Origin of the sequence: Streptomyces sp. NPDC023723 (genome assembly GCF_040639815.1) — a bacterium.
GTDB lineage: Bacteria > Actinomycetota > Actinomycetes > Streptomycetales > Streptomycetaceae > Streptomyces.
Map to the genome: position 1 here is coordinate 1 of NZ_JBFAAP010000016.1, position 57448 is coordinate 57448.

Here is a 57448-nt window from a genome sequence, read left to right on the forward strand (position 1 = left end):
GCCGTCGGCCGCGTCCAGCCGGAACTCGACGTCCGGCCCCGGCGCGCCGTCCCGGGCGGCCAGCGAGCGCAGCGCCTGCACCAGACTGTGCTCGGCGAGATCCAGCGGTGTCAGGTCACGGACGAACCGGCGTACTTCGGCGAGCGCCCGCTCCGCGGTCGCGGCGGCCTCCCGTACGTGCGCGTGCGCGGTGTCCGGGGCGGTGTGCCAGTGCCGCTGCGCGGCCTGGAGCAGCATCTGCTGGCTGGACAGGCTCTGCGCGACGGTGTCGTGGATGTCCGCCGACAGCCGCTGGCGCTCGGCCAGGATGCCCGCGTGCCGCTCGGTGGCGGCCAGTTCGCCGCGGGCCCGCGTCAGGTCGTCGATGAGCCGCCGCTGCCGGGCGGTCAGCCGCCGGCTGTGCACGAGGACGGCCGTGGCGACGACGCCGAGGGCCACCGGCGCGATCACCAGGTTCGGGTTGAACCCGCCCTCGGTGACCCGTACGCCGGCGATCCGCACTTCGGAGACGACCACGAGCACGACCAGGACCGCGGCCAGCGGCACCGCGAGCCGTACCGGCAGCCGGTGCAGCCCGGTGAACAGCAGCGGCATGGTGCACCAGGTGGCACTGGGCTCCAGGGTGAGCAGCACCAGCCAGAGCGCGAGCACCGCGCCCAGCCAGAGCAGGTGCCGGGCGGTGGGCCGCTCGCCGGGCCGCGGCCCGGGCGCCCGCCGCCGCCCGACCAGATAGAGGGCCCCGAAGGCGAGGAACAGGGCCAGCAGCGCCCCGGTGCGGGCGCCGGCGACGGGGCCGTGGGTCAGCAGCCGGGCCACCGCGCCGCCCAGCAGCAGGACGAACGCGGTGTGCAGGGCCGCCGTCAGCCAGCGCGCGTCGGGGTCCGGCTCCGTGCCGTCTCGCTCCACCGCCGCGTTCCCGTCGCCTCGCCCGTGCCTGCCCCACCAGATATACCCGCGCGCCCCGCCCGGCACATCATCCGATCGGCCGACATCGGCATGGTCCGTTCCGGCTTCCGGGCAGTGACCGCACGGGGGACGAACCGCACCGTCCCGCCCGTGAAACTGCTGGCACCGGCCCCGGCCGCACCCCGGGACACCCTACGGAGAACGAGCACCGCCATGCCCAAGAACCTCACCGCCAACCGCGCCGCCCTCGGCCACCGCCTGTCCTACGCGCTGCGCCACCCCGCCCGGGTGCCCCGGCACCTGCGCCGCACCGTCCGCGACGCCTGGCTGCGCCACCGCTCGCCGGACCACGTCGCCTACTACCGCGCGGTCATGCGCTCGGACACCCGCCGCGACCCGGACGCCGCCGTGGGCAGCCGCAGCCGGGAACGCTGGCTGGCGCTGGGGAAGATGCAGTTCGACTACCTGCTGGAGCACGGACTGCTCCCACGGCACCGCATGCTGGAGATCGGCTGCGGCAACCTGCGCGCGGGCTGGCGGTTCATCGAGTACCTCGACCCCGGCCACTACTGCGGCGTAGACATCTCCCCGGACATCCTGTTCGCCGCCCAGGACACGCTCCGGGACCAGGGCCTCCAGGACCGGCTGCCGGCCCTGACCCCGGTCCGCGACCTCACGCTGGGGTTCCTGCCGGCCGGCCGGTTCGACGTGGTGCACGCGCACAGCGTCTTCTCGCACTCGCCGCTGCCGGTGATCGAGGAGTGCTTCGCCCACATCGGCCGCCTGCTGGCACCCGGCGGCTGGTTCGACTTCACCTTCGACCGCACCGAGGGCGCGGAACACCACGTGCTGCGGGAGGACTTCTACTACCGTACCGGGACACTGCTCGCGCTGGCCGCCGACCACGGCCTGGCGGCCCGCTTCATGGACGACTGGGAGCGCCTCGGCCACGGCCAGTCCAAGATCCGCGTCACGCACCGGACGGACGGCTAGCCGCGGTGGAGGAGGTGGGCGGGTCTCGTGCCGCCCGCCGAAACGCCCCGCCGGACGCGACACGGCCGGGCCGGGCGAGGGGATCGCGGACGGGGTGGCTACCGTGACCGGGCGCACCACCGAAAGGACGGCAACGCCTTGAACCACCTCTTCCTGCCGGCCGACGCGCCCGTGGCCGCCGCCCTGCGCGGCTTCGCGCTCGCCCATCCCGGCCTCGTCCGCCTCCACGAGGACCCGCTCTACGTCACCGGCCGCGACCGCCACCCCGGCCGCCGGGTGGGCCTGCTGTCCGGCGGCGGCTCCGGGCACGAACCGCTGCACGCCGGGTTCGTCGGCCGCGGCATGCTGGACGCCGCCGTACCCGGCCGGGTCTTCGCCTCCCCGCACAACCGCCAGGTCCACGCGGCCTCCCGCGCCGTCGCCGGCCCGGACGGTGTCGTGCACGTCGTGAAGAACTACACCGGCGACCGCATCAACTTCGGCATCGCCGCCGAGCGCCTGCGCGCCGACGGCATCCCGGTGCGCCGGGTCCTGGTCGACGACGACCTGGCCACCGACGACGCCGAGACGGCGACCGGCCGCCGTGGCACCGGCGCCACCGTGGTCGTGGAGAAGCTGCTGGGCGGCGCGGCCGACGCGGGCCTCGGGCTGGACGAACTGGCCGAGGCGGGCGCGGCGTTCGCGGCCGCCTCCCGCAGCATCGCGGTCGCCGCGCGGGCCCAGACCGCGCCCGGTCGCGGCGGCGAGGCGTTCGAGCTGGCGGAGGGCGAGCTCGAGTACGGCGTCGGCATCCACGGCGAACGCGCCGCGCGCACCGTGCCCCGCCCCGCCTTCGAGGACCTCGTCGACCGGATGACCGAGCAGGTCCTCGGCGCCCTGCCGGACAGCGGCCCGGACACCGTCCTGCTGCTGGTCAACGGCCTGGGCGCGACCACCCTGCTGGAGCTGTACGCGGTCCACGACCGGGTCCGCCAGGTCCTCGCCGAGCGCGGCGTGCACGTCGCCGGACAGCTCGTCGGCACCTTCGTGCCCGCCCTCGACATGAGCGGCTTCTCGGTGACCGTGACCGCACTGCGCGAGAACTGGCTCGACTGGTGGCACGCGCCCGCCCTGACCCCCGCCTTCACCGTTTCGGAGACCGCCCGATGACCACCACCGCCGACCAGGAAAAGGTGCTGCGCACCTACGCGCGGGCCGCCCGCACCGCGCACGACGAGCTGACCGCCCTCGACCAGCTCTCCGGCGACGGAGACTTCGGCGACAACCTCCGCGAGGGACTCGACGGCGTGGAGCGCGCGCTCGGCGAGAACCGGACCGAGGCCCCCTTCACCGTCGCCGCCGGCGTCTTCCTCGACGAGGTGGGCGGCACCAGCGGCCCGCTGATCGGCCTGCTGTTCCAGGAGATCGGCCGGGCGCTGGCCGCGCACGGGGACGGCCGCGAGGGCTGGGCGGCCGGGGTGCGCGAGGGACTGGCCGCCATCCAGCGCGTCGGCGAGGCCGAGCCCGGCGACCGCACCCTGGTCGACGCGCTGGTGCCCGCCCGCGACGCCCTCGACGGCGGCGCGGGCTTCGCGGCGGCGGCCCGCGCCGCCCTCGCCGGAGCACGCGCCACCGCCGCCATCAAGGCCCGCCGCGGCCGCGCCTCCTACCTGGGCGAACGCGCCCTCGGCGCGCCCGACCCGGGCGCGACGGGCGTCGCCCTGCTCTTCTGGTCCCTGGCCAGGACGGCCGAACCGGACGCGGACCTGGGGACGGTGGCCGACGTACTGGAGCGGCCCGCCGCGTCCTGACCGGCGGCCACCGCAACCCTCCGCTCGTGACCAGGCGCAACTGCGGGCGGTGACTATGACGTTCCCCGTTGGCAGGGCACCGTGCCGCCGTGTAGCGTCAGCAGCAGATGTCGTGGTTCGCCGTACCAGCCCGCGCCGTGGCGCGGGCGTTCTGCTGTGTGCCCGAGGACCAGGACGACCACCTCCGGGAACGCACCGTGCGGACCCGTCACCGATCGGAAGGCATCAACATGGCCAGCGGCACCGTCAAGTGGTTCAACGCGGAGAAGGGCTTCGGGTTCATCGCCCAGGACGGCGGTGGCCCCGACGTCTTCGCGCACTACTCCAACATCAACGCGTCGGGCTTCCGTGAGCTCCAGGAGGGCCAGGCCGTCACGTTCGACATCACGCAGGGCCAGAAGGGCCCGCAGGCGGAGAACATCACCCCCGCCTGACCGGGTCCGCCCGCGCGGTAACGCAGTACCAAGGTCCCGCCGGCCCTCTGGCCGGCGGGCCTCGCTGTGCCCGCCCGGTCCGGTCAGGACGCGCCGACCCGGCCGCGCAGCCTGGGCAGCAGCTGGTCGCCGATGCGGACGATCTCCCGCCGGTAGGGGGTGTCGGAGAGCACGAAGTGGCTGATGCCGAGTGCCCGGTAGGCGTCGAGCGCCCCGGCGACGTCGTCGGCCGAGCCGACCAGCCAGGTGGTGGCCGCTCCGCCGCCGCCGACCCGGCCCGGCGCGGTGTACAGGCAGGTGTCGAGGACCTCGCCGCGCCCGGCCAGCTCGAACAGCCGGCGCTGCCCGACCGCCGTCGCCCGGTTCCCGGTCCAGGTCTGCTCCTGCGACGCGCCCGCCATCGCGGCGACCTTCTGCTCGGCGTCGTGCCAGGCCTGCTCGGTGGTGTCGCGCACCAGGGTGGTGATCCGCAGCCCGAACTCCAGCGGCCGGTGCCGGCGGCCGACCTCCTCGCTCAGCCGCCGCAGCCGGTCGATGCGCTCGGCGAGACCGTCCAGCGGCTCGCCCCAGAACAGCTGGACGTCGGCCTCGGCCGCCGCCACCCGCTCGGCCGCCGCGGAGGCGCCGCCGAAGTAGAGCGTCGGGTGCGGCCGTCCGGCGCCGGTGTACGGGCCCGGCGCCAGCGTCGAACCGGTGACCTGGAAGTGCTCGCCGCGGAAGGTGACGTCCTCCTCGGTCCACAGCCGGCGCACCAGCCGCAGGAACTCCCGGGTGCGGGCGTAGCGGTGGGCGGGGTCGACGTCGGTGTCGCCGTAGGCCGCCGGGTCGTCCAGGCCGCTGACGATGTTCACCAGGACCCGGCCCCGGCTGAGCTGGTCGAGGGTGGCGGCCGCGGCCGCGAAGTGGGCGGGCTGCCAGTAGCCGGGGCGGACGGCGATCAGCGGCCGGAACGTGCTGGTGCGGGCGGCCAGGGCGGCGGCGACGGTGAAGGTGTCCGGCCGCCCCCAGCCGGTGCCGAGCAGCGCGCCGCCCCAGCCGTGCCGTTCGGCGGTGCGGGCCAGCTCGGTGGAGTACTCGATGGAGCCCCAGCCGGTGGTGGTGTCGTCGCCGCGATGGCCGGGCTCGACGGTGTTCGGGATGTACCAGAGGAACCGCTCGCTCATGTCGTGTCCGATCGCTGGGCGGCCGGCGGCCATCACGGGACCGCCGGCCGGCGGAAGGGGGCCTACGAGGCGGGTCCGACGGGCGGCGCGAAGGGGCCCGGCACGGCGGCGCGGGACGAACGGTCGCCACGGGCCGCGGGCACGGGCGGGGCGGCCCGGCGGAGCGGGGATCAGCTCAACACTGGGCGCTGGACACGCGGACGAGGTCGACACAGAGCTCACTGGTGAGCAGCGGAACCTCGGGCATGCGGTCGAGTGTGGGCGCGATCATCCGGGATGTCAACGCGGCCCCGCGGCCGGGCCGGACGGGGCGGCCGGCCGGCTGTCCTCGATCGCCGGCCGGCCCGAGGGGGTTGCGTGAAACGGGAACACCAGGTCTGATCAAGGCGTTGGGAATCGAGACGACGACCGCGCGGCAGTTCCGCGCGCCCGGCCCGGGGAGGTGACGGACGTGGCCCACGCAGCGCACGCCGTGCACCTGTACTCCCGGCCGCACATCGATCTCCAGCGCGTGGCCGGCGCGCTCTGTCGTTCCTGACGCCGCCCGCCCGGCCGTCGGCCCACCGCACCCGCCCGCGGCGCGCCCGCGCACCACCCCGCGCCGCCGCGCCCCCGCGCCCGGCCACGGGCGGGACCGGCGCCTGTCCCCAAGGACCGCCACGGACCACACGGACCTCAGTCCCGGATTCCCAGGAAGGCAATTCCGTGTCCTCGACCTCCCCCGCCCCGCTCCATCTCGCCGTCGCCCTGGACGGCGCCGGCTGGCACCCCGCCGCCTGGCGCGACCCGGTGGCCCGCCCCCACGACCTGTTCACCGCCGGATACTGGGCCGACCTGGTCGCCGAGGCCGAACGCGGCCTGCTCGACTTCGTCACCATCGAGGACGGCCTCGGCCCGCAGTCCGCGCACTTCCTGGACCCCGACGACCGCCGCGACCAGGTCCGCGGCCGGCTCGACGCGGTCCTCGTCGCCGCCCGGGTCGCCCCGCTGACCCGGCACATCGGCCTGGTGCCGACCGTGGTGGCCACCCACACCGAGCCGTTCCACATCTCCAAGGCCATCGCCACCCTGGACTACGTCAGCACCGGCCGGGCCGGCCTGCGGGTCCAGATCACCGCCCGGCCGAACGAGGCCGCCCACTTCGGCCGGCGCACCGTCCCGCGCATCGAGGCGTACGACGCCCCCGGCCACCCGGGCCCTGGTGACCGAGCTGTTCGACGAGGCCGCCGACTACGTGGAGGTGGTGCGCCGGCTGTGGGACAGCTGGGAGGACGACGCCGAGATCCGGGACGCCGCCAGCGGCCGGTTCATCGACCGGGACAAGCTGCACTACATCGACTTCGCGGGCCGGCACTTCAGCGTCCGGGGCCCCGCCATCACCCCGCGCCCGCCGCAGGGCCAGCCCCTGGTCACCGCTCTGGCCCACGACACCGTGCCGTACCGGCTGGTGGCGCGGGCCGCCGACGTCGGCTACGTCACCCCGCACGACACCGGCCGGGTCCGGGCGATCGTCGCCGAGGTCCGGGCCGAGCAGTCCGCCGCAGGCCGCGCCGAGGAACCCCTGCACCTCTTCGGCGACCTGGTGGTGTTCCTCGACGACGACCCCGCCGCGGCCGCCGCCCGGCGCGACCGGCTCGACACCCTCGCGGGCGAGGAGTACACCAGCGACGCCCGCGTCTTCACCGGCACCCCCGCCCAACTGGCCGACCTGCTCCAGGAATTCGCCGCCGCCGGACTGACCGGCTTCCGGCTGCGCCCCGCCGTGGCCGGGCACGACCTCCCGGCGATCAGCCGGAAACTCGTCCCCGAGCTCCAGCGCCGCGGCGCCTTCCGCCGCGCCTACGAGGCCGGCACCCTGCGCGGCCTGCTCGGCCTGCCCCGCCCCGCCAACCGCTACGCCGCCGCCTGAGCGGAAGGAGACCCGCGTCATGAGCAAGCCCGTGAAGCAGATCCACCTGGCCGCCCACTTCCCCGGCGTCAACAACACCACCGTCTGGAGCGATCCGCGGGCCGGCAGCCACATCGAGTTCAGCTCCTTCGCCCACTTCGCGCGCACCGCCGAACGCGCCAAGTTCGACTTCCTCTTCCTCGCCGAGGGACTCAGGCTGCGCGAACAGGGCGGCGAGATATACGACCTGGACGTGGTCGGCCGCCCCGACACCTTCACCGTGCTGGCCGCGCTGGCCGCCGTCACCGACCGCCTCGGCCTGACCGGCACCATCAACTCCACCTTCAACGAGCCCTACGAGGTGGCCCGCCAGTTCGCCAGCCTGGACCACCTCTCCGGCGGCCGGTCCGCGTGGAACGTCGTCACCTCCTGGGACGCCTTCACCGGCGAGAACTTCCGCCGCGGCGGCTTCCTCGCGCAGGAGGAGCGCTACTCCCGCGCCAAGGAGTTCCTCGCCACCGCCGGCGAACTCCTCGACTCCTGGCAGGGCGACGAGATCGCCGCCGACCGGGCCGCCGGGATCTTCCTGCGCGACGCGAAGGCCGGCGCCTTCGTCCACGAAGGACGGCACTTCGACATCCACGGCCGGTTCAACGTGCCGCGCAGCCCCCAGGGCCGGCCGGTGATCTTCCAGGCCGGCGACTCCGACGAGGGCCGCGAGTTCGCCGCCTCCAGTGCCGACGCCATCTTCAGCCGGTACGCCGCCCTGGACACCGGCCGGGCCTTCTACACCGACGTCAAGTCCCGGCTGGCCCGCTACGGCCGCCGCCCGGCCGAACTGCTGATCCTGCCGTCCGCGACCTTCGTCCTCGGCGACACCGACGCCGAGGCGGCGGACCTCGCCCGCGAGGTGCGCCGGCAGCAGGTGAGCGGCGCCACCGCCATCAAGCACCTGGAGTGGGTCTGGAACCGCGACCTGTCCGGGTACGACCCGGACGGACCGCTCCCGGACGTCGACCCGCTGCCCGGCGAACACACCGTCGCCCGCGGCCGGGCCCAGGTCCGCATGTACCGCGACCCGCTCGGCACCGCCCGCGAGTGGCGCGAGCTGGCGGCCGCCAACAACTGGTCCATCCGCGACCTGGTGATCGAGACCGGCAGCCGGCAGACCTTCGTCGGCACCCCGGCCACCGTCGCCCGGACCATCAACGACCACGTCCAGGCGGACGCCGCCGACGGTTTCATCCTGGTGCCGCACCTCACCCCCGGCGGCCTCGACGAGTTCGCCGACAAGGTCGTCCCGCTCCTCCAGGAACAGGGCGTCTTCCGCACCGACTACCAGGGCCCCACCCTCCGCGACCACCTGGGACTCAGCCACCCCGACCAGGCGCGCGCGACGCGGACGGCGTCATGAGATTCCTGGCGATCACCCTCATCGTGCACCGCCCGGACCCCGCCACCGGCGTCCCGAAACCCACCCACGCACGCTTCCGCGAGGTACTCGGCAACGCCCTGCTCGCGGAGGAACTGGGCTTCGACGGCTTCGGGGTGGGGGAGCGGCACGAGCGGCCGTTCCTCTCCTCCGCACCGACCGTCGTCCTCAGCCACATCGCCGCCCTGACCCGGCGCATCCGCCTGTTCACCGCGGTGACCACCCTGAGCCTGCTGGACCCGGTCCGCGCCTACGAGGACTACGCCACCCTCGACCACCTCTCCGGCGGCCGCCTGGAGCTGATCATCGGCAAGGGCAACGGCACCGCCCAGCGCGAGCTGTTCCACGTCACGCCCGAGGAGCAGTGGGACCGCAACGCCGAGAGCTACGAGGTGTTCCGCAAGCTCTGGCGACAGGACAAGGTCACCGCGCGCACCCGCTTCCGTCCGGAACTGACGGACGCCGAGGTGTGGCCGCGGCCCTACCAGCGGCCGGTCCGGGTCTGGCACGGCAGCGCCACCAGCGAGGAGTCCGTCGAACTGGCCGCCCGCTACGGCGACCCGCTGTTCTCCGCCAACGTCACCCACCCGATCGAGCCCTACGCCGCGCTGATCCGCCACTACCGCGAACGCTGGGCGCACCACGGCCACGACCCGGCCGCCCTCGCGGTCGGCGCCGGCACCGCCGGGGTGTACGTGGCCCGCACCTCGCAGGAGGCCCTCGCGGCCTACCGGCCGGTCTTCGAGAGCAACCTCGCCTTCCAGAAACAGACCGGCCTGCCCGTGGTCTTCGAGACCCTGGAGGACTTCGTGGCCCGCAGCTCCGCGCTGATCGGCAGCCCGCAGCAGGTCATCGACAAGGTGCACCGCTATCACGAACAGTTCGGACACACGGTCCTGCACCTGCACGCCGACGCGAGCGGCCTGCCCGACGCCGCGCACCGCGCGTCCCTGGAACTGTTCCAGTCGGCCGTGGCACCGGTGCTGCGCCGGGACATCCCCGACCCGCCGTTCGCCTGGGCACCCGTACACCCCGAGACCACGGAGGCCGCCCGTGCCTGACATCCCGCTCGGCGTCCTCGACCTGGTCCCGGTCCCCTCCGGAGCCACCGCCGCCGACGCGCTGCGCAACTCCCTCGACCTGGCCCGGCACACCGAACGCCTCGGCTACGCCCGCTACTGGTTCGCCGAGCACCATCTCAACCCCGGCGTGGCGGGCACCTCCCCGGCGGTGCTGCTCGCGCTGACGGCCGCCGCCACCTCCACCATCCGGCTCGGCTCCGGAGCCGTCCAGCTCGGTCACCGCACCGCGCTCGGCACGGTCGAGGAGTTCGGTCTGCTGGACGCCCTGCACCCCGGCCGCCTCGACCTGGGCCTGGGCCGCTCCGGTCGCCCGTCCGGCCGGCCGGCCACCGCGGCGCCGACGGCACCTCGGGTCACCGCCGGCCGGGCGCCGGGCGGCCTGCTCGTGCCGCCTCCGTTCGCCTTCGAACGGCTCCTCGGCGCACCCCGGATCGCGCTCCAGCGCAAGCTGCTCCACCTGCCCGGCGCCGAGTCCCAGGACTACGCCGAACAGGTCGACGACCTCCTCGCCCTGCTGGCCGGCACCTACCGCTCCCCGGAGAGCGTGGAGGCGCACGTGGTGCCCGGCGAGGGCGCCGCGGTCCAGGTGTGGATCCTGGGCAGCAGCGGCGGGCAGAGCGCCGCGGTCGCGGGCGCGCGCGGCCTGCGCTTCGCCGCCAACTACCACGTCAGCCCGAGCGGTGTACTGGAGGCGGTGCACGGCTACCGGACCCGCTTCGAGCCCTCCGCGGTCCTCGCCGAGCCGTACGTCAGTGTCTCCGCGGACGTGGTCGTCGCCGCCGACGACACCCGGGCCCGCGACCTCGCCACCGGCTACGGCCTGTGGGTACGCAGTATCCGCACCGCCGAGGGTGCCATCCCGTTCCCCACCCCCGAGGAGGCACGGGCCCACCGGTGGAGCGACGCGGACCGGGAGCTGGTCCAGGACCGGCTCGACACGCAGTTCGTGGGCTCCGCGGCCACCGTCGCCGACCGGCTGGAGCAGCTCCAGGAGGCCACCGGCGCCGACGAACTGCTGATCACCACGATCACCCATGACCACGCCGACCGGGTCCGCTCCTACCAACTGCTCGCCGCGGAGTGGCGCCGCCGGGGCCACTGGACGCGGTCCGCGTGAGCGGCGGGGCAGGCCGAGGGACACGCGCGGGGCCGCACCCCCGTCGCGTCAGTCCAGGCCCTGGGCCACGGCGGGCGGCGCCGCGCCGGCCCCCCAACTCGTCGGCCGGTCCGAGAGCTCGACCCTGATCGTGCCGGAGCGCAGCAGCTCCTGGTGGGAGAGCCAGCTGCGGCGCGCCGTGCCCCGGTCCGTGTGCACGGCGGACACGTACTGCAACGCCGAGGCGTCGGCGCCCGGTGCCTCGATCCGGATCCGGCGCCCGTGCTCGGGCCGGATCTCGACCTTCTCGAACATCGGCGCCGTGACGATGTACGTGGCCGAGCCGGGCTGGGCCTCGAAGACGCCGGCCATCGCGAACACCAGCAGCGACGACGTGGCACCGAGGTCGTCGTTGCCGGGCATGCCGTAGGCGTCGTCGGTGAAGAGCGTGCGCATCGCGCGCAGCACCGCGGAGGTCTTCCACGGCGCGCCGGTCCAGGTGTACATCCACGGCGCGTGGAAGTCCGGCTCGTTGTTGGGGTTGAAGGCGAAGTTGTTGTGGTAGTCGTAGGCGCCGGTCACCCACGAGTCCGAGGCGGCCTTCGCCGGGTCGGTGAGCACGGTCGGCAGGTCGAAGAACGTGTCGAGCCGCCGCTCGGCGGCCGCCGCCCCGCCCATCAGGCCGTACAGGGTCTCCGGGTCCTGCTGGGCGAGCCACTGGTACTGCCACGCGGTGCCCTCGTGGAAGGCGCCCGACTGCGTCGGGTCGGTGTCACCGGCGACGGTGCCGTCCGCGTTCCTCGTCACGGGGAACCCGGTGAAGCCCTGCGAGGTGACGGAGGAGTCCCACAGTCCGGTGAAGTTGTCGCAGCGCGAGGCGAGCGTCGCGGCCCGGTCCCGGTAGCCGAGGCCGGCGGCCATCGTCGCCAGCGCGCAGTCGCCGAGCGCGTACTCGAGGGTGGCCGAGCCGGCCTGGCGGCTGTCGCCGTACCGGTAGCCGGGCAGGTTCTGGTAGCCGACCCAGCCGTTCGCCACGTACGTCGGATTGCCGTCGCGGCCCCGGAAGACCGACTGGTCGGCGGGCACGTCGTTGGCGTTCTTCCACAGCGCGGCGAAGAGCTGCCGCGAGGTGCGGTCGTCGAGGAGACCGCGACGGTAGACGTCGACGATCCACGGGGTGACGGGGTCGCCGCTCATCACGTTGGTCTCGCTGTTGCCGAGCCCCCAGCGCGGCAGCCAGCCGCCGTCCTGGTAGACGCGCAGCAGGGACTTGGCCATGTCCGCGGCCTGGTCCGGGTGCAGCAGGGCCACCAGCTGGTTCTGCGAACGGTAGGTGTCCCACAGGGAGAACATCTGGTAGTACGTGCCATCCGCCCGGTGCACCCGGTCGTCGAAACCGCGGTAGCGGTTGTCCACGTCGGAGCCGATCGAGGGATGCAGCAGCGAGTGGTAGAGCGCGGTGTAGTACGTGCGCTGGTCGGCGGTGCTGCCACCGGCCACCCGCATCCGGTTCAGCTCGTCCCGCCAGGCGTCGTGCGTGCCCAGGCGCGCGGTGTCGAACGACTGCGGCTGCTCGGCCTTCCGGTTGAGGCGCGCCCCGTCCACCGAGGTGTAGGACAGGCCCACCGAGGCTCCGACCCGGTCGCCGTCGGCGGGGTCGAACGTCAGCCAGGCGCCGGCGCGTTCGGTGCCGCGCGTGGCCGTGCGCCGGCCCGCGGTGAGGGTGTCGTCGTTCCAGGTACCGAAGGCGGAGAAGGTCCGGTCGAACCTGGCGCTGAAGAAGACCCGGTAGCGCTCCTTGCCGGTCTCCCCGCAGAAGTTGCCGCCCTGCACCCAGCCTTCCACGGTGTCGTCGCCGACCACCTCGATGTCACCGGCGTAGGTGCTGCCGTTGCTCTGGCCGGCCTCGATGAGGATGTTCTCCGCGTCCGATCCGCCGGGGAAGGTGTAGCGGTGCTGGCCGGTGCGCCGGGTGGCCGACAGCTCGGTCCGGATGCCGTTGTCGAACGTCACCCCGTAGTAGCCCGGCGCCCGGGTCTCGTTGGCATGGCTGAACTTCGCGGCGTACCGGGCCGGATCGGACGAGGTCACCGCGCCGGTGGTCGGCATGAACCGGATGTTGCCCATCGTCTGGCAGCCCACCCCCGACAGATGGGTGTGGCTGAAGCCGAGGATGGTGTCCTGCGCGTAGTCGTAGGACGCGTACTTGTTCAGCTGGGTGTCGGGGCTGAGCTGCACCATGCCGAACGGAGCGGCGGCCCCCGGGAAGGTGGTCCCGTCCCCGTTGTTGCCGATCGAGGTGTCGACCAGCGCGGTGGGGTCGGCGGCGAACCGGGGCGACCGTTGCCCCGCGTTCGCGACGCCGGAGGTGACGGAGGCCGCGGCCACCGTGGTGATGATCAGCGCGGTGGTGAACGCGCGTCCCAACGTTCTCATCGCGGTCCTCTCGGTCGACAACGTTGTCGCGGACATGCCCGTCGATCTTCGCTTCGCGGGCCGCGATCCGTCAATGCGCCGTCGCCGTTTCCCGGCCGCGCCCGGCCGGGCGGCTAGCCGTGCTCGCCGGGGGCGGCGGACGGCAGGAGGGGGCCGGTGGACTCCGCGTCGCCCGTGGCGAGCACGTCGGAGTGCCCGCGGCCCCGCTCCATGAGGCCCCCGGTGAAGGCCAGGCCGAGACCGGCCAGGGCGAGCGCCGCGCCGACCAGGTTGGGGGCGGCCCAGCCCCAGCCGGCCGAGATGGTCAGGCCGCCGAGCCACGCGCCGCCCGCGTTGGCCAGGTTGAACGCGGAGTGGTTCGAGGCGGCCGCCATCGTCGGCGCGTCCTTGGCCTTGGCCATCAGGAGCATCTGCACGGGCGTGGTGATGAAGGACCCCATCGCGCCGAGGAAGGCGATGGTCAGCAGGGCGGGGACCGTGCTGTGCACGGTGAAGTAGAACGTCACCAGGGCGGCGGCGAGCAGCACCAGCCCCACGTACAGGGTCGGCCGCAGCGCGCGGTCGGTGAACGGACCCGCGACGAGCGTGCCGAGCGTCATGCCGACCCCGTACAGGGCGAGGACCAGGGTGGTCGAGGAGTCGGAGACACCCGTCAGGTGGGTCAGCATCGGTACGAGATAGCTGTACACGGCGAAGAACCCGCCGAATCCGACGACGGCCGTCGCCAGGCCGATCGCGACCTGCCGGTTGCCCATCGCCCGCAGCTCGTGCCGGACGCCCAGCTGCCCGCCGCGCGGCTGGTGCGGGACGAACAGGGCCAGCGAGGCGAGGGCGGCCAGGCCGATGACGGCGACCGCGCCGTAGGCGAACCGCCAGCCCAGCTGCTGCCCGAGGGCGGTGCCGGCCGGCACGCCGACGATGTTGGCGACGGTCAGCCCGAGGAACATCTTGGAGACGGCGCGGGCCGCGCGCTCGGGCGCCACCAGCCGGGACGCCACCACGGCGCCCACCCCGAAGAGCGCGCCGTGCGGCAGCCCCGCCAGGAATCGCGCCGCGAAGAGCGAGCCGAAGCCCGGAGCGAGCGCGGAGGCGACGTTGCCGATCACGAACAGGCCGGTCAGAAGGAGCAGCAGCCGCTTGTGCGGGATGCGCGCGCCGATGCCGGTGAGCACGGGGGCGCCCACGACGACACCGAGCGCGTAGGCGGACACGAGGTTGCCGGCCTGGGGTACGGAGACACCGACGCCGTCGGCTATCTGGGGCAGCAGCCCCATCGTGGCGAACTCGGTCGTGCCGATGCCGAACGCGACGACGGCGAGGGCCAGCAGGGCCAAGGGCATGGTGCGGGCAACCTTTCTGGTACTGCGGTACGGGGACGAGGGCGCGGGCGGGTCCTGCCGGGTGCCGCCCCGTGGCGCGTCCCGGCCGGCCCGAGCCGGGCCCCTGGAGTGCAGCGGTGCCGCGACGACCGGCATTCCAAGATCAAGCCGATTCGGTGGTGACATGTGTCACCTCCCGGCCGCCGGGTTCCGGCAGCGGGCCGGCCGGCGGCGCCGGAGCACCGCCGGGCCGCGCAACTTGACGTACCAGCGACCGGGGCTTTGACCGGTGCCGGGACGGCTCTGCCACCATTCCCGGCATGGGTGAAACCAGCAGGGCAACCGAGCCGCTTTTGCGGGCCAGCGCCGACATCGCCATTTCGGCCACGCCGCGGGAAATCTATGAGCTGATCAGCGATCTTCCGCGCAGCGGGGAATGGAGTCCGGAATGCCAGGGCGGCACCTGGCTGGCCGGTGAACCGGGCACCGTGGGGGCGGTGTTCCGGGGCGAGAACCTCCGCGGCCCGGACGTGGTGGGCTGGGCGCCGGTGGTGCGCGGCGCGTGGACCACGCACGCCGAGGTCGTCGCCGCCGAGCCGGGCCGCACCTTCCGCTGGGCGATGCACGACTCCGCGGGCCGGAAGCAGAGCAGCGTCTGGGGCTTCGACATCGAGGCCGCCGCCGAGGGCAGCGTGCTGGTCCACCACTTCCTGATGGACACCGCCACCGAGGGCATCCGCGGCATCACCGCGGAAATGGACGAGGCGGAGAGAAAGCGGTTCTTCCAGGAGTGGGGCGACAAGGTCGCCGGTGATCTCGCGGCCACTTTGGAACGCGTCAAGGCCGTCGTCGAGAAACAGTGACCCGCCCGGTCCGAAACGGCGCACGACGAATTCCCGTACGGGCTTCCACGGTTCCAGGAACGGCATCGCGCAGCGGCTGAGAGGGCGGGCAGGTGTTTCTTCAACGTATCGGAAACCAGGGCATTCAACTCGGGAGACTCTTTGAACGAGCCGCCGCCCGGCACGGGTCGAACGTCCTCATCCTGGACCACGACCTGGACATCGCCCCGCACCTGGGCCGCCGGGCGACCATCGCGGAAGTCGCGGACCTGGTGGACGACATCGCCGCCCGGCTGTGGGCCGCGAAGGTCCGCCCCGGCCGCCGGGTGGTCGTCTACAAGTCCGACGGCTTCGACATCACCCTGCTGGCCTGCGCGGTGGCCCGGATCGGTGGCGTCCCGGTGCTGCTGTCGCCGAAACTCGACGGGGAGACCGTCGCCGAGCTGATCCGCCGGACCGGCAAGCCGTTCCTCGTCACCGACCCGGCCAAGGCGGAGCACGAGCTGCCGGCGGCCGCCTTCGACCTCGCCGAGCAGGTGATCCTGACCTCCGGCAGCCACCGCGACGCCGTCGAGCTGGGGTCGCTGGCCGGTGCCGGGCGGGTCGCCCCGGTGGTCCTGCCCGCCACCCACCCCACACTGATCACCCACACCTCGGGCACCACCGGCCTGCCCAAACTGGCCGTGCACACCGGCTTCAGCCTCCAGTCCCGGTACCGCCCGCAGGCGTCCGTCCTGCGGCCGCTGATCCGGGGCCGGGAGACCGTCGCGATCCACGTGTCCTTCGTGCATTCCCGGCTCATCACCGCGCTCGCCATCTCACTGCACCGCGGCTTCCCGCTGGTGGTGCTCCGTGAGTCGGACCCGGATCACGTCGGCGACCTGTTCGCCCGGCTGAAGCCCGGCATCCTGGAGGCGCACCCCAACTCCTTCATGGAGTGGGAGGCGCTGGCCGACGATCCGCGCGGCCCGCTGTCCAACGTCAAGCTCTTCAGCAGCACCTTCGACGCGATCCACCCGCGCACCGTGCACCGGCTGCTGCGGGCCACCCGGCGCACCGCACCGCTGTTCGGCCAGCTCTACGGGCAGAGCGAGGTGGGCCCGGCGGTGGTACGCGCCTTCACCCGGCGCCGCACCCTGGAGGACGACGGCCGCTGTGTCGGCATGCCCTTCCCCGGCATGACCGACGTGCGCGTCGTCAGCCGCGACGGCAACCCGCCGTCCGAGCGCAACCCGGGGTACATAGAGGTGCGCAGCGACGGACGGATCGTCACCTACCTGGGGGAGCAGGAGCGCTACGACGCCCAGGTCTCCGGGGACGGCTGGTGGCGGATGGGCGATGTCGGCTACCGCACCAAGTGGGGCTGCGTGCACCTGCTGGACCGCGAGGTCGACCTGATCGACGGTTTCGGCAGCACCCTCGCCGCCGAGGACACGCTGTTCGCGCGACTGGCCGAGCTGGCCGAGGTCATCATCGTCCCCGGCGCGGACGGCAGGGCCGTACCGGTGGTGTGCACGAAGGACGACAAGCCGCTGGACCCGGTGGCCTGGCAGCGCGCGGCGGCCGGTCTGCCGCCGATGGCGGAGCCGGTGCAGTGGCGGCTGGGCGACCTGCCGCAGACCGCCACCACCAAGATCAAACGGCTGGAGCTGGTCAGGCTGCTGGCCGCCCGGGACCAGGGGGAGTGACCTGACGCCCCGTCGGCGCAGGCGGCAACGCCGAGGGGGGCGGGGCCACCGGAATCGACCGGTGGCGCCGCTCTTGTCCGTACGGCGGGGTCAGCCACCGGGCCGGGCCGACTCCGCGAGCGGTTCCTCGGCCAGCGGCCGGCAGCCGCCGCAGCCGGTCGTGGCCCGGGTCGCGGTGGCGATGGACTCGACCGTCCGGGAACCCGCCGCGCGGTGCGGCAGGATCTCAGCCCTGGGCACACCGTCGCACTGGCAGACCGGCGTGTCCGCGGCCGGGGCGCCCCCTTCTGACAGAGCCCGGCCCGGCCGGGCGGACTGCCCGCCCGCCCGGCCGGCCAGGGCCCGGGGCCGGACCGTGGTCGCGCCATGCGGGCCCTGCTCCAGCCACATGCCGCACTGGGGCGCGCAGTACGGGCAGTGCGTCGCGGTGGGCGGGATGCGCGACGCCGGCCCGGTCCCCGGACGGCGCCGGCCGTCCGGGCTCGGACACGGCCATCGGTCCGGGCCGGCACCGGCCGGGCCGGGCGGTGGGTGCCGGCGGTCATGTGCCCGAGCCTCCCGTGCGTGGGGGAGACCGGGCAACGCGTCCCGGCCGACCCTGTCAAGTGACCGCACCGGGGCGCCGGGAGCGAGTTGACACAGTGCCGGACGCCCCATTGGCGCCACCGGAGCGCCGCCGCAGGATGTGGCAGCGAGTTCCTTCGACCACCGACCGCGAGGACCTGTCGCGCCCGCCGCCGGGCGATCCGCGCGACCGCCCGGCACGCGCGGGCGGGCGGGCCGGGTCCGCACCGGGCGCTCGCCGGCCGGAGTGAGCCGGCCGGCCCAAGTCGTTCCGCGACCTACCGAACGGGAAGAGACGCATGTTCTTGCAACGGCTCGGCAACAAGGGCATCCAGCTGGGCACGGTCTTCGACCGGGCGGCCGCGCGGCACCCGGCCGGCCCCGTCTACCTCGACCACGATCTCGACATCGCGCCCGAGCTGGGCCGCCGGCTGACCCTGACGGAGATCGCCGACCTGGTCGACGACTTCGCCTCCCGGCTCTGGGCCGCCCGGGTACGGCCCGGGGAACGCGTGGTCGTCCACAAGTCGGACAGCTTCGACATCTCCCTGCTCGCCTACTGCGTCGCACGCGTCGGCGGAGTGCCGGTGCTGCTCTCGCCGAAGCTGGAGGGCGCCACCGTGGCCCGGCTGCTCGAGCGGCTCGGCCACCCGACACTCGTCACCGACCAGGCCAAACTGGAGCGGGAACTGCCGTCCGAGGTCTTCGAGTCGACCGAACGGGTGCTGGTGGCGGCCGGCAGCTTCCCGGGCGCGAAGTCCCTCGCCTCGCTGGCCGGGGCCGAACGCGTCCCGGCGGTGACCATGCCGCAGGACCTGCCCGCGCTCATCACCCACACCTCGGGCACCACCGGCCTGCCCAAGCTCGCGGTGCAGACCGGGATCACCATCCAGGCCCGGTGCCGCCCGCAGTCGGTCCTGCTGGCCCCGGTCGGACGGCACGAACCCGTCGCCGTCCACGTCTCCTTCGCGCACTCCCGGATGATCAGCGGCACCGCGCTGTTCGCCCTGCGCGGCCATCCGCTCATCGTCATGCGGGACGACGACACCGAGCGCGCGGCCGAACTGTTCGCCCGGGTGCCCCCCGGCGTGATCGAGACCCACCCCAACACGCTGCTGCACTGGGAGACCCTGGCGGACCATCCCGCGGCGCCGCTCGCCGGGGTCAGGTGCTTCAGCAACACCTTCGACGCCATCCATCCGCGCACCGTGGGCACTTTGCTGGGGGCGTCGAGGCGGACCATGCCGTTCTTCGCGCAGACCTACGGGCAGAGCGAGACCGGTGCCATCGCCGCGCGCACCTACACCCGGCGGCACCGGGCCGGCGCCGACGGCAGGTGCGTGGGCCGTACCTTCCCCGGCATGACCGAGGTGCGGGTGGTGAGCCGGGACGGCCGGCCGCCCACCAAGAACTCACCGGGCCACATCGAGGTGCGCAGCGGCGGACGGATCGTCACGTACTTCGGCGAGCAGGAGCGGTTCGACAACCAGTTCTCGCCGGACGGCTGGTGGCGGATGGGCGACCTGGGCTACCGCACCAAGTGGGGCTGTCTGCACCTGCTGGACCGGGAGGTCGACGAGATCCCGGGGATCAGCAGCACCCTGGAGATCGAGGACAAGCTCTTCACCCGGCTCCCGGAACTGCTCGAGGTCATCATCGTCCCCGGTGGCGACGGCGCGCCGATACCCGTGGTGTGCCTGCGCGAGGACCGGCCGCTGGACCGCGCCAGGTGGCGGGCGGCGGTCGCCGGACTGCCGGAGCTGGCCGAGCCGGTGCAGCGGCGGCTGGACGAACTGCCGCACACCGCCACCACCAAGGTCAAGCGGCTGGAGCTGTCCCGGCAGCTGACGGGCCCGCAGGACGGCCCGCTGAGCGCGACGAAGTGACCCAACAACCCGGCCGCCCTCGCGGGGTCCGCCCCGCGAGGGCGGCCGGGTTCCGCCGTGCCGGACCTGCCGGACGCGGCGGAGCGGGCGCCGGCCCGGCCGGCGCCCGCTGACGAGGTCCGTCAGCCGGCCGGCAGCGCGGTGGCGTGCAGCACCTCGGTGATCAGCCGGGCGACGATCCGGGGACCGTCCTGGGTCAGCACCGACTCGGCGTGGAACTGCATCGAGGCGAAGTGCGGGCCCCGCAGCGCGTGCACCTCGCCGGTCCCCGGATCGCGGCTCACCTCGATCGGCCCCACCCGGTCGGCCTCGGCCTCCTCCCGGGTGCTGTAGGCGGCGAAGGTGTTGTAGAAGCCGACCCGCTCCCGGCGGCCGAACAGGTCGATCTCCCGCTGGACGCCCTGGTTCGGCACCTCGCGGCGGACGAGTTCGAAACCGAGCAGGCTGCTCAGCACCTGGTGGCTCAGGCAGACCGCGAGGAACGGCCGCCGCTGGTCGAGCAGCTTCAGCACCGCGGACCGCAGATGGGCGATCTTGGGGTGGCCGGCCGCCCGCGGGTCGCCAGGTCCGGGGCCCGCGATCACCAGGTCGTAGCCCTCGAAGGAGTACTCCTCGTCGAACCGGCGCACCGTCACCACCAGTCCCAGTGCGCGCAGTTGGTGTCCGATCATCGAGGTGAAGGTGTCCTCCGCGTCGATCACCAGCACCCGGCGCCCGGCGAGTTCCGTCGCGCACGGGCTGCCCGTCCCGCCCTCGGCGAGCCAGAAGTCCGCGATGCTCCGGTTGCGCCGCTCCAGCGCGGCCCGTACGCGCGGGTGGTCGGCGAAGCTCCGCGGCCCGTCCGCCTCCAGCGCCGCCAGCAGACCGGCCGCCTTGGCCCGGGTCTCGGCGACCTCGCGGTCCGGGTCGGAGTGCCGGACCAGGGTGGCGCCGACCCCGATGGACAGCCGTCCCGAGCGGTCGATGTCCGCGGTGCGGATCAGGATCGCGGAGTCCAGGGTGCGGCCTCCGCGCCCGTCCTGCCCGATCAGGGCGAGCACACCGCTGTAGTAGCCGCGGCCGGCCGGCTCGTAGCGGCCGATGACCCGGGCGGCGCTCTCCAGCGGGCTGCCGGTGACGGTGGGCGCGAACATCGTCTCGCGCAGGATCTCGCGCGGGTCGCGGCGGCTGCGGCCCTCGATGAAGTACTCGGTGTGCGCGAGCCGGGCCATCTCCTTGAGGTACGGGCCGACCACCCGGCCGCCGGAATCGCAGATCCGGGCCATCATCTTGAGCTCTTCGTCGACCACCATGTAGAGCTCGTCGGCCTCCTTGCGGTCGGCCAGGAAGTCCATCACCTCGGGCAGCGTCGGCCCCGAGGCCGGATAGCGGTAGGTGCCGCTGATCGGGTTCATCACCGCGGTGCCGTCGCTGAGGCTGATGTGCCGCTCGGGGGTGGCGCCGACGAAGGTCCGCTCGCCGGTGTGCACCACGAACGTCCAGTAGGCGCCGGTCTCGTGCTCCACCAGCCGGCGGAAGAAGGTCAGCGCGGCGGCCGGTGTGTAGCCGGTGATGTCGGCCACGAAGGAGCGTTTGATGACGAAGTTCGCCCCCTCGCCCCGGCCGATCTCGTCGGCGATCACCCGGCGGACGATGTCGGCGTAGGCGTCGTCACTGATGTCGAAGTGGCCCCCGGCCAGCGCGATGGGCGTGTCCGGGATCCGGGCCAGCGCCTCGGCGAGCTGCACGGTGGCCTGCTCGGTCACGGTGACGGCGATCAGCGGGGCGCCGTCGTCGGCGGACTCGAAGCCGCGCTCGCGGATCTGCCGGTAGGGGACGAGCGCCAGCACCTCGTGCCGGGCGCCGTCGCCCGCCCCGGCCGGCTCGGACAGCTCGATCCGGTCCAGCGTGGCCGGCGTGCTGACCTCGCCGAGCAGCACCTCCAGCGTTCCCCGGCCGGTCGTCTCGGGCCGGTGCAGCAGGGCGAAGACGGGCGGCGACGGGGCGTCGAGTATCCGTTGCAGCAGGTCCGGCCGTGCGATGTCCGGCCGTGCGATGTCCGGCCGTGCGATGTCCGGCTGTGCGATGTCCTGCCGGGCCGGGCCGGACCGTGCGATGTCCGGTCTCATCCGAGGACTCCCTCGGCGGTGACCACCATCGCGCAGCGCCTGGCGGCGTACTCCAGGGCGAGCCGGTGGTCCGCGGCGCTGAAGTCGGCCACCGCGTCGGCCACCAGGAACGGCTGGATGTCGCGGGTGAACGCCTCCACCGCGGTCATCAGCACCCCGACGTGCGCGTACACCCCGCACAGGATGAGCTGGTCCCGGCCGGCGGCACGCATCCGGTCCAGCAGGCCGGAGTTGAAGAACGCGCTGTAGCGCCACTTGGTGAACATCCAGTCCCGGGACGTCGGGGCGAGCGGCTCGATCACCTCGCGGTCGACCGGATCCACCCGCATGCCCGGACCCCAGAAGTCCATCAGCAGACCGCGCTGCTCCTCGGTCATGCCGCCCGGCTGAGCCGTGTAGGCGACCGGTACGCCCAGCGCCGCGGCCCGCTCGCGCAACAGCACGGCGTTGCGGACCAGTTCGCCGCCCGGGGACTGCGCGGCGGGGAAGGGCTTGAGGAAGTAGCGCTGCATGTCGTGGACGAGCAGCACCGCACGGTCCGGGTCCACCGTCCACTTCGCGGTGTTGCCGGGCAGGTCGCCCGCGGTCGGCATCGCGTAGGGCTCGATGGTGGGTAACCCTGCCATGGCCTTTGTCTCCTGTTCTGTACACACGTGTTCTGTACACATGCGTTCTGTGCGGGTACGGGGTGCGGGTGTTTCACGGGGTGCGGATGGCCGAGGACGGCACGTTCAGGCGCCGAGTCCGGCGCCGCCGTCGACGGTGAGGTCGTGCAGGGTGATGTGGCCGGCCTGGTCGGAGAGGAGGAAGAGCACCGCGGCGGCGATGTCCGCGGGCTGCGCCAGCTTGCCCAGCGGAATGCCCACCCGGTATGCCTCCGGCCGGCCCTCGATGGTGCCCTTCGGGCCCGACGCGTCGTGCCACATGGAGCTGAGCATCGGGGTGTCGGTCGAGCCCGGGGCGACCACGTTGCAGCGGATGCCGTACTCGGCGACCTCCAGGCCCAGGCTCTTGGTGAACATCGTCGCGGCCGCCTTGGAGGCGGCGTACGCGGCCATCTCGGCGCGCGGCGTGCTCGCCGCGTTGGAGGCGACGGTGACGAGGGCGCCGCGGCGGCGCGGCACCATCCGGGCGACCACCGCGCGGGACAGGTGGAACACGCCGTCCACGTTGACCGCGAAGGTGGCCCGCCAGTCCTCGTCCGTGAGGCTCCCGACCGTGCCCAGGCGCAGCACGCCGGCGGCGTTGACCAGATGGTCCACCGGGCCCAGGTCCCGCTCCACCGTGTCGACCAGCGCGTCGACCGCAGCGCTGTCGGTGACGTCCGCCGGGAACGCCTCGATCCGCGATCCGCCCTCCGCGACCAGCTTGGCGACGGTCTCCCGCAACGCGTCGGCGTTCCGGTCGACGGCGGCCACGACCGCGCCGCGCTCGGCCAGGGCCCGGACGACCGCCGCGCCGATGCCCCCCGCCGCTCCGGTGACCAAAGCGACCTTGTTCCGCATGACTCAGACCTCCTTGCGGGCCGGCCCGGTGCCGGGCCGGCCGTGGTCGGACGGGTTCGTTCGCCAGGGCGTCGTCAGCCCTGCCAGGCGGAGACCACCGAGATGGCCTGGCCCGGGTTGAGCCGGGGATCGCAGAAACTGGTGTATTTGTCGCCGACGTTGCCTTGCGCGGACTCGTTGAGGACGCACTCGGTGACGTCGTCGGGGGTGGTCTCCAGATGCAGCCCGCCGGCCACGCCGCCGGCCGACCGCACCGCCGACTGGAAGTCCTGGACCTCCCGTACGACGGTGTCCACGAAGCGGGTCTTGAGGCCGGCCGGGGTGGTGACGGTGTTGCCGTGCATCGGGTCGGTCAGCCAGATGACCGGGTGCCCGGCCGCCTTGACGGCCCCGACCAGCGCGGGCAGCCGGCCGGCGACCGAACCGGCGCCCATCCGGGCGATGAGCGTGAGCCGGCCCGGGTCGCGCTCCGGGTCGAGCAGCGCGCACAGCGCCAGCAGTTCGTCCGTCCGGGTGCGGGGGCCGACCTTGCAGGCCACCGGGTTGTCGACGCCGGCGAGCAGCGCGACGTGGGCGCCGTCCGCCGCGCGGGTGCGCTCGCCGATCCACGGCCAGTGCGTCGAGGTCAGCAGCAGCCGGCCGGCGTCGTCCCGCCGGACCATCGGCAGCTCGTAGTCCAGCAGCAGTGCCTCGTGGCTGGTCCACACCGGCGGGCAGATGGGTCATGGCCCGGCTCGCCGCCTCGTAGCACGAGAGCAGCCGTCGCGGGTCGGGCCGCCGCAGCAGCGGGTCCGGCTCCGGGCTGTTGACCATGTGGCCCCGGTAGACGGGGAGTTCGACGCCGCCGACCCGTTCGGTGGGACGGGAGCGGGGTTTGGCGAACTGGCCCGCCATCCGGCCGACCCGGACCACCGGCCGGTGGGTGGCCATCTTCACGATGCCCGCCAGGACATCGAGCAGACCGCACTTGCGGGCGACGTAACCGGCCGAGCACTCCACCGGGTCCTCCGCGCAGTCGCCGCTCTGCACCACCTGCGCGGCGCCGGCCGCCACCTCGGCGAGCAGGGAGCGCAACCGGTGCACGTCCGCGGCGGCCACCAGGGGTGGTCGTCCGGCCAGCTCCTTCCTGACGTCGGGCAGGTGTTCGTGATCGGCCCAGTCGGGCTGCTGCAGGGCCGGTCTGGACCGGACAGCGGTCAGTGCGGTGACCATGAGCGTCTCCCAGAGCGAAAGTGCGGCGGACTCGGTGGCCCCCGCGGTGCCTCGCGAGAAGGTGTGCCGCGGACACCGGGTCCGGCACGGGGCGAAGGCGGCGGTGGGGTGGTGCGACGGGTGCGGGCCGGTGTCCGGCCGACGGCGGGCGCGGGCCGGACCGCGGTACTCAGGCCACCCGCGGCCCCCGTGCGCGGTGCCCTGCGGTGCCGGTGGGCCCTTGCCGGGCGGCGGCGTCGGTCATGGCCGGGATGCTCCCTCGACTGGCGGAAAAGGCCGGGGCCTGGGGGTCGGCGACGAGCTGTGGGTTGCCGGACGGCTGCGGTGCGTCCTGATCGTGTGACACGGCGACCGACGCCGCCAACGGCCGCCACCGCACTTCGTCAGGTGCCGGGTACTTCATCAGGTCCGACACGGGGGCCCGCCCCGGGCGGGTCGAGCGGGGAGCAGCGCCGGTCAGGGCGAGGGAGGGCCCCGCCGAGGCGTGGAGAGCCATCCCCCCCCGCTGGCCGGGTCAGGGGGGCCACAGGCGACCGCCCCCGCCGGAAAACCGGCGGGGGCGGCCCGTGGCGGCTGCTGGACGGTCAGTGGATCAGGGAGTCCTGGCGGCCCTCCGGCAGTTCCAGGTCCGCCAGGGCGAACAGCGGGGCGGCCTTGACCACCGTCTCCTCGAACTCCGCCGCCGCGTCGGACAGCGCGATGATCGCGCCGCCCACGCCGTAGCGCACCCGTCCCGGCGTGAGCACCGCCGTGCGGATCACCACGCTGAGGTCCGCCGCGCCGGTCAGCGAGAAGTAGCCGACCGCACCGGAGTACACCCCGCGCGGCCCCTGTTCCAAGCGGTCGATGATCTCCATCGTGCGCAGCTTCGGCGCGCCGGTCATCGAGCCCGGCGGGAACGCCGCCCGCACGCACCGGACCGCCGAGCTGTCCGGCCGCAGCCGGGCCCGCACCGTACTGACCAGCTGATGGGCCCTGGCGTACGTCTCGACCCGGAAGATGTCGTCCGCCTCCACCGAGCCGATCTCCGCGCACCGCCCCAGGTCGTTGCGGACCAGATCCACGATCATCAGGTTCTCGGCCCGGTCCTTCGCGCTCGACATCAGGTCCGCCCGCAGCTGTGCGTCCTCGCCGGGCGTCGCGCCGCGCGGGCGGGTCCCCTTGATCGGCCGCGACTCGGCCACCCCGTGCCGGTCCACCCGCAGGAACCGCTCGGGCGAGGTGCTCAGCACCGAGAGCTCGCCGAACCGCAGCAGCGCGCCGAACGGGCTCGGGCTGGTGCGGCGCAGGAACCGGTAGCTGTGCCAGGGGTGCGGCCGGCCGGCCGCCTCGATCATGTTGGTGAGGCACACCTCGTACGTCTCGCCCGCCGCGATCTCCTCCTGGCAGGCGTCGATCAGGTCCAGGTAGGCGCTCCGGTCGTGCCGCCACCGCAGGGTGTGCGGCGGATCGGTCCGGCCGGGCCGGGAGGCGCCGGGCCCGGCGAGGCCGGCGAGCAGCCCGGCCGCCTCCGCCAGCCACCGGCGGGCCTGGTCCGGCGCGTCCTCCTCGGCCAGGGCCAGCAGATACCCGGTGCCGGTGAGGTGGTCGAGGACCAGCGCCCGGTCGCTGAAGACCATCACCGCGTCCGGATCCTGCGAACGGTGCGCGAGCCGGCCGCCGCACTCGGCCTTCAGCTCGTAGCCCAGGTACCCGACCCAGCCCAGCGCGAAGTCGAAGGGCAGTTCGGGGACGGTGGTCCGGAGCGAGGCCAGGTCCCGGTCCAGCCACTCCAGGAAGGCGCTGGTGACGGTCTCGGTGGAGGTCGCCGAACGCACCGTCACCGTGCCGCTCCACACATCGGCCTCGGCGATCCGGCCGAGCGGACCGGAGGCGTCGCCCATGATGGAGAACCGGCCGGAGCCGGCGTCGGGCCGGCTGCTGTCCAGCCAGTAGGCGTGCCCGCCCCGGTGGAAGAGCCGGTCGAAGGCGGCCTCGTCCTCCACCCGGACGGCCAGGCGGCGCGCCAGGACACGCAGCCGCCGCGGCCCGGCGCCGTCGCCGGGCCGGTGATCGGCATCGGACCGGTGACCGTCGCCGGGCCGGTGGTCTGTGTCGGGCCGGTGGCCGTCGCCGGGCCGGTGGTCGGGGTCGGACAAGTGGTCGGTGGGGGGCCGGTGATCGGTGCCCACCGCGCCGGGCGCGGTACTCGGCACGCCCGGCACGGCGCTCAGCACACTGCCCGGCACGGGCGCCTCCCGACCCCGGCCGCCTCCGTGCCGCAGGGTCAGCCGGCGGAAGTTGTCCAGCAGCCGGTGCCCGTACTGGCCCCCGATCGATTCGGGATGGAACTGCACACCCCACTGCGGGCGTTCCCGGTGCCGCAGGCCCATCAAGACACCGTCGGGCGTCCAGGCGGTCGCCTCCAGCGCGGCCGGCAGCCGGTCCACGGCCAGCGAGTGGTACCGGACGGCCTCGAACGGAGACGGCAGCCCCTCGAACAGACCGGTCCCGTCGTGCAGTACCGGTGAGACCCGGCCGTGGCAGGGCTCCGGCGCGCGGCCGACCCGGGCGCCGTGCAGCGCGGCCAGCCCCTGATGGCCCAGGCACACCCCGAGCGTCGGCAGCCCGCCGTGCTCCAGCACCTCGCGGCAGACGCCGAAGTCGGCGGGCCGGGCCGGATCGCCCGGCCCGGGGGAGAGCACCACGTTGTCGAAGGCCGACAGATGCCCCAGCTGCCACCGGGGATCGTCGTTGACTACGACCTCGGGTTCCCGGCCGTTGACCTCGGCCAGGTAGTGAAAAAGGTTGTAAGTGAACGAGTCGTAATTGTCGATCAGTAAAGTGCGCACCGTTTCCCCTGGTCACGTGCCCGACGCCGCGATCGTCCGTTTCTCTCCCGACGTGCTGCCGGCGCCCCGTCAGCTCACCGCCGTCACCTCGATCAGCATGTGCTCCACCTCGTGCTCGCCCTCCCGGAACACGGCGCTGCGCAGCACCGTGAGCGCGCGCCCGCACTCCTCGGCGATCCGCAGCAGGCCGTCCAGGTCGCCCCGCCCGCTGAAGTGCAGCAGCACGGAGCCGCCCGGCGCGAGCCGGCCCGGCGCCTCGGTCAGGAACCGGCGGTGCGTCGCGTACCCCGGGTCCACGTAGCCGCGTTCCAGCATGGTCCGGTACTGGTACTCCGCCGGTGCCAGCACGTAGTTGGAATGCCAGAAGACCGTGTCGAAGCGTTCCTCCGGGGCCAGGCCGGCGAACAGGTCGCCGCGCAGGCTCCGGACCCGGTCCCGCACGCCGTGCCGCTCGGCGTTGAGTGCCGTGTTGCGGACCGCGGCCTCGCTGATGTCCACGGCCACCACGCGGTCGCAGCCGCCCAGCGCGCTGGCCACGGCGATCACTCCGCTGCCGCAGCCGATCTCGAGGAACGAGCCGGTCCGCGGGGCCGCCGCCGGGTCCGCCAGGCCCATCAGGCGCATGGAGAACTCCGTGGTCGGGGAGTACACCGGCGCGAACACCCCGGGAAGGAGATCCCACTCCCGCCCGCACAGGGTGAAGACGGCCGGCCAGTCCTCCCGCGCCAGCGCCTGCCTGCTGCGCTCCAAGGACCGGCGATAGTCCTGAATAACGTTCATTACGTTCCCCCCTGCCGCCAGAACTGCTCATTCGATGCCGTAATCGTGCTGATCTCTGACCGAATCTTGCCGGTAACATGACACTTACGGAAGGTGATCAAGCAACACATCGAACCGCCGGTCGCGGTGCCCCCACTACCGTCCAGTCACTGGACATGTCTGACGATTCGTTGACGCCTGACGCACCGCTCAGTAACTTTTCGATCACTGTGAGAGCAGCCGTACGGCCTCGTGGCAGGACAGGGGGAGGGGAGTCGTGACGGAGCAGGGGGCGCGGGAGGACCGTGGGGCGTCGGCCGTCCTGGAGCTACTGGCCAGTGAGGCGCCGCCGGCCCGGCTGGAGTCGCTCGTCGCCCGGGCGCGACGCGAGCACGCCCCCGAGGCCGAACTGGAGAGCCTGGAGCACGCCACCCGGCTGGGCCTGAGCATCCACTCCCAGCGCGAGCGCCGCCAGCAGCGGGAGGCGGGGCTGTCCGCGCTGCTCGACACCACCCGCGACCTGGTCGCCCCCAACGATCTCGACACCGTGCTCCGGATGGTCACCAGACGGTCCCGCCTGCTGTTCGGCGCCGACATGTCGTACATCAGCTTCCCGCACCCGGAGGACGGGGTCTCCTACGTACGCGCCTCCGACGGGCACATCTCCACTCTCAACGTCGGTCTCCGGCTGCCCGGGGAGGGCGGCCTGGGCAACGCCGCGCTGGCCAACCTCGGGCCGGTCTGGACCCCGGACTACCTCGAGGACGACGGGATAGCGCACAGCGCGGGCCTGGACGAGGTGGTCAGGGCCGAGGGACTGCGCGCGATCATGGCCGTCCCGCTGAGCCAGGGCGCCCACCACGGTGGCGTCCTCTACGTGGCCGACCGCAATGTGCGCCACTTCACCGGGGACGAGGTCTCCCTGATCAGCTCCCTGGGCCACCTGGCCGGCCTGGCCATCGAACGGGCCCGGGTACTGGACGAGACCAACTCCGCGCTGCGAGAACTGGCCCGGGAGAACGACCGGCTCACCCAGGCCCTGCACGACGCCGACGAACTGGCGCGGATCCACCGCGAACTGGTCGACGAGGCGCTGAGCGGGGCGGAACCGCACACCCTGGCCCGGGCGGCGAGCCGGCACCTCCGCGGCAGTCTGCGCGTCTACGCCGCCAACGGCACCCCCCTGACCACGGTCGGCGCGATACCCGAGAGCGAGGCCGCCGCCACCGCGGTGGCCACCATGGACGCCGCCGCCGAGCCGGTGCAGGTGGACGGCGGCATGTGGGCCGTGCCGGTCGGCGCGGGCCGGGAATACCTCGGCACGCTGCTGCTCAAGTCCGAACATCCGCCCGCGGAACGGGACCACCGGCTGCTCCGGCTGGTCGCCCAGGCCACCGCGGTCCAACTGCTGCTGGAGACCAGCCGGACCGCCATCGCCCAGGGCCGGGCCCATGACGAACTGCTCGAAGACCTGCTCACCGTCCCGCAGCGGCCCCCGCAGCAACTGGAGGAACGCGCCCGCCGCCTCGGCATCGACCTGAACGCGCCGCACGTCGTGGTGATCGCCCGTCCCGAGGGCGAGGCCCACGGCAAGATGTACAGCTGGGCCTCGTCGTACGCGCACCGGATGAACGGGCTGAAGAGCGTCCACACCGACAGCGTCGTACTGTTCCTGCCGGGCACCGATCCGGGCGCCGCCGCCTCGGCGGTCTCCGAGGAACTCTCGCCGCTGCTCGACGAACCGGCGACGGTCGCCGGTGCCGGGCCGGTCTCGGACGCGGCCGCGGTCCTTGGCTGCCACCGCGAGGCGCTGCGCTGCCTCGACGCGATGACGGCCCTCGGCAGTACCGGGCGTTCGGCGTCCGCGCGCGAACTGGGGTTCCTCGGCGTGCTGCTGGCGGACGACCGGGACGTCGCGGGATTCATCGACTCGGTGATCGGCCCTCTCCTCACCTACGACCGGGAGCGCTTCACCGAACTCGCCCGCACCCTCGGCGCCTACTTCGAGACCGGCAACAGCCCGACCCGCGCGGCCCAGCGACTGCACGTCCACCCGAACACGGTCGCCCGCAGGCTGGAGCGGATCAGCGACCTGCTGGGACGGGACTGGCAGCAGCCCGAGCGCGCCCTTGAGGTACAGCTCGCGCTCAGACTGTCCCGCATCCGCCAAGTACTGATGGAACAGCGGGCACCCGGCGCGGGGGAGCGGACCTGACACCCGATCACGGACCGGCCCGACGGACGGGCCCGATCACGGACGGGCCCGATCACGGACCGGCCCGAGCGGTGACGGGCCCGAGCGGTGACCGGTCCGACTGGCGGCCCGCCCCCGGGAGGTACGTCCGCACCCCACCGAGCCGCCCCCACCGAGCCGCCCTCATTGAGACCGCCTCATTGAGACCGCCTCATTGAGACCGCCTCATTGAGACCGCCCCACCGAGACCGCCCCACCGAGCCCGCCCCACCGAGCCCGCCCCACCGAGCCCGTGTCCTCCCCCCAGTGCCCCCTCAAGAAGCCCGACGCAGTTGCCCGTCACCGGTGCGGGCCAGTGCCGCGACCGCGTGGGCGGCCGAGGCCAGTGTGACGTGGCGGTGCCAGCCGCCGAACGAGCGGCCCGCGAAATCCCTGATCCCCACTTGGTCGGCGATGTCGGTGAAGTCCCGGTCGACCCGGCGGGTCAGCCGGCTCAGCCGGAACGGCACCGCCGCCGGCCCCGTCGCGCGGTCGGTCAGCCACACCTCGCGCGGCCAGCGCCGGCCCTGCGCGCCCGCCCCCAGCAGCAGCAGATCCTCCTCGCCCCCCGCCGCGCGGCGCCCCGGCAGGGTCAGCCGCCGGCCGGGCGACGGAACCCGGACCCGGACACCGGCGACCAGGCTGGTCCGCAGCCCGGGCCGGCCGCCGTGGTCCGGCCACAGCACCGGCCGCCGCAGGTCCCGGGAGACCTCGAGGATCCGCTGGGCCGGCAGCGCCTCCGCGCTGTGCCCGGCCGGTGCCGGCTCGGCCGGGCACAGCGGCAGTGTGCTGTCGACCCGGACCACGAACGGCAGCCCCGCGGCCCGCAGTCGCCGTATCACCCGCAGGGTGTCCATCTCCCGCGCGTCCATCACCACCGGCCGCACCGGCAACCGCCAGTCGGACAGCGCTTCCAGCAGCGTCTCGACCGCGCACGCTCCCGGCGTCTGGGGACTGACGCTCTCCGGGATCGACGCCTGTCTGCGCCGCGGTACGTCGTCCAGCCACGCCTGCGACAGATGCAGCCGCCAGTTCACCGGCATGCTCACCTCGTCCGACGCGGCCCAGACCCCGATCGCCTGCTGCGCGTTGAGCACCTGGCCGAGCGAGGGGATGAACCTGCGGTCCACGCCGACCGAGTGCTCTCCGGTCTTCGGGATCACGGTGGGCCGCACCACCCAGGCCTGCGGCGGCGCGACCCGCACCAGGTGGTGCGCCAGCGCCTCGCGGACCGGCCCCCAGTCCCAGGTCGAACTGCTGATGAAGTGGTGCAGGTTCTGCTCGGTGGCCCGACCGCCGATCAGCCGCGCTATGTTGCGGATCGACTTGCGGCCCTCGGCCCCCAGCAGTCCTCGCAGATACTCGACGCCCTTGCGCCGCTGATCGGCCCGGGGCAGCGAGGCGAACAGGAACGAGCACAGTTCGGTGAGCACGACGCCCTGGTCATGGGCACACACCGCCGCGTTGTCGGGCCTTCGTACGTCCTCCATGTGCAGCGTGCCGCCGCCCATTCGAGATCCCCTCACCTCGGACAGTCAAACGCCTGTTCAGACGCCTAGACCGTAGGCAGCGCCTCCGGTTCCGCCCAGGTGCACAGAACACCTACCTGGTACGGCGACCGGTGGCGGGACCACCGAACGAGGGGATGGAGCGGCCTCGAATGTCCGGATGTCCGCCCCGCCGGTGGTGGTGGCGGACCACCGGGACGCGGCGTGCGGCCGGTCCAGTTGACGGATATCCCGCTGCTCGCTGCCCGGTTTCGCCAGGTGGTGCCAGACTCGGTGACCATGCGCGCAGCCTTCATCGAGACCCTCGGACCGCCGGAGCACATCCACTACGGTGAGTTGCCCACCCCCGCCCCCGGTCCGACCGACGTCCTGGTCGACGTCCTGGCCACCACCGTCAATCCGGTGGACACCCTGGTCCGCTCCGGCGTCTTCCGCACCCCGGCCGAGTTCCCCCTCGTGATCAGCCGTGACCTGGTCGGCACGGTCGCCGAGGCCGGGCCGGGCGCCCCCGGGTTCGCGCCCGGCGACCTGGTCTGGTGCAACAGCCTCGGCCACGGCGGCCGGCAGGGCGCCGCCGCCGAGCGGGCCGTGGTCCCCGCCGACCGCCTCTACCACCTGCCCGAAGGCGTGGACCCGGCGGTCGCCGTCGCCACGGTGCATCCGGCCGCCACCGCCTACCTGGCCCTGTTCACCCACGGCCGGGTCCGGGCCGGTGAGACCGTCCTGGTGGCCGGCGCGGCCGGGAACGTGGGCAGCGCGCTGACCGTGCTGGCCGTCGAGGCCGGCGCCCGGGTGATAGCCACCGCCGCCGCGCGGGACGCCCCGTACTGCCGTGAACTGGGCGCGGCCGAAGTCCTGGACTACCGCGACCCCGACCTGGCCAAGCGGATCGAGGAGGCCGCCCCGTCCGGTGTCGACGGCTGGCTCGACACGTCCGGCGGCAACGACCTGGCCACCGCCGTCGACGCGCTCGCTCCGCGCGGCCGGATCGTGCTGCTGGCCGGCGCCCGCTCCCGGCCGGTGCTGCCGGCGGGGCCGCTCTACATGAAGGACTGCTCCGTCGTCGGCTTCGTGATCTCCCACGCGACCGGCGCCGAACTCGCCGAGGCCGCCGGCACCATCAACCGGCTCCTGGCCGCGGGACGGCTGCGCCCCCGGTCCACGCAGACGCTTCCGCTGAGCGCCGCCGCCGAGGTGCACCGCCGGATGGAGCGGGGCGAACTGCACGGCAGGCGCGTGCTCCTGCTGCCGCACCTGGACGCCTGACCGGACGGCGATTTCCCCGCGGGACGTGCGGAGTTGGAATCTGGAGGTGTAGTGTCCTGATTATGCGGATGGGCGAGGGAGTCGAGTGGGGGCTGCACTGCTGCCTCACACTGGCCTGGGTCGGGGACGAGGAACCGGTGCCGACGGCGAAACTGGCGGCCTGGTTCGACCTCCCACCGGCTTATCTGAACAAGAGACTCCAAGCGCTGGTCCGGGCCGGCATCCTGAGTTCGACGCCGGGGGCCAGGGGCGGTTTCCGACTGGCCCGGCCCCCCGAGCGGATCACCCTCATGGACGTCGTCACCGCCATCGAAGGCCCCGACGACGTCTTCCGCTGCACCGAGATCCGGCAGCGGGGCGAAGGGGCGGGCGCACCCGCCCGGGAGTTCCAGCGGGCCTGCGGCATCGCCACCGCCATGCGCAGGGCCGAGCTGGCGTGGCGCCGTGAACTCGCCGCGCAGACGGTGGCGGACCTCATGGCCGCCGCGCCGCCCAAGGCCGCGGACCGTGCTCGGCGCCACTACGAGCGCACGGCCCGCTGAATCACCAGGTGCCCCGCGAAACCGGTGGGGCACACCCGTAAGGAGAATCTGGATGTCGAGTGTCTCGATTCCGTCCGGCCGTGCGACGGCCGACGGGAAGAATCCGCCCCAGCCGGGCGGACTGTCGTCGACCCTGGTGCTGGCCTTAGGCACCTTCGCCGTCGGCACGGACGCCTTCGTCGTCGCCGGGTTCCTGCCCACCATGGCCGACTCGCTGCACGTGTCGGAGACCGCGGCCGGGCAGTCGATCACGGTGTTCGCCGCCGCCTACGCCGTCCTGTCGCCGGTACTCGCCACCCTGACCGCGCGACTGCCCCGGCGGGCCCTGCTGATCGGCGCGCTGCTCACGCTCGGCGCGGCCAACCTCCTGTCGGCGCTGGCCCCCAACCTCGCCGTGCTGATCACCAGCCGGATCGTCGCCGCTGCGGGCGCCGCCGCCTACACCCCCAACGCCGGCGCGGTGAGCGCCGCCCTGGTCCGCCCGGAGCTGCGGGCCCGGGCCCTCGCCGTCGTGGTCGGCGGCCTGACCGTCGCGACCGCGCTCGGGGTGCCCCTCGGCAACCTGATCAGCCACTGGCTGGGCTGGCGCAGCGCCCTGGGCGTGGTGGCCGGGCTGTGCCTGCTCGTCGCGGTCGGCGTCCGGCTCATCATGCCGGAGCTGCCCGGCAACCCACGGGTCCCGCTGCGCACCCGGCTCGCCGTGCTGCGCCGGCCGACCGTACTGGCCGTACTGCCGCTCACGGTGCTCGGCATGGGAGCCTGCTACACCGCCTACGCCTACAGCGTCCCGGTGCTGGAAGCCGTCCGGATCCCGGAGAGCGCGACCCTGTGGATGCTCTTCCTGTACGGCCTGGGCGCGGTGCTCGGCAACCTGGCGGCCGGCTACGCCACCGACCGCTGGGGCTCCGTCCGGGTCCTGACCGCCGGATACGTCTGCATGGCCCTCGCGCTCGGCGTGCTGGCCTGGATCGCCGCCGCCGAGGGTTCGCTGCGGCCCGTGGTCGGCCTGCTGGTCATGTTCTGGGGCGCGAGCAGTTGGTGCCAGACGCCGCCGCAGCAGCACCGGCTGATCGAGGTCGCCCCGCAGGAAGCCCCACTGGTGGTCTCGCTCAACTCCTCCGGCATCTATCTGGGCATCGGCCTGGGCACCGTACTCGGCGGCATCACGCTCCCCGTCGGGGCGGCGACCGTGTACGGCCTCGGAGCGGTCCTGGCGGTCGCCGCCCTGCTCTTCCTGCGGATCACGGCACGCGCGACGGCGCACGAGAGCTGACGCGCGGCCGTTCCCCGACCCAGCGGTCCGGATCCCGCGGATCCGGCCGCCGCTTGACGGTGCGGTGCCGCACCACCCGCTGAATCACCCCTCAGCACGCGGCACCGGCAACCGGCGCGGAGACAGACCCTGCTGCCCCGGTTCGCACGACAACGGCCCAGCGGCCCGCGCCCGACGCACACCAGCGCGTGGGCGAGGCCCTGGTAGACCCGCCGCGCCCGGCGGGATTCCATTCGTCGACGAAACCAAGAGGTTGCAGTGAGTCAGATGAGCACCTACACACCGGAATCGACCCACGAACCGGCCCACGAACCGGCTTGCGGACCCGGCCACCGCTCCGACGCGGAGGCCGCCACCCCCGCCGACGTCCCTGCCCCCGCCGGCATCACGGAAGCCGGGGTGACCGGCGCCAGGTCGCTGATCCGTTCCCTCGAAGAGGCCGGCGTGCGGACGGTCTTCGGCATCCCGGGCGGGGCCGTCCTGCCCGCCTACGACCCGCTGATGGACTCCACCCGGATCCGCCACGTCCTGGTCCGGCACGAACAGGGCGCGGGGCACGCCGCCACCGGCTACGCCCAGGCCACCGGCACCGTGGGCGTCTGCATGGCCACCTCGGGACCGGGTGCCACCAACCTGGTCACCGCGATCGCCGACGCCTACATGGACTCGGTGCCGATCGTCGCCATCACCGGCCAGGTGCCCTCCACGATGATCGGCACCGACTCCTTCCAGGAGGCGGACATCTGCGGCATCACCCTGCCGATCACCAAGCACAACTACCTGGTCACCGACCCGGCCGACATCCCCCGGGTGATCAGCGAGGCCTTTCACATCGCCGCCACCGGACGCCCCGGACCGGTGCTGGTCGACATCACCAAGGACGCCCTCCAGGGCACGACGGCCTTCCACTGGCCGCCGCGCACCGACCTGGCCGGCTACCGCCCGGTCGGCAAGCCGCACGCCAAGCAGATCCGCGAGGCCGCCCACCTGCTGCTGGCGGCCCGCCGCCCGGTGCTGTACATCGGCGGCGGCGTGGTGAAGGCCGGCGCGAGCGCGGAGCTGCGGATCCTGGCGGAGCTGACCGGCGTGCCGGTCGTCACCACGCTGATGGCGCTGGGCGCGCTCCCGGACAGCCATCCGCAGCACCTGGGCATGCCCGGCATGCACGGCACGGTCGCCGCGGTGACCGCGCTCCAGAAGGCCGACCTGATCTTCGCGGTCGGTACCCGCTTCGACGACCGGGTGACCGGCCGGGTGGACAGCTTCGCCCCGCACGCCAAGGTCGTGCACGCGGACATCGACCCGGCCGAGATCGGCAAGAACCGGCAGGCGGACCTGCCGATCGTCGGCGACGCCCGGGAGGTGCTGGCCGACCTGATCGTGGGCGTCCGGGCCCAGCAGGAGGCGGGCCACCGGGGCGACTACGCCAACTGGTGGCAGCGGCTGACGGACTGGCGGGAGCGCTACCCGCTCGGCTACGACCCGGCGCCCGCGGGCCGGTTGTCACCGCAGCAGGCCATCGAGCGCATCGGCCGGCTCGCCCCCGAGGGCACCATCTTCACCGCGGGCGTCGGCCAGCACCAGATGTGGGCCTCGCAGTTCATCGGCTTCGAGCAGCCCGGCCGCTGGCTCAACTCCGGCGGCGCGGGCACGATGGGCTACGCCGTGCCCGCCGCGATGGGCGCGAAGGCCGGCCGGCCGGAGGCCACCGTGTGGGCGATCGACGGTGACGGCTGCTTCCAGATGACCAACCAGGAACTGGTCACCTGCGCGCTCAACGGCATCCCCATCAAGGTCGCGATCATCAACAACGGCGCACTGGGCATGGTCCGGCAGTGGCAGACCCTCTTCTACGACCGGCGCTACTCCCACACCGCGCTGCACTCCGGCCCGTCCGCACCCGGCGCCGCCACCGCGGACATCGCCGCCACCGGCGCCGACCGCACCCGGCCGCCGGCCCCGGGCACCCGGGTCCCGGACTTCGTCATGCTGGCCGAGGCGATGGGCTGCGTCGGCCTGCGCTGCGAGGACCCGGCCGGTCTCGACGCGGTCATCGAGCAGGCCAACGCGATCAACGACCGTCCCGTGGTGGTCGACCTGATCGTGCACGAGGACGCCATGGTCTGGCCGATGGTCGCCGCCGGCACCAGCAACGACGAGATCATGGCCGCCCGGGACCTGCGTCCCGACTTCGGCGACGAGACCGACTGACCACCCGGCCACCGGAGAGGCACCATCATGTCGCAGCACACCTTCACCGCCGTGGTCCAGGACAGGCCGGGCGTGCTCGTCCGCGCCGCCGCCCTGTTCTCCCGGCGGGGATACAACATCGAATCACTGGCCGTCGCCCCGACCGAGCAGCCGGGCCGGTCCCGGATGACGATCGTCGCCCACGTCGAGGAACGGGCCCTGGACCAGGTCTCCCAGCAGCTCGCCAAGCTGGTCGACGTGGTCGAGGTCGTCACGCCGGCACTGCGCTGACCCTGCCGGGCGTCCGCCCTCACATCCGCCGCCGCGACCTCCTCCGACGAGGCCCGCGGCGGCGCTCCCGCGACCTGGGCCGCCCGCACGGCACCATCGTCCTGGAACCCGGCACCCCGGACGCCGGCCACCTGTCCACCGTCGTCGGCGGCCGTCCTCCAGGAGTGACACGCCCGACCCCGACCCCGCCGCACGGCGGCCGCGACGGCCGTACGCCACCCGCGTGGCGTCAGGGCGTCGCGGCTCCGGGCGTCGTCCGTCGCTCGCCGCGGCGGGTGTTGAGCCGGGCGGCCTGGCGGGTCAGGTGGTCGCGCTCGGCGAGGCCGGGTGCCTTGTGGGCCGCCTCGGCGTACAGCCGGGCCGCGGTCACCAGGTCCCCGTCGCGCTCGTGGAGATACGCCGCGACCGCCGTGTGGCGGGGCAGCGCGGCGTCGAGTTCCGCGAGTGCCGCCAGACCGGCCCGCGGTCCGTCGGCCTCACCGACGGCGACCGCGCGGTTGAGCCGGACGACCGGGCTGTCGGTCAGCCGGGTCAGCTCGTCGTACCACTCGACGATCTGCGGCCAGTCGGTCTCCTCGGCGGCGGGCGCGTCGGCGTGCAGGGCGGCGATGGCGGCCTGGGCCTGGAACTCGCCCAGCCGGTCGCGGGCGAGGGCCGCCTGGAGGATGCGCACGCCCTCGGCGATCATCGCCGTGTCCCACCGGCCGCGGTCCTGCTCGGCGAGCGGCACCAGGCCCCCGTCGGGCGTGGTCCGGGAGGCCCGCCGGGCGTGGTGGAGCAGCATCAGGGCGAGCAGCCCGGCGACCTCGGGGTGGGCGATGCGGGCCGCGAGCTGCCGGGTGAGCCGGATGGCCTCGGCGGCGAGGTCGACGTCGCCCGAGTAGCCCTCGTTGAAGACGAGGTAGAGGACCCGCAGCACCGTGCCGACGTCACCGGGCTGGTCGAACCGCACACCGGAGACGGTCCGCTTGGCCCGGCTGATCCGCTGCGCCATCGTCGCCTCCGGCACCAGATACGCCTGGGCGATCTGCCGGGTGGTCAGCCCGCCGACCGCGCGCAGGGTGAGCGCGACGGCCGACGACGGCGTCAACGACGGGTGGGCGCACAGGAAGTAGAGCTGGAGCGTGTCGTCCACCGCGGGGGCCGGGCCGGGGGCCGGCTCCTCCTCTACGCGGTCCTCACGCCGGCGGCGGGCCGCCTCCGACCGGGTCGCGTCGAGGAACTTGCGCCAGGCCACCGTCACCAGCCAGCCCTTGGCGTCCCGCGGCGGGTCGGCCGGCCACACCCGCACCGCCTCGACCAGCGCCTCCTGCACGGCGTCCTCGGCCGCCGCGAAGTCGGCGCCGCGGCGGACGAGGACCCCGAGCACGCCCGGCGTGAGGCTCCGCAGCAGGGCCTCGGTCATCTCGGTCACTGAGCGGTCACTCCGTGACGACGGGCGGCGCGGTCAGGAACGGGCGCACCTCCAGCCACTCGTGGATCGGCCGGCCGCCGGCACCCGGCGCGGCCGACAGCTCCCCGGCCAGCTCGACGGCCCGCTGGTAGCTGTCGACGTCGATCACCATCCAGCCGGCGATGAGGTCCTTGGTCTCGGCGAACGGCCCGTCGGTGACCGGCGGGCGCCCCTCGCCGTCGTAGCGCACCCAGGCGCCCTCCGGGGCGAGCGCCTGGCCGTCGATGAACTCGCCGGTCTGCTCCAGCTTGGCCGCGAAGTCGTGCATGTACCGCATGTGCGCCGCGATCTCGTCCGGCGTCCACTGGTCCATCGGCACGTCGTTGACCGCCGCCGGGGCGCCGCGGTAGTGCTTGAGCAGCAGGTACTTGGCCATCGTGGTTCTCCTCGGTACTGGTGCGGCCCATTGTGGCCGCTCGCACCCCTGGGACGGAGCGGACGACGGATTCTCGACATCGGCGGCCGAGTTTTTTTCGAGCCCTCCCCGTCGTTCGGGTCGTTCGGGTCGTTCGGGTCTGACCTGCGGAAACGCGGGAGCACGCCGTGCGGCTCGGCCGTGGGCGGCCCGTGCGGCGCGCCCCGTGCTAGCGTGGGGCGTTTGCAGCGTCGCTGTGCCGGTGCCGGTTCACGGTCCCCGGCCGGTGGCCGCGTCCCCGCCGCGCCTTCCTCGGTACGGTCCCTTCGGAGGAAGGCTCTCTGTGAGCGAATCAGCACGTACCGACGCCCGGCGGCAGGACCAGGCACCGGGCGCTTCCGGAGCGCCGGCCCCGGCGGCGTCCTTCGCGGAGCTGGGGCTGCCGGGCGAGCTCCTGCGGGTGCTCGACGAGCACGGTGTGACGGTGCCCTTCCCCATCCAGGCGGCGGCACTGCCCCACGCGCTGGCCGGCCGGGACGTGCTGGGCCGGGGCCGCACCGGATCCGGCAAGACGCTCGCCTTCGGCCTGGGCGTACTCGCCCGGACGGCCGGACGGCGAGCGCGGCCCAAGGAGCCGCTGGCGCTCGTCCTGGTGCCCACCAGGGAGCTGGCGCAGCAGGTCGGCGAGGCGCTCACCCCGTACGCCGAGGCGCTGCGGCTGCGGCTCGCGACCGTGGTGGGCGGAGTGTCCGTCGGCCGGCAGACCGCCGCGCTCCGGGACGGCGCCGAGATCGTCGTCGCCACCCCCGGCCGGCTGCACGACCTCGTGGACCGCAAGGCGTGCCGGCTGGGACAGGTGCGCGTCACGGTCCTGGACGAGGCCGACCAGATGTGTGACATGGGCTTCCTGCCACAGGTCACCGAAGCGCTGGACCAGGTGCGTCCCGACGGACAGCGCATGCTGTTCTCCGCCACCCTCGACCGCGATGTCGACCAGCTGGTGCGGGACTACCTGCGCGAGCCCGCCGTGCACTCCGTGGACCCCGCGGCCAACGCGGTCGCCGGGATCGAGCACCACGTCCTCGTCGTGCACGGCCCCGACCGGTACGCCGTGACCACGGAGATCGCCGCCCGGGACGGCCGCGTCCTGCTGTTCCTGGACACCAAGCACGGTGTCGACCAGCTGACGCGGCACTTGCGGGCCAGCGGTGTGGCCGCCGCCGCCCTGCACAGCGGCAAGTCCCAGCCGCAGCGCACCCGGACCCTGGCCCAGTTCAAGAACGGGCAGGTCACCGCCCTGGTCGCGACGAACGTCGCCGCGCGCGGCCTGCACGTCGACGACCTCGACCTGGTGGTCAGCGTCGACCCGGCCACCGACCCCAAGGACTATCTGCACCGCGCCGGCCGGACCGCCCGGGCCGGCCGCTCCGGCACCGTGGTGACCCTGGTCCTGTCGGCACAGCGCCGCGAGACGAGCCAGGTCATGGCGGACGCCGGCGTCGTCGCCAAGGTCGCCAAAGTGCGGTCCGGCGAGGCGGAGCTGAGCCGGATCACCGGGGCCAAGGCACCCTCCGGAGCACCCCTGGACGGCGGGCCCGCCGCGGCGCGCCCCAAGAACCACAACGCCCCGTTCCGCGGCCTGGGCAGCAGCAAGGACACCAAGAGCGGCTCCGGAGGCCGGCCGTCCCGCAAGCGCGGCGAGGCGCAGCAGCTCGCGGAGGCCCGCAGGGCGGCCCGGGTACGGCGCGGCGGCTGAGCCGCCCGGCTCCCGGGACCGCCGGGGGAGCGTGCGGGAGGCATGCCGTCCGTAGAACGCCCGCGCCACCACGGGGGCCGGTCACTTCAGCACGGCGGTCGTCGCCAGAGTCGTGTAGCGCATCGTGAAGCGACCGCCCAGGGCGTCGATGGCCCGGCCCACCGCGTCCAGTATCCCGGCCTGCCGGCCGGGGGAGAGCCGGGTGAGGCCGCCGGTGGTGGGGAGCAGGTCCAGCCATTGGCCGCGGGTGTAGGGCCGCTCCCAGTCGAACCGCCACTGCTCCGGCTCGTCGAACCGCCCGGTCCCGCGGAGCCGGTCGGCGATCTCCGCGTACCCCGCTTCGTACAGCTCCACGGGACGCCGGGCCGGCTGAGCGCTGAACGGCGAGTCGGGCGCGGCCCGCCGGTAGGCGGCGGCGAACGGCTCGGCCACCTCGGCCGGCGGTTCGAATACGTGCCCGAAGACCGCCAGGCGGCCGTTCGGGCGCAGCACCTGGGCCGCCTTCGCCGCGCCCGCGACCGGATCCACCCAGTGCCACGACTGGGCGGCGATCACCGCGGCGAAGGTCCGGCCGGCCGGCTCCCAGGCTTCGAAGGACGCCTCCTCGACCCGCAGACCCCGGGCCCGCGCCAAGCCGGCCATCCGCGGATCCGGCTCGACCCCGAGGACGGCGCACCCGGCGGCCTGGAACTGGCGGGCCGCGATCCCGGTGCCGCAGCCGACGTCGAGGACATCGGGCCCCGGGCTGCCGGCGACGACCCGGGCCACCAGGTCGGCGGGGTAGCCGGGGCGGGCCTGGTCGTAGCGGTGCGCGTCCACGCCGAACGACTCGGCCGTCCGCCGGGCCCGATGCGGCTGCGCAGGTTCCGGCCGCTCGGGCGGCTCGGGCTGTTCTCGCGATAGAGTGGGCATGCGTTCACTTTAGTGGGCGGGCGCCCACACGCCAGTGGATTCCAGTGATTCGGCCCACGAGAGGATCGGTAAGTGCCGACCGGGGTACATCTTCGCGACGCGCGGCAGCAACTGTTCGCCGCCGCGGAACGGGTGCTGCTGCGCGCCGGCCCGAACGGGCTGACCAGCCGCGCCGTCACCGACGAGGCGGGCTGCGCCAAGGGCGTCCTGCACCGCTACTTCACCGACTTCGACGCCTTCCTCACCGACCTCGTGCTCGACCGGGCGGCACGGTTGGAGGCGCAGGCGCACGCGCTGCGCGAGACCGCCGGCACCGGCACCGTGGCCGACAACCTCACGACCGCGCTGACCACCCTGTTCGGACCGGTCCCCGTGGCGATCATCCCGCTCATCACCTTCCGGGACGAACTGCGCGCGCGGCTGCGGCAGGCCAGGCCCTCGGGCGGCATCGCGATCCTCGCCCAGGTCACCACCGCGGTCGCCGCCTACCTGGCCGACGAACGCGCCCTGGGCCGCATCGCGGCCGACGCCGACATCGACTCACTCACCCTCTCCCTGGTCGGGGGCGGCCACCTCCTGTTCGCCGACCGCGACGACCCCGCCCCGCCGCCTGCGGCGACCGTCAACAAGCTGGTGACCACGGTGCTCGCCGACGTCGTACAACGACGGCCGCGCTGACCCCGCCGCGCAGCCGTCCCGGGCCGAGCGGCGCGCGGCGGCCGGGCACCGGAGCCGACTCGAACGCCGAGGCGTGACGCGTGGTGTCCGGGGGACCTGTCGGGGCATGGCAAGAGTCGCGAAACCCCACTCCGCGGACCCCGAGGGCCCGGCGCTCGAGCGCGCCCTGACCACACCGCTGCTCTACTTCTTCATCCTCGGCGACGTCCTCGGCGCGGGCGTCTACGTCCTGGTGGGCCAGGTGGCCGCCGACGCCGGGGGAGCGGTGTGGGCGCCGCTGGCCGTCGCCCTGCTGCTGGCCCTGCTGACCGCGGCCTCCTACGCGGAGCTGGCCACGAAGTACCCCCGCGCGGGCGGCGCCGCCCACTACACCACCCGCGCCTTCGGGCCCTTCGCCGGATTCGTCGCCGGTTTCTGCATGCTCGCCGCCGGCATCGTCTCCGTGGCCGCACTGGCCCGGGGCTTCGGCGGCGACTACCTGTCCGCCTTCGTGACCCTCCCCGTGGGCCTCGTCGCGGTGCTCTTCCTCGCCCTGCTCGCCCTGGTCAACGCGCGGGGCGTCAAGGAGTCGACCCGCGCCAACGTCGTCGCCACGGTGATCGAGGTCGGCGGCCTGCTCGTCATCGTCGTACTGGGCGGCTGGCTGCTGCTGCGCGGCGACGGCGACCTGGGACGGCTCGGCCGGCTCGGCACCCCCGAGCAGGGGGCCGCCGCGGCACTGCTCAGCGGCTCGGTACTGGCGTACTACTCCTTCGTCGGCTTCGAGACCTCGGTGAACGTCGCCGAGGAGACCCGGAACCCGCGCCGCTCCTACCCGCGCGCCCTGTTCGGCGCACTCGCCACCGCCGGGGCCGTGTACGTACTGGTGGGCCTCGCCGCGTCGGCCGCCGTGCCCACCGCGAGGCTGGCCGGGTCGAGCGGCCCGCTGCTGGAGGTGGTCAAGGAGGCCGGCGGCGTACCGCCCCGCCTCTTCAGCGCGATCGCCCTGGTCGCGGTCGCCAACGGCGCGCTGCTCACCGGCATCATGTCCTCCCGCCTCGCCTACGGCATGGCCCGCGACGGACTGCTGCCCGGCGTCCTGGCCAGGGTGCTGCCGGGCCGCCGTACGCCGTGGGCGGCGATCGCGGTCACCACCGCGCTGTCGATGCTGCTGGCCCTCACCGGCAGTGTCGCCACCCTGGCGTCCACCCTGGTCCTGCTGCTCCTCGTCGTCTTCCTCCTGGTCAACGTCGCCGTGCTCGTGCTGCGCCGCGACCCCGGGGACGCCGGCCACTTCCGGGCCCCGACCGCGCTCCCGGTGCTGGGCGCCGCCTCCTGCGTGCTGCTCGCCACCCAGGTCGAGGCCGAGGTGTGGCTGCGCGGCCTGCTGGTCCTGGCGACCGGGGCGGTGCTCGCCGCGCTCGTCGCCGTACGCCGCGCCCGCCACCCCGCGCGGGCCGCCGGGGCCGAGGAGGCCGCCGGGGCCACGGAGCCGGCCGGCGAGCGGCCGCCGTCCGTGTGACCGGGCCGGCCCCGGCCGCCGTCAGACCGTGTGCTCCCTGATCCGCGCGAGCAGGACGCGCAACTGCTCGCGCTCACCGGCGTCCAGGGCGGCCGTCGCCTCGGCGAGCGCCAGCCGGTCGATCTCCTCCGCCTCGCGGTGACAGCGCACCCCCTCGGCGGTGAGGCGGAGCAGGAAGGCCCGCCGGTCGCGGGGGTGGCGGACCCGCTCCACCAGCCCGTCCCGCTCCAGGCTGTCCACGATGCTGGTCGCGGTGCGCGGCGCGATGCCCGCCAGGTCGCTCAAATCCCGCATCCGCAAGGGCTCCCGCGCACGGGCCAGCATGCGCAGCGCGCGCAGCCGGGCCACCGACGCCCCCTTCTCCCGCAGCCGGCTCTCCACGAAGTCCCGCAACCGGTACGTCGTCTCGTACAGCTCGTCGATCAGGATGTCGCTGCTGCCCTGTACCGCCGCCATGTCCGTCGCCGTCCCGTCGTTCCCGTGCCGTTCGGTCACCGTGGAACCAGTGTACTGAGCAGACACATAGTGTGTATGCTCAGTACATGCGTCAGCGCCTCGTCGTCCCCGTCGTCTGTGTCTGCGTGACCTTCATCGCGATCGTCGACGGCGCGATCACCACCGTGGCACTGCCCTCGATCGCCCGGCAGTTCGACCTGACGACGGCGGCCCTGGACGGGGTCGTCGTGGTCTACCCGGTCTGCCTGGCGATGGCGATACCGGCTTCCGCGTGGCTGGTCGAGCGGTTCGGCGGCAAACGCGTACTGGTGAGTGCGCTGCTCGGGTTCCTCGTCTCGTCGACGCTCTGCGGCGCCGCCGCCGATCTCGGCCAACTCGTCGCCTACCGCGCCGTCCAGGGCCTGTCCGCCGGTCTGCTGCTGCCCGCCTCGGCGGCGCTGCTGTTCAGCACCTTCACCGCCTCCGAGCAGGTGCGCGTCTCCAGGTACACGATCATCCCGCAGCAGATGGCCCCGGCCGTCGCCCCGATCCTGGGCGGACTGCTGGTCGACCACCTGTCCTGGCGCTGGGTGTTCTACGTCAACGTGCCGGTGGGGCTGCCGGCCGTGCTGTTCGGCGCGCTCTTCCTGGCCCGGCACGAGGGCGGCCGGCCGGGCCGCTTCGACCTGCCCGGCCTGCTGCTGAGCGCGGCGGGCCTGGGCGCGGTGATGCTCGGTGTCTGCGAAGGCCCCAACCGGGGCTGGTCGTCGGCCGCCGTCGTCGTCTCCCTGGCCGCCGGCGCGGTCCTGCTGGCCGCCGCCGTCCGCCACGAACTCCGCGTGTCCGAGCCGCTGTTGCGGATACGGCTGTTCGCCGACCGGCTCTTCCGCGACACCAACCTGCTCAACCTGGTCGGACTGGTGCCCATCCTCGGTGCCATGTACCTGGGACCGCTCTTCCTGCAACAGGCCCAGGGCCGCAGCGCCTCGGAGTCGGGGATGGCCACCTTCCCGGAGGCGTTCGGCGTGCTGCTGACCGTGCAGGTCATCGGTGTGCTGTACGCCAGGGTGGGGCCGCGTGTCATCGTGGGCTGCGGCATGACCGGCGTCTGCGTCGTGCTGCTGCTGTTCGCCACCTGTGACGCGGACACCGGACTGTGGACGTTCCGCCTCTACATGTTCCTGCTCGGCCTGTCCATGGGCGGCTTCTTCATCCCGACGACGGTGGCCTCCCTCGCCACGATCGACCGGCGGGACCTGTCGCAGGCCACCACCCTGAACACCGTCGTACGGCAGACCGGCGGCGCCCTCGCCCCGGCCGTGGTGACCACCGCCCTGGTGCTGGGCACCGGGCCGGCCGCCGTGGCGGACCCACCGGTCACCGCCTATCAGCAGGCGTACCTGGTGCTGGCCGCGCTGGCGGCGGTCACCGCGGTCTTCGCCTTCACCCTCCCCGACGGCCCGGCCCGCGCCGCGGCCCACGGCACGGGCGCGGTCCCGGCCCGGTCCGGCCGGTTCCAGAAGCGCACGGAGCCCGTCGACTTCCAGTGAGGCCGGCCGCCGCCCCGCGCGGTGGTGGGAGCAGCGGAAGCCGCCCGCGAAGGCGTGCACCGTCACGTCGCGCGCGGTGAGCGCCTCGGCCGGTTCCGACAGGTCCGTCAGGCGACCCGGAGGCCGACGCCGATCAGTAAGGCACGGTGCCGCCGCGCCCCGCCGTCCGCGCCAGCAGCGCGGCGGACGGTACGACGACCCCGTACAGGTCGGCGACGGTGGCCAGGGCGCCGAGGTGGACCTGGCGGGCGTCCAGTTCCGTGCCTGGTGCCGACAGCGGCCGGGTGGCGCAGGCGTCGGCCACGACGGTGGGCCGGTTGCCGCGCAGGAAGGCGCCCTGGGCGGTGAACGCCACGCACATGTGGGTCATGAAACCGGCGACGACCAGGTCGTCGTTGCCCGCCTCGTCGACCAGACGGCCCAGGTCGGTGCCGTGGAAGGCGTCGGGGACCCGCTTGACGACCACGGGTTCGTCGCCGGCCGGTGCGACGCTCGGGTGGATCCGGCCGATGTCGGCGCGGATGTCGTACAGCGTTCCGTCGCCGCCGTCGTTGACGACATGGATGACCTTCGCGCCGTCCCGGCGGGACCGCTCCAGCAGCCGGGCGGCGACGTCGAGGGCGGGCCGCCAGCCGTCCAGTTCCAGGACGCCGGTGGTGTAGGTGTTCTGGCAGTCGATCAGGAGCAGGGTCGAGGCGGCGAGCTCGGCAGGCGTGTCGTCGAAGCCGTTGAGCCGGCGCAGGGTCGTTCCGGGCATGAAGTACCACCTGGGGAAGAGGGAGTTGGGAGCGCGGGGCGGCGGTGCCGAGCCCCGTACTCCTGACGCTACGGCCCGGCGCAGGCGTCGGCAATGTCGGCTAACATGCAGAAACCGACATCGCCGTCGTCGGTCGGGGGAGCGCTCATGAACACCGTCGAACGACTCGTCGTCATCGTCCTCTTCGACGGAGTCGACCTCCTCGACGTCACCGGACCGCCGGAGGTCTTCTCCCTCGCCCGACGCGAGACGCGGGAGGCGGCGGGCTACGAGGTGGCCCTGGTCGCGGAGACGAAGGAGCCCGTCGTCACCGCCGCCGGGGTCCGGGTGCTGCCCGACGTGACCTTCGAGGAGCTGCGGACGAGGAGTGTCGACACCCTCGTGGTGCCCGGCGCGGTCGAGTCCGGCGGCGACGGCCGGGTGCGCGCGGTCGTCGACCCCGTCGTGGTGGAGCGGGTCGGGGAGCTCGCCGCGCGTACCCGGCGAGTCACCTCGGTCTGTGTCGGCGCCCACGTCCTGGCGGCCTGCGGACTGCTCGACGGCAAGCGGGCCACCACCCACTGGTCGACCGCCCGGCAGCTCGCCGCCGACCACGCCGCGGTCCGGGTGGACCCCGATCCGATCTTCATCCGCGACGGCGACGTGTGGACCGGCGCCGGCATCAGCGCCTGCCTGGACCTGTCGCTCGCGCTCGTCGCCGACGACCTCGGCGAGGCCGTCGCGCTGCGGGTCGCCCGGCAACTGGTGATGTACCTGAAACGGCCGGGCGGCCAGAGCCAGTTCAGCGTCCCGCTGGAGCAGGTCGCCACGACCCGGCGCATCGAGGAACTGCGCCACTACATCCTGGGCGCCGTCGCCGAGCCGCTCACCGTCGCGCGGCTCGCCGCACACGCCCACCTCAGCGACCGCCAGCTCACCCGGATCTTCAAGGCCGAGCTGGGCATGACACCGCACGCCTACATCGAGTCGGTCCGCGTCGAGCGGGCCCGCAACCAGCTCGAAGCCACCGACGCCACGCTCGAACGCATCGCGGCCGGCTGTGGACTCGGCACCGTCGACACCCTGGTCAGGGCCTTCCGCCGCAGACTGGACACCACCCCGACCGAGTACCGCAACCGCTTCCGGACCGGCTCCGCCCCGGTGGCGTAGACCCACGGTCCGGCAGGCGCTCGACGGCCCTGCCCCGTCGCGACGGCATGCGGACCACCGGACGGGGTAATCGCTGCTGCGTCGGCTCGGCGGCCGAACGCCGCCGGGGCGAGCGACAGACCCACCCGTGTGAAGGCATGCCCAGCGGTCGCTGCGACGGCCCGTCAGGGAGGGAAGACGATGGACGAATCATCAGTGCGGGCGGTGGGCTGGGCGCGCTCGCTGCCGACGCACACCGGCCCGAAGGCGGCCCGCGACTGGGCGCGTGCGCATCTGGAGACGCTCGGCTGGACCCGCAGCGCCCCGCAGACGGTGGACGACGTACTGCTGACCGTCTCGGAACTGGTCACCAACGCGCACGTCCATGCCCGCTCCACCGCCCGGCTCGTGATGGCCTGGGACAGTCAGTGCCTGCACATCACCGTGCACGACGACGACAGGGTCCTGCCCGCGCCGCGCGGGTTCAGCCCCGACCGCCCCGGCGGCCGCGGCATGCTGCTGGTGGACGCCCTGGCCGACAGCTGGGAGGCCCGCCCCTGCCCCTACGGCAAGTCGGTCACCGCCTGCTTCCGCCCGGTGCCGCCCGCCGCCCCGTCCGGTCGCGGCGACCCCGAGGGGGCGGAGTGACCGGTGACCCCCGGACGGCCGTCTCACCAGGTGAAACGATGGTTTGACATTAGATGACCTTATGGCTGATAAAGAAGCTGCTTTGGCCAAGTATTGACGCTCCGCGTCGATGGCCCTCCTTCTAGCCGAATGACGAGTACGCCGTGTCCCAGCCCGCCGCAGTTCCCTCTCCCGTCGACCCCGTGGAGCGGTGGAACGCGTGGTGTGCGGGGCGCCGTACGGCGCTCACCGCGCCCACCGGCAACCTCGCCCTCGTCGAGACCCGCTGGCTGCCCGCCGGTGAACGCCCCGACGCGGAGGCGGCCCGCGACGGCCTGCCCGACACCGTGACCGTCACCACACTCAGCCGCACCGACCCGGTCACCGGCGAGCCCGAGCACGGCCTGCGCTTCTGGGACGCCGCCGCGCCCGCGATCACCGCCTTCGACCACGTGGACGCCTTCCCCTACGACCCGGCGTGGGTCCTGGAGGCCGCCTACACCCCGGTCCCCGGCGCCCGCCGCATCGCCTTCGAGCACATCAGGGACAACGGCGGCACCCGCGACCTGGTCGTCCCCGGCGACATCACCCTCACCGTCGACGGCCGCGACTACACCCTGAGCGCCTTCGACGACGACGGCACCCTGCTCCTCGTCTTCGGCGACCCCACCAACGGCGACACCACCTACGGCGCCGGCCGCTTCCTCTTCGTCGAGCGCACGGACGACGAACACCGGGTGGTCCTCGACTTCAACCGGGCCTTCGTACCGCCCTGCGGATTCTCCGATCAGTACAACTGTCCGATGCCGCCGCGGCAGAACCGCCTCCACCTGGCCGTCGAGGCCGGCGAGAAGCGCCCCGTCTTCCGCGCCGGCCACTCCGCGCAGCACTGATCGCCTCCCTCACCGTCTCCCGCACTCCGAAGGCAGCCACCCCATGTCCGTGCGCAGAACCTCCCTGTACGCCGTCACCTCCGCGGCCGTCCTCTCCCTCGCCCTGACCGCCTGCGGCGGCTCGAACGGCTCCGGTGCCGCCGGCGGCACCTGGGACAAGAACGCCACCGTCAACATCGGCTCGCTCTACGAGCCGCAGAACCTCGACAACACCGCGGGCGGCGGCCAGGGCGTCACCGAGGCGCTCAACGGCAACGTCTACGAGGGCCTGTTCCGGCTCACCGACGACGGCGACGTGGAGAAGCTCCTCGCCCAGGACTACCAGGTCAGCGACGACGGCCTCACCTACACCTTCACCCTGCGCGACGGCGTGAAGTTCCACAGCGGCAAGGAACTCACCAGCGCCGACGTCAAGTACAGCCTGGAGAAGGTGCTCGCCGACGACTCCCAGTCGGCCCGCAAGAGCAACCTCGAGGTCGTCAAGGACATCACCACCCCCGACACCAGCACCGTCAAGGTCACGCTGTCGCAGAAGTCGATCTCCTTCGTCTACAACCTGTCCTACGTCTGGATCATCAACTCCGCGGCGAAGGACCTGAAGACGAGCGAGGACGGCACCGGCCCCTACACGCTGGACAAGTGGACCCGCGGCTCGGCCCTCAGCCTGAACCGCTTCACCGGCTACTGGGGCGACGCCGCCGCCAACCAGCAGGTCGTCTTCCACTACTACAAGGACGCCACCGCGCTGAACAACGCGCTGCTGACCAACGCCGTCGACGTGGTCACCAGCGAGCAGTCGCCGGACGCCCTGGAGCAGTTCAAGAGCAACGGCGACTACACGGTCAACGACGGCGACTCGACCACCAAGCTGCTGCTCGCCTTCAACGACAAGGCCAAGCCGTTCACCGACGTCAAGGTGCGCCAGGCGGTCTCCGCCGCCATCGACGACAAGAAACTCCTGGAGTCCGTCTGGGGCGGCTACGGCAAGCTGATCGGCTCGATGGTGCCGCCCACCGACCCCTGGTACGAGGACCTCACCGACGTCAACGCGCACGACGTGGCGAAGGCCAAGAAGCTGCTCGCCGAGGCCGGTTACGCCAAGGGCTTCAGCTTCACCCTCGACACCCCCAACTACGACCCGCACCCCACCGCCGCGACGTTCATCAAGTCCGAACTCGCCAAGGTCGGCATCACCGTCAAGATCAACACGATCACGCCCGACGAGTGGTACACCAAGGTCTACAAGAACCACGACTTCACGGCCACCCTCCAGGAGCACGTCAACGACCGCGACCTGGTCTGGTACGGCAACCCCGACTTCTACTGGGGCTACGACAACAAGCAGGTCACCCAGTGGGTGCAGCAGGCCGAGGAGGCCGCCACCACCGACGAGCAGACCGCCCTGCTGAAGAAGGTCAACCGCAAGACCGCCGAGGACGCCGCCAGTGACTGGCTGTACCTGTATCCGCAGCTCGTCGTCGCGAACAAGAAGCTCTCCGGCTACCCGCTCAACGGCCTGAACTCGCAGTTCTTCGCCTACGACATCAAGAAGAAGGGCTAGAGGGGCTGATGGCCCGCTACCTGCTGCGCCGGCTCGCCTTCCTGGTGGTGTCGCTGGCCCTGGCGAGCGTGGTGCTCTTCGTGCTGCTGCGGATGCTGCCCGGCGACCCGGCCAACGCGCTCACCGCGGTCGGCGCCAGCGACGAGCAGATCGCCGCGGCCCGGCACTCCATCGGCTCGGACCGGCCGCTGCCCCAGCAGTTCACCCACTGGCTCGGCCAGCTCGCCACCGGTGACCTCGGCACGTCCTTCGTCAGCTCGCTGCCGGTCGGCCCCGAGGTCACCGCCCGCCTGAACGTCACCGTGCCGCTCACCCTGGCCGCCTTCGTCCTCGCGGTACTGATCGCCGTACCCGCCGGATTCGTCGCCGCCCACAAGCGCCGCACCTGGTACGGCGCCCTGCTCAGCGGCGTCTCCCAACTGGGCATCGCCATCCCGGTGTTCTGGCTCGGCATGATCCTGATCGCGGTGTTCGCGCTGAACGCGGGCTGGCTGCCGGCCGGCGGCTTCCCGCCGGACGGCTGGGCCGCCCCCGCCGAGGCGATCCGCTCCCTGGTCCTGCCGGTCGTCACCATCGCCCTGGTGATGAGCGCCTCCCTGATCCGCTACGTCCGCTCCGCCACCCTCGACGTGCTCGGCAGCGACTACCTGCGCACCGCCCGCGCCCTCGGCGAGAGCTTCCCCGCCGCCATGTGGCGCCACGGCCTGCGCAACGCCTCCGTGCCCGTCATCTCCATCCTCGGCATCGAACTGGCCTCCACCCTGCTCGGCGCGGTCGTCGTGGAGTCCGTGTACGCGCTGCCCGGCCTCGGCTCTCTGCTGGCCACCGGCATCGCCCAGCACGACTACCCGGTCATCCAGGGCGTCCTGTTCGTCTCCACCCTCGCGGTGCTGCTCATCGGCTTCCTCGCCGACCTGGTCCAGCGGATCGTCGACCCGCGGCTGCGCGGCCGGCTCTCGGGAGGCGCCCGATGACCGTCCTCACCGAACCGCGCGCCAAGCGCCCCACCCGCCGCACGTCGCTCACCCTGACCACCGGCGGGGTGCTGACCGGCCTGGTCGCGCTGCTCGCCCTGGTCTCCTTCCTGTGGCTGCCCTACGGCCCCGACGACACCTCCGGCGGCCGGCTCGCCGGACCGGGCGACGGGCACCTGCTCGGCACCGACAGGCTGGGCCGCGACCTGTTCACCCAGCTGATGACCGGCGCCCGGATCGCCTTCGGCGCGGGCCTCGGCTCGGTCGCCGTCGCCGCGCTGATCGGCGTCACGCTGGGCGTGCTCGCCGCGTTCGCGCAGGGCTGGCTCGACGACACGCTCTCCGCGTTCCTCGACATCCTCATCGCCTTCCCGACGCTGCTGCTCGCGATGCTGGTGGTCGCCGCCCGGTCGGCCACCCTCGGCTCCGCGGTGCTGGCCATCGGCCTGGCCCAGAGCGCGGTCGTCGCCCGGCTGGTCCGCATCCTCGTCAAGCGGGTCCTCACCCAGGACTACATCACCGCCGCCCGCACCTCCGGCACCTCCTGGCCGCGCACGGTCGCCGGGCACGTGCTGCCGAACATCTGGCCCACCCTGGTGGTCAACCTGGCCCTCCAGTTCGGCCTGGCCGTCCTCGCCGAGGCCGGTCTGTCCTACCTGGGCCTGGGCGCCCCGCCGCCCAACGCGTCCTGGGGCCGCATGCTCCAGGAGGCGCAGGCCACCTTCACCACCGCACCGGCCGGCGCGCTCGCCCCCGGCATCCTCCTCGTCCTGCTGGTCATCGGCGTCAACCTGATCGCCGACGGACTGCGCGACGTGCTCGACCCGGCGACCCGCGGGAGGCGGTCATGACCCTGCTCGACGTCGACCGGCTGTCGGTGACCGCGGCGGACGGCCGGCCCCTCGTCACCGACCTGTCCTTCACCGTCGCGGGCGGCGAACGCCTCGGCCTGATCGGCGAGTCCGGCTCCGGCAAGTCGCTCACCACCCTCGCGGTACTGGGACTGCTGCCCGAGGGCATGACGGCCACCGGCAGTGTCCACCTCGCCGGGACGCAGACCGTCGGCGCCCCGGAGAAACGGCTGACCGCCGTCCGGGGCCGGGACGCCGCCGTCGTATTCCAGGAGCCGCTGACCGCCCTCGACCCGCTGATGCGGGTGGGCCGCCAGATCGCCGGACCCCTGGCCCGCCGTACCGGACTGAAGGGCCGCGCGCTGCGCGCCGCCACCCACGAGGCCCTCGCCCAGGTCCGGCTGCCCGAACCCGACCGCATCGCCCGGGCCTTCCCGCACGAGATCTCCGGCGGCCAGCGCCAGCGGGTCGCCCTCGCCGCCGCCCTGGCCTGCGAACCGGCCCTGCTCATCGCCGACGAACCCACCACCGCGCTCGACGTGTCGGTGCAGGCCGAGATGCTCGACCTCATCGACACCCTGGTGCGGGACCGCGCGATGGCGGTGCTGTTCGTCAGCCACGACCTCGCGGTCGTCGCGAAGGTCACCGACCGGGTGCTGGTCATGAAGGACGGCCGGTCCGTCGAAGCGGGCCCGGTGGGGGACCTCGTGGCCGCCCCGCGCGAGGAGTACACCCGCAACCTGGTCGCCAGCGCCCGCAAGCTGGAGTCCGCCCTGGACCTGAGGAGCGCGCCGTGACCCCCGTGCTGGAACTCACCGACGTGGCCGCGCGCTACCGGGGTGCCCGCACCGACGTGGTCAGCGAGGTGTCCCTCGCCGTACGGCCCGGCGAGAGCCTCGCCCTGGTCGGCGAGTCCGGCGCCGGCAAGACCACCCTGCTGCGCCTCCTGCTCGGCCTGGCCCGCCCCACCGCCGGCACGGTCCGCTTCGACGGCGCCCCCCTCGCCCCGCGGAACCGGGAGCAGTCGCGGCGCTTCCGGCGCAGCGTCCAGTGCGTCTTCCAGGACCCGTACTCCTCGCTCGACCCGCGCCGCCGCGTCGGCTCGATCGTCGCCGAACCGCTGCGCTCGCTCGGCCTGGACTCGCGTGCGGGCGCCGCGCCGAAGGTGGCCGCCGCCCTCGAAGGGGTCGGCCTGCCCGCCGACGCGGCCGGGCGCTACCCGCACGAGTTCTCCGGCGGGCAGCGCCAGCGCATCGCCATCGCCCGCGCCACCGTCTGCGAGCCCCGCGTGCTGCTCGCCGACGAACCCGTCAGCGCGCTGGACGTCACCACCCGCGTGAAGGTGGTCGACCTGCTGGCCGAACTCAAGCGGGAGCGCGGCCTGACCCTGGTGATGGTCTCCCACGACCTGTCCGTCGTCGCCTCCCTGTGCGAACGCACCGCCGTACTGGAACACGGCCGGGTCGTCGAACAGGGCGACACCGCCCAGGTCCTCGGCGCACCCGCCCACCCGTACACCCGCCGCCTGCTCGACAGCGTGCCCCGGCTGCCCGTGGGCGGCTGAAGCCGCGGGGATGCCCAGCACCGGGATCCGGGATCCGAGGAACCCGGAGACAATGGCCGCGAGATTGCTGTGCATATTGTTAACAATCTTGTAGCCTGCGTCACGCCTCGATCCCGGGGCGATCGGCAGCACTTGATGCTCAGTGAGGGGAGACCCCTGTGCAGCGGCTCTCTGCGTCCTTCGGACGCGACGCGCTCACCCACTCGACGGGTACGCGGAACGAACGTCCTGTGACCCGCACCCGCCTGCTGAGAGGCATGGCGCTCGCCAGTTCCCTCGCTCTCACAGCGGTCGCGGTGCCCGCCTCCGTCGCGGCCGCCGCGGCCGGCCCGGCCACTTCGGCCGCCCGCGGCCACGCCGTGGACCCCCAGGACGCCGCGCTGGACTTCGACTCCGCCGCCTACACGTCGATCACCGTCACGGTCGACGGCCGGCCGATGGACGTGCGCTGGTACCAGCGGATCTGCTACGTCGCCGATCCGGTCGCCGCGGCGGCCCAGCAGCCCGGCGGCGGCAGCACCCCGATCACCGACACCGCCTGCGGCTACCAGAGCATGAACGTGTTCGTCCCCGAGAGCGCCTTCGGCGACCAGCGCACCCCGGTCTACTTCGCCGTCAACAACAGTGGCTGGAAGGCCAGTTACCTGCGGGCCAGCGTCACCGCGGGCACTTCCTACAACAGCTCGACGAGCAACGTCGGCGCGGCCCTGAAGGCGGGATACGTCTTCGTCGACGTCGCGAACCGCAGCCGTGGTCTGCTGGGCGCCGACGGCACCGCCACCGGCAAGGCCCCCGCGGCCGTGGTCGACGCCAAGGCGGCCGTGCGCTACCTGCGCCTCAACGACGCCGCGATGCCCGGCAGCGCGGAGCGGATCGTCATCAACGGCACCAGCGGCGGCGGCGCCCTGGTGTCGATCCTGGGCGCCTCCGGCAACAGCGCCGAGTACGACCCGTACCTCGCCGGGATCGGCGCCGCCGGCATCGACGCCAAGGGCCGCAGCACCCTGCGCGACGACGTGTTCGCCGTCAACGCGTACTGCCCGATCACCGACCTCGGCAACGCCGACGTGGCCTACGAGTGGCTGTACAACGTCCTGGCCACCCGCGACGCCACCGGCTCCAACGCCTCGCCCGAGGCGGCCGCCGCGATCGCGGCACAGTTCGCGGCGTACGAGAAGAGCCTCGGACTGCGCAACCCCGACGGCTCCCGGCTCACCGCCGCGACCATGCTCGACACCATAGAGAAGGAGGTCGTCGACTCCGCCGAGACCTACCTGAGGGCCGACCCGGCGCACACCATCCCGCCGCTGGGCGGCACCTTCGAGATCACCTCCGGCGGCCCTGGCGGCACCCCCACCACCAAGTCGTACGTCAACGACTGGATCGACGTCGACACCGCCACCGGCAAGGTCCGCTCCGTCGACATGACGAAGTACCTCGCCTTCGTCGCCACCCAGGCCACGCTGAAGACCACCCCCGCCTTCGACGCGGTGGGCGTCGACGGGAACACCACCAGCGGCACCGAGACCGACCTCTTCGGCCCGCCCAGCCAGAAGTACATGAACTACACCGAGTACAGCTGGAACCACAACGACGTGGCCGGCGACGGCAGCGGCCTCGACGACACCGGGCTGACCTGGAAGCAGTACACCGCGAAGAAGAGCACCACCGTCGACGACCAGGTCCACCTGATCAACCCGATGGACTTCGTCGGCACCGGCGCGGACACCGCGCCGAACTGGTACGTCCGCCACGGCACCCGCGACCGCGACACCGCGTTCACCGTCTCGGTCAACCTCGACCGGGCGCTCGCCGCGGACAAGCAGGTCAAAAACCTGGACTACCAGCTCGCCTGGAACCAGCCGCACGCCGGGAACTACGACGTGCCCGAGGCCATGAGCTGGATCGCCCAGGCCGTCCGCAAGGCCGGCGACCCGCTCACCTCCCGGTCGGGCGGCCGGGGCTAGGCCGCCCCCGCGACAGAGCCGGCGGCACCGTGCTTCCGTCACGGTGCCGCCGGGGCCGTGGGTGAAGGCACGGGAGCCCGGGCCGCTGATGATCGCCAGGTCCTCCGAGCGGCGCGGCAGCGGCGGGAACACGCGGTGGTGCGGACGACCCGGCCGGCGGCACCGGTTCGGCAGGCAGACCCCCGAGGGGCGCGCACCGGCTTCCGCGGCCGGCGCCGGTCACCTCCCGCACCCGCCGCTCCGCCTGGTCGCGTCACCGCTGCCCCGGAACGTGCGTCACCAGCCGCAGCCGCTGCTCGCACCGGCCCACCCGTACCGTCTGCCCCCACGTCAGCTCCAGGGCGTCGCCCTCCACGCCGTCCCCGAAGGCGACGAGACGTTCGGACTCGACGGTGAGGCACAGCCGGCCCGCGGCGGCGAGTTCGCCGGCCACCAGGGACGTCCCGGTGGCCGGCGACGGCCACGCCTCGCGGACGAACCACAGCAGGCGGTCCTCGGTGGGGTGCGGCAGGCGCAGCGCGCTGCCCCGCTCCTGCCACACCGACCCCAGCCAGCCGGTCGACCCGGTACCCGTGCCCACCAGCACCCCGGAGGATGCCTGGGCCTCGACGACACCCCCGTCGCCCTCCAGGCCCAGGCGGTATCTGGCCGTCTGGTGTCCGACGGCGCCGAGGTAGATCTCGTTGAGCGCGACCAGCCGCTGGGTGTCGTCGGCGACGGCCTCGACCATGGTGAGTTCGTCCGCCCGCGCCGCCGCCGCCCCGCGCAGCAGCGCCGCCGCGTCGGCCGCCCGGTGCCGTACCAGTACACCGGGGTTGCGCCCCGGCTCGGGATCCACGCCGATCACCGGCTGCCCGACGAGGTACTTGGCCACGTTGGCCACCAGTCCGTCCTGTCCCACCACGACCACGACGTCCTCCGGGGCGAACAGGAAACGGTCCAGGTCGCCGCGTTCCACCCGGGCCTGCCGCCAGGTCGGCGGGACCGACGCCGCCACCTCGGCCAGCGCCCGGTGCGCACGGCGGTGGCGTTCGGCGACGTCGCCGAGGTCCTGGCCCCGGGAGGAGAGGAAGAAGGCGGCCTGACCGTGGGTGCCGTGCCGGGCCACCAACTCCTCGTACTGCGTGGTGCGGTGGACCAGGACGGCCCGCGGGGCGAGACTCATCCCCGGGCTCCGCCGCCGAGCCGGGCCAGCAGCCCGGTCAGCACGTCCGGTGAGACGGTCAGGCTGTCGATGTGCGGCAGGTTC

The 57448-nt window shown here is 73.4% G+C and carries 48 protein-coding genes and 2 pseudogenes (1 of these 50 cut by a window edge); 31 read left to right on the plus strand and 19 right to left on the minus strand.

What is annotated here, in order from left to right:
* On the minus strand, positions 1-906 hold a 906-nt coding region (locus tag AB0G32_RS18820; RefSeq protein WP_361164001.1), incomplete at its 3' end, for a histidine kinase.
* A gap of 213 nt (positions 907-1119) precedes the next feature.
* Here AB0G32_RS18820 and AB0G32_RS18825 point away from each other — a divergent pair.
* From AB0G32_RS18825 to AB0G32_RS18840, 4 genes are all read left to right on the plus strand, one after another.
* Positions 1120-1899, plus strand: a complete 780-nt coding sequence (locus AB0G32_RS18825) for a class I SAM-dependent methyltransferase (protein ID WP_361164003.1) — start codon at positions 1120-1122, stop codon at positions 1897-1899.
* A 138-nt stretch (positions 1900-2037) separates the two neighbouring features.
* Positions 2038-3048, plus strand: a complete 1011-nt coding sequence (locus AB0G32_RS18830) for a dihydroxyacetone kinase subunit DhaK (protein ID WP_361164005.1) — start codon at positions 2038-2040, stop codon at positions 3046-3048.
* Positions 3045-3689 carry a DAK2 domain-containing protein gene (locus AB0G32_RS18835; protein WP_361164007.1) on the plus strand — a complete coding sequence of 215 codons (645 nt, stop codon included), beginning with the start codon at positions 3045-3047 and terminating at the stop codon, positions 3687-3689. Before AB0G32_RS18830 ends, AB0G32_RS18835 begins: the two co-directional genes overlap by 4 nt.
* 230 nt (positions 3690-3919) lie before the next feature.
* Positions 3920-4123: a cold-shock protein gene (locus AB0G32_RS18840; RefSeq protein ID WP_037751662.1), complete on the plus strand. Its 204-nt coding sequence runs from the start codon at positions 3920-3922 to the stop codon at positions 4121-4123.
* Between the two features lie 83 nt (positions 4124-4206).
* On the opposite strand, the gene AB0G32_RS18845 is transcribed toward AB0G32_RS18840, so the two are convergent.
* Positions 4207-5286, minus strand: a complete 1080-nt coding sequence (locus AB0G32_RS18845; RefSeq protein ID WP_361164009.1) for an LLM class flavin-dependent oxidoreductase — start codon at positions 5284-5286, stop codon at positions 4207-4209.
* 472 nt (positions 5287-5758) lie between these two features.
* On the opposite strand from AB0G32_RS18845, the gene AB0G32_RS18850 reads away from it, so the two are divergent.
* The 5 genes and pseudogenes from AB0G32_RS18850 (at position 5759) to AB0G32_RS18870 (ending at position 10805) form a co-directional block, all read left to right on the plus strand.
* Positions 5759-5824, plus strand: coding sequence for a putative leader peptide (locus tag AB0G32_RS18850; protein ID WP_361164240.1), 66 nt, complete (start codon positions 5759-5761; stop codon positions 5822-5824).
* A gap of 167 nt (positions 5825-5991) precedes the next feature.
* Positions 5992-7195 (plus strand): annotated as a pseudogene (locus AB0G32_RS18855) (LLM class flavin-dependent oxidoreductase).
* Positions 7196-7214: 19 nt separating this feature from the next.
* Positions 7215-8588 (plus strand): NtaA/DmoA family FMN-dependent monooxygenase, encoded by a 1374-nt coding sequence (locus tag AB0G32_RS18860; RefSeq protein ID WP_361164011.1) that lies wholly within the window; start codon positions 7215-7217, stop codon positions 8586-8588.
* Complete coding sequence (locus AB0G32_RS18865) at positions 8585-9667, plus strand: LLM class flavin-dependent oxidoreductase (RefSeq protein ID WP_361164013.1); 1083 nt, start codon at positions 8585-8587, stop codon at positions 9665-9667. Before AB0G32_RS18860 ends, AB0G32_RS18865 begins: the two co-directional genes overlap by 4 nt.
* Positions 9660-10805, plus strand: coding sequence for an LLM class flavin-dependent oxidoreductase (locus tag AB0G32_RS18870; RefSeq protein ID WP_361164015.1), 1146 nt, complete (start codon positions 9660-9662; stop codon positions 10803-10805). Before AB0G32_RS18865 ends, AB0G32_RS18870 begins: the two co-directional genes overlap by 8 nt.
* Before the next feature lie 48 nt (positions 10806-10853).
* Here the strand turns inward: AB0G32_RS18870 and AB0G32_RS18875 are convergent, their stop codons facing one another.
* Both AB0G32_RS18875 and AB0G32_RS18880 read right to left on the minus strand, forming a co-directional pair.
* The gene (locus tag AB0G32_RS18875; RefSeq protein WP_361164017.1) at positions 10854-13220 is read right to left on the minus strand and encodes a GH92 family glycosyl hydrolase; all 2367 of its coding nucleotides are present in this window, start codon (positions 13218-13220) and stop codon (positions 10854-10856) included.
* Positions 13221-13333: 113 nt separating this feature from the next.
* Positions 13334-14560 carry an MFS transporter gene (locus AB0G32_RS18880; RefSeq protein ID WP_361164019.1) on the minus strand — a complete coding sequence of 409 codons (1227 nt, stop codon included), beginning with the start codon at positions 14558-14560 and terminating at the stop codon, positions 13334-13336.
* Positions 14561-14859: 299 nt separating this feature from the next.
* On the opposite strand from AB0G32_RS18880, the gene AB0G32_RS18885 reads away from it, so the two are divergent.
* Positions 14860-15402, plus strand: coding sequence for an SRPBCC family protein (locus tag AB0G32_RS18885; RefSeq protein WP_361164021.1), 543 nt, complete (start codon positions 14860-14862; stop codon positions 15400-15402).
* Positions 15403-15494: 92 nt separating this feature from the next.
* Positions 15495-17069, plus strand: coding sequence for a class I adenylate-forming enzyme family protein (locus AB0G32_RS18890; RefSeq protein ID WP_361164023.1), 1575 nt, complete (start codon positions 15495-15497; stop codon positions 17067-17069).
* A gap of 90 nt (positions 17070-17159) precedes the next feature.
* Here the strand turns inward: AB0G32_RS18890 and AB0G32_RS18895 are convergent, their stop codons facing one another.
* Positions 17160-17459 (minus strand): (2Fe-2S)-binding protein, encoded by a 300-nt coding sequence (locus tag AB0G32_RS18895; protein WP_361164025.1) that lies wholly within the window; start codon positions 17457-17459, stop codon positions 17160-17162.
* Positions 17460-17932: 473 nt separating this feature from the next.
* Between AB0G32_RS18895 and AB0G32_RS18900 the strand changes: the two genes are divergently transcribed.
* Positions 17933-19519, plus strand: coding sequence for a class I adenylate-forming enzyme family protein (locus AB0G32_RS18900; protein WP_361164027.1), 1587 nt, complete (start codon positions 17933-17935; stop codon positions 19517-19519).
* Between the two features lie 122 nt (positions 19520-19641).
* On the opposite strand, the gene AB0G32_RS18905 is transcribed toward AB0G32_RS18900, so the two are convergent.
* The 6 genes and pseudogenes from AB0G32_RS18905 to AB0G32_RS18930 form a co-directional block, all read right to left on the minus strand.
* Positions 19642-21627, minus strand: a complete 1986-nt coding sequence (locus tag AB0G32_RS18905) for an anthranilate synthase family protein (protein WP_361164029.1) — start codon at positions 21625-21627, stop codon at positions 19642-19644.
* Positions 21624-22253, minus strand: coding sequence for an isochorismatase family protein (locus AB0G32_RS18910; protein WP_361164031.1), 630 nt, complete (start codon positions 22251-22253; stop codon positions 21624-21626). Before AB0G32_RS18910 ends, AB0G32_RS18905 begins: the two co-directional genes overlap by 4 nt.
* 105 nt (positions 22254-22358) lie before the next feature.
* Positions 22359-23132 (minus strand): 2,3-dihydro-2,3-dihydroxybenzoate dehydrogenase, encoded by a 774-nt coding sequence (locus AB0G32_RS18915; protein WP_361164033.1) that lies wholly within the window; start codon positions 23130-23132, stop codon positions 22359-22361.
* Between the two features lie 74 nt (positions 23133-23206).
* Positions 23207-24344: pseudogene (locus AB0G32_RS18920) on the minus strand (3-deoxy-7-phosphoheptulonate synthase).
* 584 nt (positions 24345-24928) lie between these two features.
* On the minus strand, positions 24929-27175 hold the full coding sequence (gene pabB / locus AB0G32_RS18925; RefSeq protein WP_361164035.1) for an aminodeoxychorismate synthase component I: 2247 nt from the start codon (positions 27173-27175) through the stop codon (positions 24929-24931).
* A gap of 69 nt (positions 27176-27244) precedes the next feature.
* Positions 27245-27955, minus strand: a complete 711-nt coding sequence (locus tag AB0G32_RS18930) for a class I SAM-dependent methyltransferase (protein WP_361164037.1) — start codon at positions 27953-27955, stop codon at positions 27245-27247.
* A 256-nt stretch (positions 27956-28211) separates the two neighbouring features.
* On the opposite strand from AB0G32_RS18930, the gene AB0G32_RS18935 reads away from it, so the two are divergent.
* On the plus strand, positions 28212-30149 hold the full coding sequence (locus AB0G32_RS18935) for a helix-turn-helix domain-containing protein (RefSeq protein WP_361164039.1): 1938 nt from the start codon (positions 28212-28214) through the stop codon (positions 30147-30149).
* 293 nt (positions 30150-30442) lie between these two features.
* On the opposite strand, the gene AB0G32_RS18940 is transcribed toward AB0G32_RS18935, so the two are convergent.
* Positions 30443-31678, minus strand: coding sequence for a transposase (locus AB0G32_RS18940; RefSeq protein ID WP_361164041.1), 1236 nt, complete (start codon positions 31676-31678; stop codon positions 30443-30445).
* 276 nt (positions 31679-31954) lie between these two features.
* Between AB0G32_RS18940 and AB0G32_RS18945 the strand changes: the two genes are divergently transcribed.
* The 5 genes from AB0G32_RS18945 (at position 31955) to ilvN (ending at position 37237) form a co-directional block, all read left to right on the plus strand.
* Positions 31955-32941, plus strand: coding sequence for an NADPH:quinone reductase (locus AB0G32_RS18945; RefSeq protein WP_361164043.1), 987 nt, complete (start codon positions 31955-31957; stop codon positions 32939-32941).
* Positions 32942-33003: 62 nt separating this feature from the next.
* Positions 33004-33483, plus strand: coding sequence for an Rrf2 family transcriptional regulator (locus AB0G32_RS18950; protein ID WP_361164045.1), 480 nt, complete (start codon positions 33004-33006; stop codon positions 33481-33483).
* A gap of 52 nt (positions 33484-33535) precedes the next feature.
* The gene (locus AB0G32_RS18955; protein ID WP_361164047.1) at positions 33536-34756 is read left to right on the plus strand and encodes an MFS transporter; all 1221 of its coding nucleotides are present in this window, start codon (positions 33536-33538) and stop codon (positions 34754-34756) included.
* 267 nt (positions 34757-35023) lie between these two features.
* Positions 35024-36967, plus strand: coding sequence for an acetolactate synthase large subunit (locus AB0G32_RS18960; protein ID WP_361164049.1), 1944 nt, complete (start codon positions 35024-35026; stop codon positions 36965-36967).
* A 27-nt stretch (positions 36968-36994) separates the two neighbouring features.
* Positions 36995-37237: an acetolactate synthase small subunit gene (gene ilvN, locus AB0G32_RS18965; RefSeq protein ID WP_361164051.1), complete on the plus strand. Its 243-nt coding sequence runs from the start codon at positions 36995-36997 to the stop codon at positions 37235-37237.
* A gap of 229 nt (positions 37238-37466) precedes the next feature.
* Here the strand turns inward: ilvN and AB0G32_RS18970 are convergent, their stop codons facing one another.
* Both AB0G32_RS18970 and AB0G32_RS18975 read right to left on the minus strand, forming a co-directional pair.
* A complete protein-coding gene (locus AB0G32_RS18970; RefSeq protein WP_361164242.1) occupies positions 37467-38642 on the minus strand; it encodes a DUF6596 domain-containing protein in 1176 nt (391 codons plus the stop codon).
* A gap of 16 nt (positions 38643-38658) precedes the next feature.
* Positions 38659-39066: a YciI family protein gene (locus AB0G32_RS18975; RefSeq protein ID WP_361164053.1), complete on the minus strand. Its 408-nt coding sequence runs from the start codon at positions 39064-39066 to the stop codon at positions 38659-38661.
* 322 nt (positions 39067-39388) lie between these two features.
* Between AB0G32_RS18975 and AB0G32_RS18980 the strand changes: the two genes are divergently transcribed.
* On the plus strand, positions 39389-40801 hold the full coding sequence (locus AB0G32_RS18980) for a DEAD/DEAH box helicase (RefSeq protein ID WP_361164055.1): 1413 nt from the start codon (positions 39389-39391) through the stop codon (positions 40799-40801).
* Between the two features lie 81 nt (positions 40802-40882).
* On the opposite strand, the gene AB0G32_RS18985 is transcribed toward AB0G32_RS18980, so the two are convergent.
* Entirely contained in the window at positions 40883-41713 is an 831-nt protein-coding gene (locus tag AB0G32_RS18985) for a class I SAM-dependent methyltransferase (RefSeq protein WP_361164057.1), read from the minus strand.
* A gap of 72 nt (positions 41714-41785) precedes the next feature.
* Between AB0G32_RS18985 and AB0G32_RS18990 the strand changes: the two genes are divergently transcribed.
* Positions 41786-42391 carry a TetR/AcrR family transcriptional regulator gene (locus AB0G32_RS18990; RefSeq protein WP_361164059.1) on the plus strand — a complete coding sequence of 202 codons (606 nt, stop codon included), beginning with the start codon at positions 41786-41788 and terminating at the stop codon, positions 42389-42391.
* Between the two features lie 106 nt (positions 42392-42497).
* Complete coding sequence (locus AB0G32_RS18995) at positions 42498-43892, plus strand: APC family permease (RefSeq protein ID WP_361164061.1); 1395 nt, start codon at positions 42498-42500, stop codon at positions 43890-43892.
* 21 nt (positions 43893-43913) lie between these two features.
* Here the strand turns inward: AB0G32_RS18995 and AB0G32_RS19000 are convergent, their stop codons facing one another.
* A complete protein-coding gene (locus AB0G32_RS19000) occupies positions 43914-44387 on the minus strand; it encodes a MarR family transcriptional regulator (protein WP_361164063.1) in 474 nt (157 codons plus the stop codon).
* A gap of 47 nt (positions 44388-44434) precedes the next feature.
* On the opposite strand from AB0G32_RS19000, the gene AB0G32_RS19005 reads away from it, so the two are divergent.
* Positions 44435-45877, plus strand: coding sequence for a DHA2 family efflux MFS transporter permease subunit (locus tag AB0G32_RS19005; RefSeq protein ID WP_361164065.1), 1443 nt, complete (start codon positions 44435-44437; stop codon positions 45875-45877).
* Positions 45878-46010: 133 nt separating this feature from the next.
* Here the strand turns inward: AB0G32_RS19005 and AB0G32_RS19010 are convergent, their stop codons facing one another.
* Positions 46011-46634 carry a cysteine hydrolase family protein gene (locus AB0G32_RS19010; RefSeq protein ID WP_361164067.1) on the minus strand — a complete coding sequence of 208 codons (624 nt, stop codon included), beginning with the start codon at positions 46632-46634 and terminating at the stop codon, positions 46011-46013.
* A gap of 147 nt (positions 46635-46781) precedes the next feature.
* Here AB0G32_RS19010 and AB0G32_RS19015 point away from each other — a divergent pair, with 147 nt between their 5' ends.
* The 9 genes from AB0G32_RS19015 to AB0G32_RS19055 all read left to right on the plus strand — a co-directional run bounded on the left by AB0G32_RS19015 (position 46782) and on the right by AB0G32_RS19055 (position 56199).
* Complete coding sequence (locus tag AB0G32_RS19015; RefSeq protein WP_361164069.1) at positions 46782-47783, plus strand: DJ-1/PfpI family protein; 1002 nt, start codon at positions 46782-46784, stop codon at positions 47781-47783.
* 180 nt (positions 47784-47963) lie between these two features.
* A complete protein-coding gene (locus AB0G32_RS19020) occupies positions 47964-48410 on the plus strand; it encodes an ATP-binding protein (protein ID WP_361164071.1) in 447 nt (148 codons plus the stop codon).
* Between the two features lie 182 nt (positions 48411-48592).
* Positions 48593-49282 carry a DUF1684 domain-containing protein gene (locus tag AB0G32_RS19025; RefSeq protein WP_361164244.1) on the plus strand — a complete coding sequence of 230 codons (690 nt, stop codon included), beginning with the start codon at positions 48593-48595 and terminating at the stop codon, positions 49280-49282.
* 43 nt (positions 49283-49325) lie between these two features.
* Positions 49326-50843 carry an ABC transporter substrate-binding protein gene (locus AB0G32_RS19030; RefSeq protein WP_361164073.1) on the plus strand — a complete coding sequence of 506 codons (1518 nt, stop codon included), beginning with the start codon at positions 49326-49328 and terminating at the stop codon, positions 50841-50843.
* Between the two features lie 8 nt (positions 50844-50851).
* Positions 50852-51817 (plus strand): ABC transporter permease, encoded by a 966-nt coding sequence (locus AB0G32_RS19035; protein WP_361164075.1) that lies wholly within the window; start codon positions 50852-50854, stop codon positions 51815-51817.
* Positions 51814-52668: an ABC transporter permease gene (locus AB0G32_RS19040; protein ID WP_361164077.1), complete on the plus strand. Its 855-nt coding sequence runs from the start codon at positions 51814-51816 to the stop codon at positions 52666-52668. Before AB0G32_RS19035 ends, AB0G32_RS19040 begins: the two co-directional genes overlap by 4 nt.
* Complete coding sequence (locus AB0G32_RS19045) at positions 52665-53465, plus strand: ABC transporter ATP-binding protein (protein WP_361164079.1); 801 nt, start codon at positions 52665-52667, stop codon at positions 53463-53465. The genes AB0G32_RS19040 and AB0G32_RS19045 overlap by 4 nt, the downstream gene beginning before the upstream one ends.
* Positions 53462-54232 (plus strand): ABC transporter ATP-binding protein, encoded by a 771-nt coding sequence (locus AB0G32_RS19050; RefSeq protein WP_361164081.1) that lies wholly within the window; start codon positions 53462-53464, stop codon positions 54230-54232. Before AB0G32_RS19045 ends, AB0G32_RS19050 begins: the two co-directional genes overlap by 4 nt.
* A 230-nt stretch (positions 54233-54462) precedes the next feature.
* Positions 54463-56199, plus strand: coding sequence for a subtype B tannase (locus AB0G32_RS19055; protein WP_361164083.1), 1737 nt, complete (start codon positions 54463-54465; stop codon positions 56197-56199).
* 253 nt (positions 56200-56452) lie between these two features.
* Here the strand turns inward: AB0G32_RS19055 and AB0G32_RS19060 are convergent, their stop codons facing one another.
* Together AB0G32_RS19060 and AB0G32_RS19065 are read right to left on the minus strand one after the other, a co-directional pair.
* Positions 56453-57364 (minus strand): hypothetical protein, encoded by a 912-nt coding sequence (locus AB0G32_RS19060; RefSeq protein WP_361164085.1) that lies wholly within the window; start codon positions 57362-57364, stop codon positions 56453-56455.
* On the minus strand, positions 57361-57448 hold the end of the coding sequence (locus AB0G32_RS19065; protein ID WP_361164087.1) for an SPFH domain-containing protein. Its footprint extends 950 nt past the window's final position; 88 of the gene's 1038 nt are visible here — the last part of the coding sequence; the start codon falls outside the window, past its right edge — the gene reads right to left on this strand; it ends in the stop codon at positions 57361-57363. The genes AB0G32_RS19060 and AB0G32_RS19065 overlap by 4 nt, the downstream gene beginning before the upstream one ends.

Coding starts and splice junctions, on each gene's coding strand:
- AB0G32_RS18825 (WP_361164003.1), top strand. CDS start 1,120: ATGCCCAAGAACCTCACCGCCAACCGCGCCGCCCTCGGCCACCGCCTG.
- AB0G32_RS18835 (WP_361164007.1), top strand. CDS start 3,045: ATGACCACCACCGCCGACCAGGAAAAGGTGCTGCGCACCTACGCGCGG.
- AB0G32_RS18840 (WP_037751662.1), top strand. CDS start 3,920: ATGGCCAGCGGCACCGTCAAGTGGTTCAACGCGGAGAAGGGCTTCGGG.
- AB0G32_RS18845 (WP_361164009.1), bottom strand. CDS start 5,286: ATGAGCGAGCGGTTCCTCTGGTACATCCCGAACACCGTCGAGCCCGGC.
- AB0G32_RS18860 (WP_361164011.1), top strand. CDS start 7,215: ATGAGCAAGCCCGTGAAGCAGATCCACCTGGCCGCCCACTTCCCCGGC.
- AB0G32_RS18865 (WP_361164013.1), top strand. CDS start 8,585: ATGAGATTCCTGGCGATCACCCTCATCGTGCACCGCCCGGACCCCGCC.
- AB0G32_RS18875 (WP_361164017.1), bottom strand. CDS start 13,220: ATGAGAACGTTGGGACGCGCGTTCACCACCGCGCTGATCATCACCACG.
- AB0G32_RS18880 (WP_361164019.1), bottom strand. CDS start 14,560: ATGCCCTTGGCCCTGCTGGCCCTCGCCGTCGTCGCGTTCGGCATCGGC.
- AB0G32_RS18885 (WP_361164021.1), top strand. CDS start 14,860: ATGGGTGAAACCAGCAGGGCAACCGAGCCGCTTTTGCGGGCCAGCGCC.
- AB0G32_RS18895 (WP_361164025.1), bottom strand. CDS start 17,459: ATGTGGCTGGAGCAGGGCCCGCATGGCGCGACCACGGTCCGGCCCCGG.
- AB0G32_RS18900 (WP_361164027.1), top strand. CDS start 17,933: ATGTTCTTGCAACGGCTCGGCAACAAGGGCATCCAGCTGGGCACGGTC.
- AB0G32_RS18905 (WP_361164029.1), bottom strand. CDS start 21,627: ATGAGACCGGACATCGCACGGTCCGGCCCGGCCCGGCAGGACATCGCA.
- AB0G32_RS18910 (WP_361164031.1), bottom strand. CDS start 22,253: ATGGCAGGGTTACCCACCATCGAGCCCTACGCGATGCCGACCGCGGGC.
- AB0G32_RS18915 (WP_361164033.1), bottom strand. CDS start 23,132: ATGCGGAACAAGGTCGCTTTGGTCACCGGAGCGGCGGGGGGCATCGGC.
- AB0G32_RS18930 (WP_361164037.1), bottom strand. CDS start 27,955: ATGAACGTTATTCAGGACTATCGCCGGTCCTTGGAGCGCAGCAGGCAG.
- AB0G32_RS18940 (WP_361164041.1), bottom strand. CDS start 31,678: ATGGGCGGCGGCACGCTGCACATGGAGGACGTACGAAGGCCCGACAAC.
- AB0G32_RS18945 (WP_361164043.1), top strand. CDS start 31,955: ATGCGCGCAGCCTTCATCGAGACCCTCGGACCGCCGGAGCACATCCAC.
- AB0G32_RS18950 (WP_361164045.1), top strand. CDS start 33,004: ATGCGGATGGGCGAGGGAGTCGAGTGGGGGCTGCACTGCTGCCTCACA.
- AB0G32_RS18955 (WP_361164047.1), top strand. CDS start 33,536: ATGTCGAGTGTCTCGATTCCGTCCGGCCGTGCGACGGCCGACGGGAAG.
- AB0G32_RS18960 (WP_361164049.1), top strand. CDS start 35,024: ATGAGCACCTACACACCGGAATCGACCCACGAACCGGCCCACGAACCG.
- ilvN (WP_361164051.1), top strand. CDS start 36,995: ATGTCGCAGCACACCTTCACCGCCGTGGTCCAGGACAGGCCGGGCGTG.
- AB0G32_RS18970 (WP_361164242.1), bottom strand. CDS start 38,642: ATGACCGAGGCCCTGCTGCGGAGCCTCACGCCGGGCGTGCTCGGGGTC.
- AB0G32_RS18975 (WP_361164053.1), bottom strand. CDS start 39,066: ATGGCCAAGTACCTGCTGCTCAAGCACTACCGCGGCGCCCCGGCGGCG.
- AB0G32_RS18985 (WP_361164057.1), bottom strand. CDS start 41,713: ATGCCCACTCTATCGCGAGAACAGCCCGAGCCGCCCGAGCGGCCGGAA.
- AB0G32_RS18995 (WP_361164061.1), top strand. CDS start 42,498: ATGGCAAGAGTCGCGAAACCCCACTCCGCGGACCCCGAGGGCCCGGCG.
- AB0G32_RS19005 (WP_361164065.1), top strand. CDS start 44,435: ATGCGTCAGCGCCTCGTCGTCCCCGTCGTCTGTGTCTGCGTGACCTTC.
- AB0G32_RS19010 (WP_361164067.1), bottom strand. CDS start 46,634: ATGCCCGGAACGACCCTGCGCCGGCTCAACGGCTTCGACGACACGCCT.
- AB0G32_RS19015 (WP_361164069.1), top strand. CDS start 46,782: ATGAACACCGTCGAACGACTCGTCGTCATCGTCCTCTTCGACGGAGTC.
- AB0G32_RS19020 (WP_361164071.1), top strand. CDS start 47,964: ATGGACGAATCATCAGTGCGGGCGGTGGGCTGGGCGCGCTCGCTGCCG.
- AB0G32_RS19030 (WP_361164073.1), top strand. CDS start 49,326: ATGTCCGTGCGCAGAACCTCCCTGTACGCCGTCACCTCCGCGGCCGTC.
- AB0G32_RS19035 (WP_361164075.1), top strand. CDS start 50,852: ATGGCCCGCTACCTGCTGCGCCGGCTCGCCTTCCTGGTGGTGTCGCTG.
- AB0G32_RS19040 (WP_361164077.1), top strand. CDS start 51,814: ATGACCGTCCTCACCGAACCGCGCGCCAAGCGCCCCACCCGCCGCACG.
- AB0G32_RS19045 (WP_361164079.1), top strand. CDS start 52,665: ATGACCCTGCTCGACGTCGACCGGCTGTCGGTGACCGCGGCGGACGGC.
- AB0G32_RS19060 (WP_361164085.1), bottom strand. CDS start 57,364: ATGAGTCTCGCCCCGCGGGCCGTCCTGGTCCACCGCACCACGCAGTAC.